Genomic DNA, 54535 nt, shown 5'->3' on the forward strand with positions numbered 1-54535 from the left:
CGGGTATGATTACGGACTGCCGCCCGGCGTCCGCGCCGAGCCCCTGGCGCGACTCCCGGCGCAGGCGCTGCTTCCGGTCGGGCACCGGCTGTCCCGCAGGGCGCGCCTCTCTCTGCCCGATCTGGTGGAGGAGCCCTTCCTGCTGCTCGACCTGCCCATTTCGCGCGAATACTTCCTCGGCCTGTTCCGCGCCGCCGGGCTGTCGCCAAGAATCGGCTTCCGATCGCGCGGGATCGAGATGGTGCGCGGCATGGTGGCGGCGGGACATGGCTGGTCCATCCTGAACGTCGTCCCCTCCTCGCCGCATTCGGCCGATGGCAAGCGCCTGGTCGCGCTGCCGCTGACGGATGCCGTGCCCGTGCGCCTCGTGCTGCTGCGGCCCGCGGACCGCCCCGAGCGCCCGGCGGTGGCGGCGCTGGCCGGCTATATCCGCGACGCCTTCGCGGCGGGCGGCCTCTTCGACCCGGCGGTCTAGTAGCCCCTTCCCGGGTCCACCTGATGCAGAGGCGCCTCGCCGCGCAGGACGCGGCGGATGCTTTCGGCCACGTCCACCGCCGCCTCCTCCGGTATGGTGATGCTGGCGAGGTGCGGGGTGATGACCACGTTCTCCATCGCCCAGAAGGGATGGCCCGGAGGCAGCGGCTCCACGGCGAAGGCGTCCAGCGTCGCTTCCGCGATGTGGCCGCTACGTAGCGCCTCGATCAGCGCCGCCTCATCCACCAGCGCGCCGCGGCTGGCATTCACGAGGCAGGCGCCCCGCGGCAGGGCAGAAAGCGCCGCCGCATCCATCATCCCCCGCGTCTGCGGCGTCAGCGGCAGAAGCAGGACACAAATATCAGTCCCGGCCAGGAACTCGTGCAGCTCACCGGACTGGCAGCGGACGCCCGGGATGTCCTTCGGCGTTCGTGACCAGCCGCGCACGTCGTAGCCCATGCTGGCCAGGAGACGCGCGGCGGGCGCGCCCAGCTCGCCCAGCCCCAGCACGCCGACTCGGAAGGAGGAGAGCGGGCGCGGATGGATGTACCGCCACTCGCCCCTTCGCTGCGCGGCAGCGAATTTCAGCGTGTCGCGTGCATGGGAGGTCACCGCCCAGGACACCCAGGAGGACATGAGCTGCACCATGCCCTGGTCGTTCAGGCGCGAGACGGGCACGGGCGGCAGGTCGTCCCGCGCCAGCAGCTTGTCCACCCCGGCGCCGAGATTCACCACCAGCCGCAGCCGCGACATGCCAGCGAACAAGCCGGGCGGCGGCTGCCACGCCAGCACCACCTCTACCTCCTCGGCCGGGCCGTCCAGCCGGAAGTCGAGCTCAGGCAGAAGCGGGCGCAAGGCACGCTCCCACGCCACTGGGTCGTCATGGGCGGAGAAGAAGCGCAGCACCGTCATTCGGAAAGCAGCCGCGCCATGGCGATGACCGCAAGCTCGTAGCCCAGCGCCCCTAGTCCAAAGATGCCGCCCTTCGCGCCTTTGCTGGTGAAGGTGCGGTCACGAAAGGGCTCGCGCCGATGGATGTTGCTCATATGCACTTCCAGGACCGGCCCTTCGAAGAGCAGCAGCGCGTCCAGCACGGCGACGGACGTGTAGGACAGGCCGGCGGCGTTGATCAGCAGCCCCTGAGCCTCGCTTCGCGCCTGCTGGATCCAGGTGACGAGCTCGCCCTCGTCATTGGTCTGCCGCATGTCGAGCTCGAGCCCGTGCGCCGCCGCCACATCCAGGCAGCGCTCGCGAAGCTGCGGCCAGGATTCGCGGCCATAGGTGCCCTTGGCGTCGAGGCCATAGAGGTTGGCGTTGGGGCCGTTGAGGAACCAAGCGGTGGGCATGGATTCACTCCTGCGGCGGGAGCGGAGACAGGATGCGGACTGCCTCGCGCGCATCCGCCGCGCCGTCACGCAGCGCCGCCATCGAAGCAGCGTCCCGCTCCAGCAATGCCCATAGGATCGCGCCCGCCACCTGGGTGGCCGCTTCCAGCTGGCCCTCCGGCACGGCGTCGCGCCGGTCTCCGGCGGTCAGCAGCCGCGCGACGGGGCTTTCCGGTTCGTTGAACCCGGCAATGAGGCGTAGCGACGGGATGCCGAGCGCCGCGAAATTCGCGTGGTCGGAGTTCACCATCAGCTTCTCGTGGATGCCCACGGAGGACCCGATGGCCTGCCGCACCGCCTCCGACAGCGCGGGAAATCCCGAGGTCAGCGCGGTGAGGCGCGGGCTGCCCACCATCGTGTCGAGGTTGAGATTCGCCTTCATCGCCGCGGCCTTCTCTGCCGGCAGCGCGGCGAGCCAGGCGCGCGAACCGGAGAGCGACCACTCCTCGGCCCCGAAGACGCAGAGGGTCAGCCCATGCTCAAGCTCGGGCAGGAAGGGTTTCGCCGCACGGCCGAGCGCAAGCAGGGCGGCGACGCCCGATGCGTTGTCCATGGCGCTTTCCCCCGGCGCATGGCCGTCGAGATGCGCCGAGAGCACGACGCGCCCCGGCCCGCGCCCTGGCAGGTCCAGGATCAGGTGCCGCGCCGTCGCGACACCGTGCGTGCCGGACTGGAGGAAGCGCGCCCGCCCGGCGGCGAGCATGGCCTGCGCGCCCTCGATCCCCACGCCGAAGCCCGGCAGCGGGCAATCATTCGCGCCGCCCGTCACCGGGCCGATGCCGGGAAGCGGCTGCACCATGATGGCCGCCGCCGCCCCCGCCTCCTCGGCCGCGCGCAGCTTCACGCGGCGATGCACCGAGTCCGCGCTGAAGGGGAATTCATGCCGCAGGAGAACGGCGCGGCCGCGAGGCGCATCGCCCGCCCGGGCAAAATCCTCAGCCAGGCCGCGACCCAGATCGAGGATCTCCCATTCCCGCCACTCGCCACCCGTCCCGGCTGCTCCGTTGAGGGGCAGGCACGGGATCGCCTTGCCATCCGCCTCGATCCGGGCCTCGCCGGGGGTCCAGCCCACGTAGCGCGTCCGCGCCACCTCGGCCGGACCAATCTGGCCGAGGCGCTCCGCCACCAGGTCGAAGCTGCGCTCGCAGGACTCGCTGCCCTGGAGCCGCCCACCTGTGCCGCAGATCACGTCCCAGTCGGCCCGCAGCTCGGGATCGGCCCCGAGCCGGGCGAGGAAGAGGTCGTGGCTCATGGTGCGCGCACCCCGGCGGTACGGGCCACTTGCACCCAGTTGCGAAACTCCGCTTCCAGCAGTGCCGCGAGCGGAGCCGGACCGGTCGGGCGCCGCTCGACGCCGAGCGCGTCCAGCCGCTCCCGCACCGTCGCATCGGCGAGGCTCGTCTCCAGGGCGGCGGACATGCGGGCGAGGATGGGCGGTGCCATGCGCGACGGTGCGAGTACGCCCCACCAGTTGCTGCAGACCAGGTCCACTCTGTTCTCCCGGAAGCTCGGCACCTGCGGCAGGGTGGCGATGCGCTCCGGCGCCGCGACGGCGAGCGCCCGCACCGCACCGTCGCGCAACTGGCCAGAGGCGGAAAGCGTGGAGGAGAAGATCGCGTCGATCTGCCCCGCCGCGACATCCAGCAGGGCGGGGCCGGAGCCGCGATAGGGCACGACGGTGAAGCGCGCCCCTGTCAACTGCGCGAGCCATTCGGGCAGGAGGTGAGTGAGGCTGCCCACGCCCGAGGAACCGAAGGTGACGGAGTCCGGCCGTGCCAGCGCACCCGTGAGGAAGGAGGCAAAATCCGTGGCGGGATGCGCGGCGCGCACCATCAGCACCATGGTCACCGCGCCCAGCAGCCCGACCGGCACGAAATCCGCAGCCGCGTCGTAGGGAACGCGGGGCTGGACGGCCGGGATGATGGTGTGCGGGCTGTCGGCAACCAGGAAGCTGTGGCCGTCATCGGAGCGCGCGACGGATTCCGTGCCGATCACTGCGCCGCCGCCGGGCCGGTTCTCCACCACGACGGGCTGGCCCAGCGCGGCGGAAAGCGGGTTCTGCACCGTACGCGCGACGATGTCGGAAGGCCCGCCCGGCGCGTAGGGCACGACGAGGCGCACCGGCCGGGTCGGCCAGCTGGGCTGTGCCAGGGCGGGAGGCGACAGCGCCGCCGCGGAGGCTCCCGCCAGCAGGGCGCGGCGGGGGAAGGCGGGAACCTGTCGCATCGTCTTGATCTCCTTGCTGGCGCGTCAGTCGCGTCCCAGCACCTCGCGATTATGCTGGCCAAGGCGCGGAGCGGCACGGCGCGGCTTCGGGCGGCGGCGGTCGAAGGACATGGGCAGGCCAACCACCTTCGGCCCTTCCCCGGGCAGGGGCAGGATCAGGTCCATCGCCGCCATCTGCGCGGATTCCGACACCTCGCCGATATCGTTGACGGGGCTGCACGGCACGCCCTGCGCCTCCAGCGCCGCGATCCATTCGTCGCGCGGGCGCTTCGCGAACTCGGCCGCGATGAGCGGGATGAGTTCCGCCTTGTTGCGCACGCGGTCGGCGCCACGCAGGAAGCGCGGATCCTCCGCCCATTCCGGATGGCCCAGCACTGCGGCGGCACGTGCCCAGAGGCGGTTATTGCCTGCGGCCAGCACCAGCGGATGGTCCGACGTCTGGAACACCTGATACGGCACGATCACCGCCGCGCCCGTGCCGTGGCGCTTCTGCACCTGCCCGGTGGCGACATACTGGTTAATCTGCCCCTCGACCCAGAAGGCCGCGCTCTCGAAGAGTGAGGTGTCGAGGATGCAGCCCTGCCCCGTCACCTCGCGCTTCCGCAGCGCCGCCAGCGCGCCGATCACGGTGAAGAGGCCGGTCGCCTTGTCGTTGATCGAGGCGCCGGCGAAGTTCGGCGGGCCATCGGGCTGGCCCGTCACGCTCATCATTCCGCCGTAGGCCTGGAGCAACGGGTCGAAACCCGGGCGCATCTTCATCGGACCGCGATCGCCGAAGGCCCAGATGGAGCAGTAGATCAGGCGCGGGTGACAGGCGCGCATCGCATCCGGGCCGATCCCCATCTCCTCCACCACGCCGGGGCGCAGGTTCTGGATCAGGATGTCCGCCTCCTCGCAAAGCCGGTGCAGCGCCTCCAGATCCTCCGGCTTCTTCAGGTCGAGCGTGATGCCGCGCTTGGAGCGGTTCTGCCCATGGAAATACAGGCTCGTCTCGCCATCGGGGCCGAAGGGAGGCCCCCAGCTGCGCGCATCGTCGCCGCCATCGGGCCGCTCCACCTTGATTACATCAGCGCCCAGATCGGCCATGATGGCACCCGCCAGCGGCGCGGCCAAAGCCTGGCCCACCTCAATCACGCGCACGCCTTCGAGCGGCAATTCCATCCGCGCATCTCCCGGTCTCTCCCGGCAGGATAGGCCCGGCGGGTGCGCATGCGAAGGCTTGCACCGGAAAGTTGGGGCTCCTACGATTTCGCGAGGGCCAAAATTGCCCCTGTGAGGAAGGCAGTCCGTGTCTGAGTTTCACGCGGGAGCAGGCCATGAGCCGCCGCTTGACCGGCCCGAGGGAGTCCGGCTTGGCGCACTGGATGAACAAGTCGGCTTCACCCTGCGCCTCGCGCAGGAAGCCTCCTTCGCCGCCTTCGCGCGCCGCACGGGCGAGGCGTCGTTGCGCCCGGGCCGCTTCGCCATCCTGGTGTTGATCGACGCCAATCCTGGCATCTCGCAGACAGAGCTCAGCGCGGCTGCGGGACGCGACAAATCCACCCTCACCCCTGCCCTTGCGGATCTGGAGGGGCGCGGCCTCGTCGAGAGGCGTCGCGTGCCGAAGGATCGGCGCTCCTACGCCCTCACCCTGACCGATGCGGGGCGCAAGGTGCTGCGGACCTTGTCGGAACACGCGGCGGCGCATGACCGACAGCTCGACGCGCTGGTCGGCGAGGAGAACAAGGCGGCCTTCCTCGCCACGCTGCGTCGCATCATTGCCGGATTGTCCTGAGCATGGCCAAGCCTTCTCCACAAACCCGGACCATGGTGCGCGACGCGGTGTTGGATCTGCTGCGCGATTGCGGGATGACGACGGTGTTCGGCAATCCCGGCTCCACAGAACTCGGCTTCCTGGATCGCTGGCCATCGGATTTCCGCTACGTGCTGGGCCTACAGGAAGCTTGCGTGGTCGGGATGGCGGATGGGCATGCGCGCGCCACAGGCAATGCCGCCTTCGTGAACCTGCATTCCGCGGCGGGGGTCGGCCACGCGCTCGGCAACATCTTCACTGCTTTCCGCAACCAGGCGCCGCTCGTCATCACGGCCGGGCAGCAGGCGCGCTCGCTCCTGCCCAATTTCCCTTTCCTGGGCGCCAGCGAGGCCGCCAGCTTCCCGCGCCCCTACGTTAAGTTCAGCGTCGAGCCCGCTCGGGCGGAGGATGTGCCCGCCGCCATCGCCCAAGCCTATCACGTCGCGATGCAGAAGCCCTGGGGGCCGTGCTTCGTCTCCATCCCCGCCGATGACTGGACGGCACCGTGCCATCCGGTGCGCGCGCGCCGCGTCGCGGGCGATGTCGCGCCCGACCCTGCATTGCTGGAGGAGGCAGCGCGCGCCATTGCGGCTGCGCGTCGTCCGGTGATCGTGGTGGGGCCCGAGGTGGATGCGGAAGGAGCGGGTGCGGCCATGGTCGCCCTGGCCGAGCGCATCGGTGCGCCGGTTCTCACCAGCCCCTTCTCCTCTCGCCTGTCCTTCCCGGAGGACCATCCACTCTTCGCCGGCTTCCTTGCCGCCGCGCCGCAGGCCGTGTCGGAAGCGCTGATGAAGCATGACCTCGTGCTGGTCATCGGCGCGCCGGTCTTCACCTTCCACGTGAAGGGCGAGGCGGAGATCTTCCGCTCGGACATCCCGATCTTCCACCTGACGACGGATGGCGCCTCCGCCGCTTCGGCACCCTGGGGCACCAGCATCCTCGGCAGCCTGCGCCTCGCCCTGCCGGAATTGGTGGCGCTGCTGCCGGAGGGACGGCGCGATCTGCCCGCGCCGAGGCCTCGCCCTGCCCTACCCTCCGCCTCGCATCCCATCCCGGCCGCCTTCTTGCTGCACCGCCTGCGCGAAGCGATGTCTGACGACGCCATCCTGGTGGAGGAAGCGCCGTCACACCGCCCGGCCATCCAGGCGCAGATGCCCATCCGGCGCTGGGGCAGCTTCTTCACCATGGCGAGCGGCGGGCTCGGCTACTCGCTGCCCGGCGCGGTGGGCGTTGCCCTGGCGCGGCCGGGGCAGCGCGTGGTCTGCCTGATCGGCGACGGCTCCATGATGTATTCGCCCCAGGCGCTCTGGACCGCCGTGCAGCACCGCCTGCCGCTGGCCGTCGTGGTCATCAACAACGAGGGCTATGGCGCCATGCGCTCCTTCGGACAGGTGCTGCAGGTGCGCGACGTGCCGGGCATCGACCTGCCGGGCCTCGACTTCGCCAGCCTGGCGCGCGCCATGGGCTGCCCCGGCCGCCGCGTCACGCGTGCTGAGGAACTGGACGACGCGCTGGCCGAGGCGCTGGCGGCGGATGGGCCGATGCTGGTCGAGGTGGTCGTGGATGCCGCCGTGCCTACTCTCTACCACAAGGCCTAGCGCCGACCCCGCGGCGCAGCGCGCCTATCGGGGCGCGGCGACAGGGTGAGAAGGGACAGGAGGAACGACCATGACGAAGCAGCACAGGGTTTCCCGCCGCCGCCTCATGGGCGCCGTGCCTTGTGTGGCGCTGGCCGCGCCCGCTCTCGCGCAGCAGGCCTGGCCCGCGCGCCCGGTGCGCGTCGTCGTCCCCTTCCCGCCTGGCGGGCTGGTGGATGTGCTGGCGCGCTCGGTTTCCCAGCGGCTTTCGGCCCAGCTGGGGCAGCCCGTGGTGGTGGAGAACCGCGCCGGGGCGGGCGGCAATGTCGGGGCCGACGCCGTGGCCAAGGCGGAGCCCGATGGGCACACGCTGCTGGCCAGCTCACTTGGGCCGTTGGCGGTGAACCAGTTCATCTACCGCACCATGCCCTTCGACGCGCAGGCCGCCTTCATGCCCATCACCCTGTTGGCCACGACGCCCAAGGTGATGTGTGTCGCCAATGCAAGGCCATGGCGGAGCGTGGGCGAGGTGGTGGCAGCGGCGAGGGCCGCGCCGGGGCGGCTGACGGGCGGCTCCGCCGGGCCGGGCACCAGCCTCCATCTTGCGCTCGAATTGTTCAACCAGCGCGCGGGCACCAACATCAGCCATGTGCCCTATCGCGGCGCCGCGCCCGCGGTGACGGATCTCGTGGCCGGGCAGATCGACCTTGTCATCGACAACGTGCCCAACATCCTGGGGCAGATCCGCGGCAACGGGGTGCGCGCCTTGGCGGTGGCGACGGAGCAGCGCCTTCCGCAGCTTCCAGACGTGCCCACCATGAAGGAGGCCGGACTGAATTTCGTCTTCGGCACCTCCTTCGGCATGGTGGCCCCGGCCGGCACGCCGCCCGCTATCGTCAACCGCCTGGCCGAATTGATCGGCGCGGCGCTGCGCGACCCGGAGATCGGCGGGCGCCTAGCCGAGCAGGGCTCGATCCTCGGCGGGAGCGGTCCGGCCGAGTTCGCCGCGCTGATCGAGCGCGAGCGCCGGACGCTGGAGCCGGTGATCCGCGCAGCGGGCATCCGCGCCGAGTAGCCTTTCCCTCCCCCTTGTGTCAGGACCGCGCTGCGGGTGATGTGCCCTCCAGAGAGCGATACGGCGGGCACGATGGGGTGGGTAACAGGCAGGGCGGAGGGGTCCGGCACGGCGCCGGGCGGCCGCAGCCTTCGCAGCATCCTCGTCGCCCTCGTTCTGGCCCTGGTCCTACCCTCCATCGTGGCAGGCGCCGTCACCTCCTGGCGTCTCGCCGCCGATGCGCGGCGGGTCACGGAGGCGCGGCTGCAGGACACCGCCCGCGCCCTGGCCCTGTTCATCGAGAGCGAGGTGGATACGAACGTCGCCGTCGCACGCACGATTGCCTCCTCGCCCTTCCTCGCCCCCGAGGCCGGGCTTCCGGCGCTCGAGGCCTGGGTACGGGCCCTCGCCCCCACCATTGCGAGCTGGGTCGTGGTGCATGACGCCACGCCCGGCTTCCCGCAGATCCTCAACACGGCGCTTCCGCCAAATGCGCCCCTGCCGCCCCCGGTCGCACCCGGCCAGGGCGCCTTCGCCGTGCTCCAGCGCGCGATGGAAACGCGCGACGTCGCGGTGTCCGGCTTCCTTATCGGCCGCGGATCGGGCCGGCCCGCCGTGGTGATCGCCGCGCCGGTGCTTGGCCCGGACGGCACCGTGCTGCGCCTCGTGGTCATCGCCCTGGACCCGGCACAGGTCGCGGAGAAGCTGCGCGCCCGCTCGCCCGAGGGCGCCTTCGTGTCGGTCAGCGACGCGGAAGGGCGGATCATCGCCCGCTCGCAGAATCAGGACCGGCTGGCGGGGGTGGTGCCGCCCAGCCGCTCCGTTTCCGACGCGGAGCGGGCGCGGCGGGTGTTTCGCGCCGTCGCCGTGGAAGGATACCCGGCCCTGTTCTCGGCGCAGCCGATCCGCAACGCGGCCGGCTGGGCGCTCGTGGTCGGGATGCCGGAGCAGGGCATCGTCCAGCGACTCCTGTCGCCGCTCCTGGCGCAGATGGCCTTCGGCCTCGGCATCCTCCTCGTCGGGACAGCCGCGGCCCTGCTTCTGGCGCGTCGCATACTCAGGCCTATCGCGTCGCTGGTTGCGCAGGCACGGGCCGTGACCGAGGGGAGCCCTCCCGCCGCCACCGCTCCTGGACCCACCGGCATCTTCGAATTCGACGCGCTGCGCCACGGCTTCCAGGAGGCGCAATCGGCCATGGAGGCGCGCGGCGCCGCGCTGGCGGAAAGCGAGAACCGCCTCCGCCTCTTCGTCGAGCGCGCGCCGGCTGCCATCGCGATGTTTGACAGAGACATGCGATACCTCGCCGTGAGCCGCCGCTTCCTCGCGGATCTCAGGCTGGATGATCCAGGTACGGAAAGCCTGATCGGCCGCAGTCACTACGAGGTCTTTCCCAACACCCCGGAACAGTGGCGGGACGCGCATCGCCGCGCCCTCCTCGGGGAGACGCTCGCGGCCGACGAGGACCCGCTCACCCTCGCCGACGGCCGCACCGACTGGTTCCGCTGGGAGCTGGTGCCCTGGCGCCGCGAGGACGGCACGATCGGCGGCGTCATGCTCTCCTCCGAGGTGGTGACGGAGCGCATGGAGGCGCGCCTGCGCCTCGCGGCCAGCGAGGCGCGGTTCCGCGCCATGGCGGACAGCGCCCCCGCGCTGATCTGGACCACGGACGAGAACGGCCGCTGCACCTATATCAGCCGCCAGTGGCGCCTCTTCACGGGACAGGCGGAGAATGACGCGCTGGGCCTCGGCTGGCTCGACGCCGTGCATCCAGAGGATCGCGAGCGCACCCGCGCCGTGTTCCTCGAGGCCAGCGCCAGAGCCACGTCCTATCGCGTCGAGATGCGCCTCTGGAACGCAGCGCGCCAGGAATGGGCCTGGGTGATCGACGCGGCGAGCCCCTGGCTCGGGCCGGATGGACGCTTCCTCGGCTATGTCGGCGCCGCCATCGACATTTCCGAGCGCCGCCAGGCAGAGGCGCGTCTGGCAGCCAGTGAGGCGCGGTTCCGCGTCGCGGTACGCGCGGTCAGCGGCATCCTGTGGACCAACAACGCGCGCGGCGAGATGGAGGGCGAGCAGGAAGGCTGGGCCGCTCTCACCGGCCAGAGCTTCGAGGAATACCAGGGCACCGGCTGGGCGAAGGCGGTGCATCCCGACGACGTCGCCCCGAGCATCGCCGCCTGGAGCGCGGCGGTGACCAAGGGCGACGTGTTCCAGTTCGAGCATCGCGTCCGCCGGCATGACGGGGAGTGGCGCCGCTTCGCCATTCGCGCCCTGCCCGTCCGCTCGCCCGAGGGCGAGGTGATCGAGTGGGTCGGCGTCCACACCGACGTGACCGACCAGCGCGAGGCGGAGGCGGTGCTGGCGCGCGGCAAGGCCGAGCTGGAGCGCCTCGTGGAGGAACGCACGCGCGACCTGCGCGAGACCGAGGCGCGGCTCGCCCAGGCGCTGCGGGTCGAGGCGCTGGGCCGCCTCGCCGGTGGCATCGCGCACGACATCAACAACGTGCTGCAGGCGGTGCAGGGCGCGGCGGGGCTGATGGAGCGCCGGCCGGGCGACGAGGCCGCCACGCGCCGCCTCGCCCGCATGACCGCCGAGGCGGCGGAGCGCGGCGCCTCCATCACGCGGCGCCTCCTCGCCTTCTCGCGGCTGGGCGACCTGCGCGCCGACGCGGTGCCGCCCGCCGACCTGCTGGCCGATATGGGCCATCTTCTCGGCCACACGCTGGGCGATGCCATCGCCGTGCGGATCGAGGCGCCGGAAGCGCTGCCACCCCTGCTGGCCGACCGGCGCCAGCTGGAAACAGTGCTGATCAACTTCGCCACCAATGCCCGCGACGCGATGCCGGAGGGCGGCACGCTCACTCTCTCGGCGCGCGCGGTGGAGGCGCCCGGGCCGGACGCGCCGCCCGGCCTCGCCGCAGGGCGCTACGTGCAGCTTTCCACCAGCGATGACGGGCCGGGCATGACGCCGGACATCCTGGCGCGCGTCACCGAGCCCTTCTTCACCACCAAGCCACAGGGCCAGGGCACCGGGCTCGGCCTCGCCATGGCCAAGGGCTTCGCGGAGCAATCTGGCGGCGCCCTCACGATCGAGAGCACGCCGGGGCGCGGGACGGTGGCGAGCCTGTTCCTGCCCGTCGCCTCGGCCTCGCCGCTTGCCGCAGGCCCCGAGGAGACGCCGCGCGCCGCCTCGCGCGGGCGCATCCTGCTGGTGGATGACGATCCCATCGTGCGCGAGGTGACCGCGGAGCAGCTTTGCGAGGACGGCTACGAGGTGGTGTCCGCGAGCTCCGGCGCGACAGCGCTGGAGATGCTGGAGGAAGCTTCGCCCGACCTCCTGCTGACCGACCTTTCCATGCCCGAGATGGACGGCGCGACGCTGATCCGCGAGGCGCAGGCGCGGCGCCCGGGCCTGCCCGCCCTCCTGCTCACCGGCTTCGCCGACCGCGCCGCGGACCTCGCGGAGGGCGGGGAGCGGGGCTTCGCGCTGCTTCGCAAGCCGGCGACGGCACAGGAACTCGCCACCTCCATCGCGCTGCTGCTGGAGCGGCGCGCGGCCTGAGGGCGCTCAGTCCCGAAAGCCCAGCTCCTGCAGCGCGGCGATGCTTTCCCTTGCCGAGCGGTGGTGAATGAAGGTGCCGCCCTTGCGCTCCCACCCCTCGCGGGCCGAGGCGCGGTCATCCACCAGCACGTGGCCGCGCCCGGACCAGCGCGGCTTGTCGCGGCTCATGCAGGTGATGATCGGGACATGCGCGCCCAGCATCCGCGCCACCCAGCGGCGCTTCTGTTCCGGTGCCCAGCTTCCGAGCGGCAGCCCGGTGAGGATGGTGGGCTTGTGCGGTGCGCAGAAGCGCCACAGCACCTCGGCATCCTCCATGAACTCAAGCGTGTCAAAGAAGGCAGGGGCGCGGGACAGCGCCGCCCACATGGTCTTCAGCGGCAATTCCTCCGGGCGCCGCCCCGTCACGGCGAGCACGCCACGATCGAAATCCGCCAGCACGCCATCCAGGTCGAGGAATAGTGCCACCATGGCTCAGACCGTCCCGCCGGGCCAGCATGGCAGCGAGCGCTCCGGCAGCGGGCGCGGATGCGGCACCTGCATCCATTGCTCCAGCGTCGGGTCGGGCCAGGGCGCGATGTAGTGCGACCAGTCCGTGGTGTCGCGGAACACGGATTGCCGGGCCGCCTCCAGCACAGTGCAGCGTTCGCTCGCCTCCCAGGGTTCGTGTGCGACCAGCAGGCTTGCCTCCATCACCGAGCCGGCGAAGGCGATCGCCGCCACGCCGCGCAGGAAGAGCCGCCAGCCCCCAGGTGGCGCCAGCAACAGGGCCGCGCCCCCCGCCACGGCGAGGATGGCGAGTGCCGCCTGCGACCCGCGCGACGCAGCCTCGTTCCCCGGCCCGAAAACATAGAGCGGCACGATGCAGAGCAACGCCGTCGCCCCCAGGAGGATGCGCCCGCGCAGCAGCGCCCAGGCGGGAATGGCCCAGGGCAGCACCTCGATCGCCAGGAAGATGGGCCAGCGATACCAGCCATCCTCGCGCATCGCGAAGAGGAAGCCTTGCGGCACCCGCCCGGCCCCGGCGACGAGGTAGAGGCCAAGCGGCACGAAGAACGCCACGGCCAGCCAGTTCGCGGGCGAGAGCAGCGCCTTCCGCCACCATCCGGCCAGGAGCACGGTGGGAATGGCCAGCGCCGCGGCGCCCGCCGTCGCCACGGGGCTCCAGAAGGCGGCAGCGGCGAGCAAAGGGCCGATCGCAACGGCGAAGCCCTTTGTCCGGCCATGGCGCAGCAGCATCAAGGCGCAAAGCCAGGCCGGCAGGGTGTGGTTGGGCGCCCAGAGCATGGAGGTCACGTGGCCCGGATACTGGAAGGCTCGGTTCCACCACTCGCCGCCGCGTCCCCAGGCCGCGAAGGGCCCCGTGCCGAAGCGCCAGTCGAGGACGACGTTCGGCAGGAAATCCAGACCGCCGAAGAAGACGAAGACCAGCCCCAGCATCACTGCCGACACGCTCAGGCGCCAGGCGAGGCAGGTGAGCATCATCAGCAGCAGCCCGAGCGCCGCCCCAGTCCAGAGCCAGAGCGCCACCTGCGCCCCCTCGAACCCCACGAGGCGACCGATCGCGGCAGCGGGAAGGAAGTAGCCGAGCGGCGCGCGCAGCAGCCAGATCACCTCCTCGTCATAGGCCACCGGCCAAGGATAGACGGCGAGGTCGCGCAGCACCGCGTCGCGCACCTGCCAGTCGGCCGTCGCGTAGAGCCAATGCGCAGGTCCTGCCATTCCGGCCCAGGCCAGGCCGGCGACGAGGCACAGCAGGGTGGTGCGCCGCCCCAACGGCCAGGCCGCTTTCCATCCGGGAACGAAGGCCAGGGCCGCTACCCCTGCCCCGCCCGCCAGCAGCGTGACCCAGAGCTGCGCCCAGCCACCCAGGAATTGCAGCCCCGGCAGGAGCAGAAAGGCCAGGGTGATCAGGAAGAGCCGGTCCGGCGCCTCCAGTCCCAGGGATTGACCGAGGCGTGCCGGCGCGGGGGCTGTCATGGCTCGTTTCGCGGCAAGCGCACCATGCCTGGGAGCGTCTTCATGTTCAGCCCCGGCCCACGCGCTCTGCACCCGCCATGAAGCGCCGGAGCACTTCCGGCACCTGGATCGAGCCATCGGCCTGCTGGTGCGTCTCCATCACTGCGATCAGGGCGCGCCCCACTGCCACGCCCGAGCCATTGAGGGTGTGGAGGAAGAGGTTCTCCTTGCCGCGCCGGAACCGCGCCTTCATGCGTCGCGCCTGGAAATCCCGCGTGTTGGAGCAGGAGGAAATCTCGCGCCACGCCTTCTGGCCGGGCAGCCAGACCTCGAGGTCATAGGTGCGGGCGGCGCCGAAGCCGGTGTCGCCGGCGCAGAGGAAGACGCGCCGCCAGGCGAGGTCGAGTTCGGTCAGCACCCGCTCGGCACAGCGCGTCATGCGCTCATGCTCGGCGTCCGACTGCTCGGGCGTGCAGATGCTCACCATCTCCACCTTGGAGAACTGGTGCTGACGCAGCATGCCGCGCGTGTCGCGCCCCGCCGCCCCGGCCTCGGAGCGGAAGCAGGAGGTGAGCGCGGTGTAGCGCAGGGGCTGTTCCGGCTCGGGGATGATCTGCTCGCGGACCAGGTTGGTCAGCGGCACTTCCGCGGTGGGGATCAGGTAGTGCTCGCCCGTCGTGCGGAACAGATCCTCCTCGAACTTGGGAAGCTGGTTGGTGCCGAACAGGGCGGGCGCCTTCACCAACACGGGCGGTGACACCTCCTCGTAGCCATGCTCCGTGACGTGGAGGTCGAGCATCCACTGGCCCAGCGCCCGCTCCAGCCGCGCCAGCGCCCCCTTCAGCACCACGAAGCGGGAGCCGGACAGGCGGGCGGCGGCCTCGAAATCCATCAGCCCCAGCGCCTCGCCCAGTTCCCAATGCTCCTTGGCGTTGGGGATGTCCTTGGGCTCGCCGTGCTGATGCAGGACGACATTGGCGGATTCGTCGCGCCCTTCCGGCACCTCGGGGTCAAGGAGATTCGGCAGGGCAGCGAGGGCTTCGTCCAGCGCTGCCTCCTCCGCCGCCGCGCCGGCGGCGGAGAGGGAGGCGACCTCGGCCTTCAGCCGCTCCGCCTCTTCCTTGGCGCCGCGCTTCATGGCGGCGCCGATCTCTCGCGACAGGGCATTGCGCCGCGCCTGCGCGCCCTCGGCAGCAGTGATGGCGGCGCGCCGCGCCTCGTCCAGAGCAAGGAGGCTCGCGGCCTGGGACGGCAGGCCGCGCCGCGCCATGGCTGCGTCGAAGGCCTCGGGGTTGGAGCGGATGGCGCGGATATCATGCATGGCTGCCCCTTACGGCAGCTTGGCGCGCCCGTCCACGAACCGCCTTACGTGGCGAGGTCGGGGTCGGGCTTCGGCGCCATCCAGCTCGCCGCCAGGATGCTGATCTCGTAGAGAAGGATCAGCGGCAGGGCGAGGCCAACCTGGGAAATGACGTCGGGCGGGGTGATGACCGCCGCCAGCACGAACATGCCCACGATGGCGTAGCGACGGCCTTTCCGCAGGCTGTTCACGTTCAGGATGCCCACCTTGCACAGGAGCGTCAGCAGAACCGGCATCTGGAAGGCGATGCCGAAGGCCAGGATCATGTGCATGACCAGCGACAGGTACTCGCTGACCTTCGCCTCCAGCTGGATGGGGATGGAGGTCTCCCCGGCCGGCGTCTCGAAGGAGATGAAGAAGTGCCAGGCCAGCGGGAAGATGAAGTAGTAGGCCAGCGCCGCGCCGAGCACGAACAGGAAGGGCGAGGCGATGAGGAAGGGCAGGATGGCCCGCTTCTCGCTGCGGTAGAGCCCAGGCGCGACGAAGAGCCAGAGCTGCGTCGCCCAGATGGGGAAGGAGAAGAAGACTGCGCCGAAGAAGGCCACCTTCAGGTACGTGAAGAAGGCCTCGTAAAGCGCGGTGAAGATCATGCGCCGGTCGCCGCCGCCCTGCTCCTGCAGGATGTTTGCGAGCGGTGCCGCCAGGAAACCGTAGATCTGCGTCGAGAAATAGTAGCAGATCGCGAAGGCCACGATGAACGCGCCGATGGACCAGAGGAGGCGCTGGCGCAGCTCCATCAGGTGGTCGATCAACGGCATCGGCTTGTCGTCGATCGGATCCTCGTCCTGGGCGGTATTGCTCGACATGGGTGGCCTTTTCCCTCAGCCCTGGCGCGGCGTGGTGCCGGACAGGGCGGGGGGCATCTCGGGTTCGGGAGCCACGGGCGTCACGCCGGGCGGCGGTGCCGGGGTGGCAGGCGGAACGAAGGAGGGAGCGGCCACCGTGGCAGGCTTCGGCTCCTCCACCGGCTTGGGCGGCGCCATGGTCTGAGGCGGGATCATTGCCGGGGCATCGGCCACCTCGCGCGCCGTGGGGGGCGGGGTCCAGACCGGGGCGGTGCTGGTGTCGAGCGGGTTCTCGCTGAAGGTCTTGGTCAGCGTGCCGTCGCCGTCCACATGCTTGGTGATCTGGCCCTTCAGGTCGAAGGAGCGGATCTCGTTGATCGTGCCCTTCACCTCGGCGATCTGATTGCGGACATCCTCCAGATTCGCCTCGCGCACCAGCTCATCGGCCTGCTGCTGGAAGGAGGCAATCTGGCGCTTGGCCTTCTTGATGAGGTCGGCGACGCCGCGCACCGCGCCCGGCAGGTCCTTCGGGCCGATGACGACCACGGCCACCACGGCGATCAGCGCAATCTCTGACCAGGCTAGGTCGAGCATTCCATCCCCAATGCGGAAGAAACAGTGTTCTAACAGCCGGGCGCCTGCCCGCCAATGCAACCTCTATTTAAGGGCTTGGTCGCGCCTTTGCATCGGGGGGAAGGCGAAGGCCCGCGCCGGGTCGAAGGTGACCGCGACCGCCTCGCCCCGCGCCAGGAGGGCGCCCGAAGGCATGCGGGCATGGAGGTGCAGCGCGCCCCCCTCCCCGTCCGGAACCGCCATGTGCACCAGCGTGGTCGAGCCGAGGAGGCGACAGGCCTGCACCTCGGCCGGGGTCGCGCCCTCCGTTCCGGAGGGAAGGACGCGCAACCCCTCGGGACGCAGCAGCACCTCGCAGGGGCTTCCTTCATCCAGGCCGCGCCCTGGTGCCGGGCCAATCACGGTCCAGGCCAGCCCGTCGCGGATCCGTGCGGGCAGGCGGTTCACCTCGCCCAGGAAGGTTGCGACGAAGGGATCGGCAGGGGCGAGGTACAGCTCCTCCGGCGTGCCGAGCTGAACGACGCGGCCCATCCGCATCAGCGCGATGCGGTCGGCCATGAACATGGCCTCCTCCGCGTCATGCGTAACGATCAGGGCGGGGATGCCGGCCTGCTGGAGAACATGCAGCGTGTCGTCGCGCACCTGCTCGCGCAGGCGGGAATCCAGGCTGGCGAAGGCCTCGTCCAGCAGCAGGACGGAAGGCCGCGGCGCAAGGGCACGGGCCAGGGCGACACGCTGTTGCTGCCCACCGGACAATTGGTGCGGCCAGGATTCGGCATAGGCCTCGAGCCCGACACGGGCCAGCGCCTCCGCCACGCGCCAGCCGCGGTCGCCGCGCGGCACGCGCTTCAGCCCGAAGGCCACGTTCTCCCCCACCGTCAGGTGCGGGAAGAGTGCGTAGTCCTGGAAGACGAGGCCCACATTGCGGCCCTCGGGCGGGACGGCGCGGCCCGGCTCGGCCAGGCGGCGCCCGTCCAGCTCGATCCTTCCGTGCTGAAGGCTTTCCAGCCCGGCGACAAGGCGCAGCAGCGTGGTCTTTCCGTCGCCGGAAGGGCCGAGCAGGCAAAGGATCTCGCCCTTCGCCACCTCCAGGGTGACGCCGCGCAACACCTCCCGCTCGCCGAAGGCGTGGCGGATGTCGTGAAGGCGAAGGCTCATGCCGCCTCGGGCGAAGTCTCAGCCGCCGGCAGTGCCGAAAGCTCCAGCACCGCGAGGTCCTGGCTCACCAGCTCTTCCTTGCGCGGCAGCTCGCCCAGCGATTTCAGCCCGAACTGGTCGAGAAAGCGCGGCGTGGTGCCCCAGAGCGTCGGCCGACCCGGCGTTTCCTTGCGGCCACGCGGCGCGACCAGCCCGGCTTCCAGCAATGCATCGAGCGTGGTCTGGGCCAGCGCCGCGCCGCGGATCTCCTCGATCTCGGCGCGCGTCACCGGCTGGTGATAGGCGATGATGGCCAGCGCCTCCATCGCCGCGCGCGGCAGGCGGCGCGGCACCTCGACCACGCGCGTGATGGCGGGGGCGAGGTCGAGCGCCGTGCGGAAGGCGAAGCCGCCCGCCACCTCGACCAGCTCCACCGCCGCGCCAGCGGTGCGGGCGGCGAGCGCGGTCAGCACCGCCTGCGCGTCCACCCCGGGCGGCAGGGCCAGTTGGACACGCGCGGCGGGAACTGGCTTGTCGGAGGCGAAGATCAGCGCCTCCGCGATCCGCATGGCGTGAAGGAAATCAGGGTCCTGCATGGGCGGACGCTCCGGCACGGAGGCGAATGGGGGCGAAGGGCGCGTCCTGCTCGATCTCGAGCCCGCCGCCGCGCGCCGCCTCCAGCGCCGCGACGAGGGTGGAGGCCAGCGCCGCCTTGCGATCGAGCGGCGTCGCCAAGCCTTCGGGCAGGAAGGCGGACAGGGTGGACCAGCCGGGCCCGGCCTCGCCGATCAGGGAGCGGAGGCGGGACAGCGCCTCGCCGACGCTCCACAGCTTGCGGGGCTTGGGGGTGAAGGGACGCGTGGCGGCGCCGCGCCGCCGCGCCGCGACATAGGCGCGCAGCAAGCCGTTCAGATCGAGGGCGAGACCGGAACGGTCCTCGACGCGCAGGGATTCCGGGGCGCCGCGCGCGAAGGTCTCGCGCCCCAGCTGGGCGCGCCCCGCGAGCCAGCGCGCCGCCTCACGCATCCGCGCCAACTCTTCCAGCCGGTCCGTGAGGCGCTGCGCGGCCAGGAGCGGGTCTTCCTCCTCCGGCCCTCGCTCCTCTTCAGGAAGCAGGAGGCGCGACTTGAGCCAGGCGAGCCAAGCGGCCATGACCAGCCATTCCGCCTGCAGCTCCAGCCGCACGCGGCGTGCGCCTTCCACCACCGCCAGGAACTGGTCCACCAGCGACAGGATGGAGATGCGGCGGAGATCGAGCTTCTGCGCCCTTGCGAGGTCCAGGAGCGCGTCGAGCGGCCCCTCGTAGCTTTCCAGCCGGACGAGGAGGCTTTCGCTCACGACACCCCTGCGGCGCGCAGCACGAAGTCGAAGGCCGGGCGCACCAGCTCGCGCACGAACCAATCCATGGGTTGGAACCAGGGCAGCGCCATCGGCAGGAGGAACAGCACGCCGATCACGATGAACAGCCCGTGCCGCTCCAGCCGCGCCACAGCGAGGGCGGGGCGCATGGGTAGCAGACCGACCAGGATGCGCCCGCCATCGAGGGGCGGGATGGGAAACAGGTTGAACAGCCCCAGCACGAGGTTCGCCAGGATGGACAGGCCGAGGAAGCGGAACAGCCACTCGCTGTCCGCGAAGCCCGCGACATGCACCAGCAGGGCTGAGATGAAGGCGAGCAGGAAATTGGTCGCCGGCCCGGCCGCCGCCACCCACATCATTCCGGTCTTGGGGTCGCGCAGCTTGCGGATGTCCACCGGCACGGGCTTGGCCCAGCCGAACATCATCTCCACCCGTCCCACCGTCAGGAGCTGCGAGATGAGCAGGAAGCCCGGCAGCAGCACCGTCCCAATCGGGTCCACGTGGCGCAGCGGGTTGAGCGAGACGCGCCCTAACCGCGCCGCTGTGTCGTCGCCCAGGCCGAGCGCTGCATAGCCATGCGCTGCCTCGTGCAGGGTGATGGCGATCACAGTGGCCAGCACGGCGGCCAGCAGCTCGGGAAACACGGCAGGATCCATCAGGCGGCCAGCTTCGCGTCCCGGGCGGCGCGGCGCGAAGCCTCCAGCCGCCTTTCAGCCGCTGCGCTCAGGGGAAGGCTGCCATCCAGCACCGCAGCGCTTTCCTCCAGCACGCCCGAGCAATGCAGCGCCACGTCGCACCCCGCCGCCAGCGATGCCGCCGCCAGCTCCTCCAGGTCGCCGCGCAGCGCCTTCATGGCGAGATCGTCGGAGATAAGGAGACCGCCAAAGCCGATCGCGCCGCGGATGTGCCGGGCGATGACATCGGGTGACAGCGTGGCGGGCCGCGCCGGGTCCAGCGCGGGGTAGAGGATATGGGCCGTCATCGCCCACAGATCATCGGCTGCGAGGGCCCGGAACGGCTCCGCGTCGGTGGAAACGTCGCCCTCCACCACCGGCAGCGCCTCGTGGCTGTCCAGCGTGGCGCGGCCATGGCCGGGAATGTGCTTGATGACCGGCTGGGCGCCAGCCTCGCGCAGCCCCGCGATGGTGGCGGCGCCGAGCCGCGCGACCTCCTTCGGATCGGCTGAGAAGGCGCGGTCGCCGATGACGGCATGCGCCCCCGGCAGGCGGAGATCCAGCAGCGGCGCGCAGACCACGTCCATCCCCTCCGCCACGCAGACCGCGCCGAGCGCGGCGGCGTTGCGCCGCGCCGCCTCGGCCGGGCCGTTCTCAAAGGTGGCGGGCGGCGGAAACTCGGGCCAGTGGGGTTGGCGCAGCCGCGCCACCCTTCCACCCTCTTGGTCCACCAGGATCGGCGCCTCGGCGCCCAGCTCCTCGCGAATGGCGGAGGTCAGGGCGCGAAGCTGGGCCGGTTCCCTGACATTGCGGGCGAAAAGGATCCCGCCCAGCGGCCGCCGCTCACGCAGCAGCACCGCCTCCTCACGCGTTAGGATCGGCCCGGACAGGCCGATGATGGCGGACAGCGTCACCCGGCGGCCGCCACGTTGCAGGCGATGTTGCGGGCACGCAGCGAGTCGCAGAAGGAACGGGCGGCCGAGGCGTCCGGGAAGCCCCCTGTCCGCACCCGATAGATCGGCGGCTGTCCGCTGCCGGTATCGACGCGCAGAATGACGGGGCTGCGGCCCTGCAATTCCGGCGCGCGACGCACGAGGCGGTCCCACTCGGCCTTGGCCCCTTCCTCCGACCGCGTAGCGGCGACCTGCACCATCACGCGCCCGGTCGCGGCGGGCGCCGCGGCCCGGTCCGGCGCCGGGACAGATGCGACGACGGGCGTGACGGCGCTGGGCTGCGCGGAGGCTACCGCCGGAGCGGGCGCCGCTGCGGGGCGCGGGTCCTGCTGGGCGCGCAGCACCTCGAAGCGCGGCGCCTCCGGCCCCGGGGCCAGGCGCGCCGAAGCCGCGTTCTCGCCCTGGCGCGCGGAATGACGCTCGAAGATGCGTTCGCCCTGGTTCGGGACGACGATGCCGCCGGGGCTGTCGGGGCGCACCTTGAAGGGGCGGCCATCCGGCTCGATCACCGGGACGCCGCGCGGCCCCCATTGCCCGACCAGCCAGATGATCAGCGCGGCCAGCGCAACCGAGGCACACAGCCCCCCGCCGATCATCCACAGCCGGGACGGAATACCCAGGCCGGATCTGGTCCTCTCCGGCGGGCGCACCCGCCAGGAAGGAAGCATCGCATCACTCATGTCCGCAGGCCCCCTAACGCATTTCCTCCACCGGCGTGACCCCCATCACGCCGAGGCCGGAACGGATGACGACCGCCATGGCAGAAACCAGCGCCAGCCGCGCCTTCGTGGCCTCGGGCGCGGCTTCCTGGATGAAACGCAGGGCGGTGTCGTCCTTCCCCTTGTTCCATAATAGGTGAAAATCCCCCGCGAGGTCATTCAAAAAGAACGCGATTCGGTGCGGTTCCCGCGCCGCCGCCGCGCCCTCGACCACCCGGGGCCAGGAGGCCATGCGCCGGATCAGCGCCAGCTCCGCCGGATCGGAGAGATGCGACAGGTCTGCCCCCTCCAGTTCGGAGGCCGCCGGGTCGCCCGCCGCGCGCAGCACCGAGCGGGCGCGGGCATGGGCGTACTGTACATAGAAGACCGGATTGTCGCGCGATTGCTGCACGACGAGGTCCAGGTCGAACTCCATCTGCGCGTCGCTCTTGCGCGTCAGCATGGTGAAGCGGACCGCGTCCTTGCCCACCTCATCGATCAGGTCCGCCAGCGTGACGTAGGAGCCGGCGCGCTTGCTCATCCGCACCGGCTGCCCGTCCTTCACCACGTGAACGATCTGCGCCAGCACCACCTCCAGCGGAACCTTGCGCTCCGACAGGGCGGCGACGGCGGCCTGCATCCGGCGGACATAGCCGCCATGGTCGGCGCCCCAGACATGGAGAAGCTGGGTGAAGCCGCGCTCCAGCTTGTGCAGGTGGTTGGCGATGTCGTTGGCGAAGTAGGTGCCGCTGCCGTCGGATTTCCGCAGCGGACGGTCCACCTCGTCGCCGAAATCCGTGGCGCGGAACAGCGTCTGCTCGCGCGGCTCCCAGTCCTCGGGCGTCTTGCCCTTTGGCGGCTCCAGCACGCCGCGATAGATCAGGTTCTGCGCGGAAAGCCGGGCCTCCGCCTCCTCCAGCTTGCCCGCCTCGATCAGCGAAGCCTCGCTGACGAAGACGTCGTGCCGCACACCGAGCGCCGCGAGGTCGGAGCGGATCTCCTCCATCATCCGCTCCACCGCGAAGCGGCGGATCAGCAGGAGGTTCGTCTCGTTCGGCTCCAGCAACGCGGTGCCGTGGGAAGCGGCCAGGGCCTGCCCGACCGGGAGGAGGTAATGCCCGCCATACTGAAGCTGGATGCCGAAGCGCGCCTCGACCGCTGCCTTGCGCGCGGCCTCGTCGGCGCCTTCCTCCCACAACCCGTGGACGTCGCGCGGCAGCGCCTCCAGGTAGCGCCAGAAGGCCGCCCATGCGAGGGCCTGTACCTGCGCGCCCGCGTCGTTGATGTAGTATTCCTTGGTGACGTCGTAGCCGGCCTTGCTCAGCAGACCGGCAAGCGCGTCACCGACCACCGCGCCCCGGCAATGGCCGACATGCATCGGTCCGGTCGGGTTTGCGGAGACATATTCCAGGTTCACCCGCCCCGGCTTGGCAGCGCCTTCGCCGAAGGCCTCGCCCCGGCGCAGCACCAGCGGGATCACGGCGCGGAGGAAGTTCTCCTCCAGCCGGATGTTCACGAAGCCGGGGCCAGCGGGGATGGCTTCCGCGACCTCGGGCAGCGCGGCCAGGGCTTCGGCCAGTTGTGCCGCCAGCTTGGGCGGCGGCATCTTCGCCGCCTTGCCCACCACCAGCGCCGCATTGGTCGCCATGTCGCCGTGGGAGGCCTCGCGCGGGGGCTCGACCACCACCTTGCTGAAGGCGTCGGCGGGCAGGTCGGGCAGGATTCGGCCCAGCGCGGCAACGATGAGGCCGCGGAGATGGGCGAAGATGTCGTCGGTCATGGCTGGCGCGTCTTGGGCCGGGCGCGCCCCTTCGGCAAGAGGGCCTGCCCTACCCCACCGTGTGCGGGTCGGTGAGACGCCGGTACTCTTCCAGCGCGAAGCGGTCGGTCATGCCGGCGATGTAGTCGCACACCACCTGGGCGCATTCGGGCGTCCCGGCTCGCCCGGCCCAGCCGCGCCAGGGGTCGGGCAGCATCTGCGGTCCGCCATGGAGAAGCTGGAACAGCACCTGCAAGGCACGCTTCGACTTCTGCGTCGCGCGGTTGACGCGGAAATGCCGGTACATGCGCTCGAACAGGAACTCGCGGATCTCCCCATTCCGCCTCGCCATCGCCTCGCTGAAGGCGACGACCGGCGTCTCGGCGGCGCGGATGTCGTCCGCGTCGCGCGGGTTCAGCGCGGCGATGCGGCGCGTCGCCTCGGAGGCCACATCGGCGATCATGGCAGCGATCACCCGCCTGACCATCTCCGGCGCGGCGCGGTCGCTCGGCAGGGTAGGATGGGCGAGGCGCGCGGCGCGCAGCGCCTCCCCGGCTAGGGGAAGCTCCTCCACATCCTCCAAGGTGAGGATGCCGGCGCGCAGCCCATCCTCTAGGTCATGGTTGTTGTAGGCGATGTCGTCGGACAGCGCGGCGACCTGCGCCTCCGCGCTCGCATGGGTGCCGAGGTTGAGCGGGTGCAGCGCATCGTAGTCCCGGATGAAGCCGGTCGGACGCCGCACTGGACCGTTGTGCTTGGCTAAGCCTTCCAGCGTCTCCCAGCACAAATTGAGCCCGTCGAACCCGGCATAGCGCCGCTCCAGCCGCGTCACGTGCTTCAGGGACTGGGCATTGTGGTCGAAGCCACCATGCGGGCGCATGCAGGCATTCAGGGCTTCCTCCCCCGCATGGCCGAAGGGCGGGTGGCCGAGGTCGTGCGCCAGGGCCAGCGCCTCGGCCAGATCCTCGTCGAGGGAAAGCATCCGCGCCAGTGACCGGGCGATCTGCGCCACCTCAATGGAATGGGTCAGGCGGGTGCGGAAATGATCGCCTTCGTGAAAGACGAAGACCTGCGTCTTGTATTGCAGCCGCCGGAAGGCGCGGGAATGGATAATGCGGTCGCGGTCGCGCTGCCAGGGGGTACGCGCAGGATCCTCGGCCTCGGGATGGAGGCGACCGCGAGTCGCCCGCACCGCATGGGCGGCCTTCGGGCGCGGCGTGTGGAAATCATCAGGCATCGCCCCTAGATTGGCAGACATGGACAGCGCAAGCACCCCTGGGTTTCGCGTGACGGAACGCGCGGCGGCGGAGATCGCCGCCATTGCGGCGCGGGAAGGCCGGCCCGGCGCCGGTCTGCGCGTCAGCGTCTCGGCGGGCGGGTGTTCCGGCCTGCAGTACGGCTTCGCGCTGGATGACAAGCCCGAGGATGACGATCTGGTGGTCGAGGTCGCGGGAACGCGGGTCTATGTGGACTCCGTCTCGCTCGACTTCCTTGGCGGCGCGGTGCTGGATTGGCACGACAGCTTGATGGGCAGCCACTTCAAGGTCTCGAACCCGCAGGCCGTCAGCGGCTGCGGCTGCGGCACCTCCTTCGCCGTCGCGTGATCCTCGCCAGCTTCAACGTGAACTCGGTGCGGAGGCGCGCGCCGCATCTGCTGCGCTTCCTCGAGCGCACGCAGCCCGATGCCGTGGTCCTGCAGGAACTCAAGTGCCGCACCGAGGAATTCCCGCGCCTGGAATTCGAGGCTGCGGGCTGGAAGCTCCATGTCGTCGGCCAGCGTGGGGGGCGCAACGGAGTCGCCCTGGTCACGCGCCACGATTTCGAGGTGATCGGCGAGGAACTCCCCGGCGAGGCCGAGGACGACCATGCCCGCTTCCTTGCGGCCCGGCTGAACGGAATTGTCCTGGCCGGCATCTACCTGCCCAACGGCAATAGTGGCGGCGAGGCGGGGCTGGAGTACAAGTGGCGCTGGATGGAACGGCTGCGCGAATGGGCCGCCGCACGGCTCGACCATTTCGAGCCCCTCGCCATCCTGGGCGACTTCAATGTCTGCCCCACCGACGACGACCTCGCCCCCGGCGCCCTGCCGCCCACCGATGCGCTGGTGCATCCGGGCAGCCGGGCGCGGTTCCGCGCGCTGCTGCATCTCGGACTGACGGATTCGCTGCGCGCCCTGCATCCGGACGACGCGCCCTTCACCTACTGGGATTACGGCTCGGCCTTCGAAACCAATCGCGGCCTGCGGATCGACCACGCCTTGCTATCCGCCGAGCTGGCAGAGCGGCTTCAATCCTGCGAGGTGGACACGATGGCGCGGTCGGAGGAGAGCCCTTCGGACCACGCGCCAGTGCTGGTCAGGCTCGCCGCCTGAGGGGAACGCCACCCGCCCCTCCAGGGCATGTAGCGACCGCCTTCGGCGAGGGGCGGATACACGACCACCGGCGGATCGGACACCACCGGCGCCGGTGAGGCGCCGAACCAGCCGCACCCCGCGAGAAGCAGGGGCGCGGCCAGCGCCATCACCCGGCCAGGAACCCCGCCGCCACGAGGCCGAGGGAGAGCCCCGTCATCGCGGCCAGCGGCAGGGACTGCCAGCGGAGCAGCCGCGGCGACGCATGAAGCGTGATGCGCAGCGGCTTGGGGGGAATGCGAAGCTCGTCGTCGGTCCAGGTGTTCGCGCTCATGAGGGGAGCGAACCATGAACAAAATCCGAACGCAAGTGGGTTCGTTCACTTCTCGTTCGCAGCCTCGCCCGGCAGCGCGATCCCGGTCAAGGCCTGCCACACGCGGATCACGAAGGCATCGTCGCGGCCACCCTGCCCCAGCCCGCGCTGGGCCACGAAGAGCTGAAGCGCCTGGGCAGCGAGCGGCACCGGCATCGCTGCCTCGCGCGCCATCGCCTCCACCAAGCCCAGATCCTTCACGAAAATGTCGCCGGCCGAGAGCGGCGTGTCGTCGCCCTCCAGCACATGCGCCATGCGGTTGCCGAACATCCAGGAATTGCCGGCGGCGCTCGTCACCACGTCATAGACCGTGCGCGGCTCCAGCCCGGCCCTGATCGCCAGAGCCATGGCCTCCGCTGCGGCGGCGATGTGCACCCCGGCCAGAAGCTGATGCACGACCTTCATCGCCGCGCCCTGCCCCGGCTCCGCGCCCAGGCGCCACACCTTGCCGGATACGGCATCAAGCAGCGGCTTGGCTGCGGCGAAGGCTTCGTCGCTGCCGCTCGCCATCACTGTCATGCGGCCCTCGCGGGCCGCCACCGCGCCGCCAGAAACCGGCGCGTCCAGGTAGAGCAGGCCGCGCGATTCCGCCTCCACCGCCAGGGCGCGGGCTTCCGCCGGCGACATGGTGGCGCTGACCACCAGCACCCCGCCAGGCATCACGCGCGCCGCTGCGCCGCCTTCCCCGAACAGCGCCTGCCGCGCCTGCGCCGCATTCACCGTCAGCACCAGCACCGCTTCCTGGCCCGGCTCGAGATCGGCCCCGCGCGCCACGGCGCGGTTGCCGAAGGCGGCGCGGGCGCGCTCCGACGGGTCCACCCCCGTGACGTCCAGCCCTGCACGCAGCGCGCTCTGCGCCGCGCCGCCGCCCATGCTGCCCAGGCCGATCACGGCTGCCTTCATGCCCCGGTGCTCCAGCTTTCGCGCGCATTCAGCGCGGCCGGGTCGAATCCGGCCAGCTTCTTGTAGTCGGCCGCCACGCGTTCCAGCTCCGCCTGGGCGATCACGGATTCGAGGTCGCGGAACCCATCCGGGGCGCGGCGATGCACCTCCTCCAGGATCAGATCCGGCCCGAGTTCGCGATTCGCCAATGTCAGCTTCGCGGTTGGCGGGCGGCGCGCTTCCTCATAGGCCAGCAGCCCCTCCTCCACCCGCGCATGGCGCGCGATGTTCAGCGCCAGTTGCCGCGCATCCAGCACCGCCTGCGAGGCGCCGTTCGAGCCGATCGGGTACATGGGATGCGCGGCATCGCCCAGCAGGGTCACGCGCCCTTCCGTCCAGCGTGGCAGCGGGTCGCGATCCACCATCGGGTATTCCAGTACGCGCTCGGCGCGGCGGATCAGCCCGGGCACGTCCAGCCAGCCCCAATCCCAGGATTCGTAATGCGGCAGGAAGGCGGAGCGGTCGGCCTCGCGGTTCCAGTCCTCGCGCCGGAAGCCCTGCGCGGGGTCCACCTTCATCTCCGCGATCCAGTTGGTCAGGACGGTCCCGTCGGGATTGTGGGCGATTGGGTAGACGACGAATTTCTGACTGTGGTGCCCGGCCTGCACCATGGTCGCGCCACCCAGAAAGGGCGGCGCCACGGTGGTGCCGCGCCAAAGAATGGCGCCCTGCCAGCAGGGCGGTCCCTCATCGGGCGTGAAGTGGCGCCGGATCGCAGAATGGATGCCGTCGGCACCGACCAACGCTTCGCCCCGCGCCTCGCCGTTCGTGTCGAAGGCGAGGGTTACACCTTGCGCATCCTGCGCGAAGCCCGTGACGCGCCGCCCCGTTTCGACTGGGATGCCGCGCTCCCGCGCCACCTCCAGCAGCATCATGTGCAGGCGGCCGCGATGCACGGAGTATTGCGGCCAGCGATACCCTGCGGCGAGGCCGCGATCCTCCCGCCAGATGAGCTGGCCATGCGCGGAGACGTAGCGAAGCTCCCGCGTCGCCACGCCGATGCCGGCTAGGCGGTCCCCCAGGCCAAGCTCGGTCAGTTCCCGCACCGCATGGGGGAGGAGGTTGATGCCGACCCCCAGTGGGCGGATCTCCTCCACCGCCTCGAAGACGCGGCAGGGGCGGCCGGCGGCGTGAAGCGACAGGGCCGCGACCAGCCCGCCAATCCCGCCCCCGGCGATGAGGATCACAGCGCCGCCTCCACCCAGGCGGCCCAGCGCAGCGCCGCCGCATCATCCGCCGCAACCACCTGCACGCCCAGCGGCAGCCCCTTCGGACCCTTCCCGGCCGGAACGGTCACGCAGGGCAGGTGCAGCGCGGTCCAGAGCGAGTTGCAGCCCGGATCGCCCGTCCAGCCGATGCCTTCCGGCGCCTCGCCGGGCGCGGAGGCAGTGAGCAGCACGTCGAAGCCCTGCATCGCCGCCACGATGGCGCGCCGCGCCGCGACGAAGGCCACGCGACCAGCGACCAGCTTCGCCGGGTCCTCCGCCATCGCGCCCTCCATCTTCTCCCGGAGCACCGGCGAAAGGAGTGCTCGGGCGTGGTCCATCTCCCATGCCAGGGCGTCGGCGGATTCCATGTTCATCACGAAGGGGTGAAGCGCATTGGCCTCGGCGCACTCGGATGGCATGGCGAAGGGCTCCACCACCGCACCGGCGCGCCGCGCTGCCTCCTCCACGCGGTGAATCAGCGCCCGCGTTTCCTCGCCGCAGAGCGCCTCGCCCGGCCCCATTGTCACGCCGATGCGCGGGGCGCGGTCCGGCCGCTCGGAGGGGCGGCCATGGTCGCGGCCGGTCAGGGCGCGCATGCCCAGCGCGATGTCGTCCAGCGAGCGCGCCATCAGCCCGATCGTGTCCAGGCTCTCGCTCATCACCTTCATGCCGCCGCGATGAATGGCGCCGAAGGACGGCTTGAAGCCATGGACGCCGCAGAACGCCGCCGGTCGGATGACGCTTCCCCCGGTCTGCGTGGCGATGGCGAGGGGAAAGAACCCGGCTGCCACCCCCGCCGCCGATCCGGACGAGGAACCGCCCGGCGTGTGGCGCGGGTCATGCGGATTCGTGGTCGGCCCCGGGAAGCGCGTGGCGAATTCGGTCGTTACGGTCTTGCCCGCGATCACCATCCCGGCCCGCCTGGCCAGCGCCACGGCCGCGCTGTCTGTGCGCGACCGGTGTCCGGCCCAGATCGGCGATCCGTACTGGGAAGGCTGGTCCGCCGTATCCAGCACGTCCTTCACGCCGATATGGATGCCGGCGAGCGGCCCCGTCGCCCGCGCGGCCTGCGCGCGCACCGCATCTGCGTCGTGCCAGACGAAGGCGCGCAGCACGTTTTCGCGCGCGGCCACCGCCTCCAGCAGCGCCTCGGCCACCTGGCGTGGGTCGGTGCGCCCGGATTGGACGCGGGAAAGGGTCTCGGTCGCGGTCAAGCGGGAAAGGTCCGTCATGGGCGCAGCGTAACCATGCGCCGCTGTGCCTGGGAACCATCGGCCGGGGCCACCACTTGGAGCGGTGATGGTCACCACCGAGCCCCTGCCCGGCGGCGCGCTGCGCCATGAGGTCGCGGTGTCCGCCGAAGCCTTGCCCACGGTTTCCCCCCAGGCGCTGGAAGCGGCATGGGAGGTGGCGCGCGCCGCCGCCGATGCGGGACTCTGGGGTCCGGCACGGCTGCTGGTCTTTGCCGATGCCGACCCCATCGCCCTCACCGACCCCGACGCAGCCTGTTGGGCCGAGGCGATGGCTCAGCATGTCGGGCTGGACACTCTGGGCGGCCTAGCCCTCTGCCTCCGACTCCTGGCGCTGGTGGAGGTGATGGGCCGCGCCCCATGGCTGCGCGGCTTCTTCGCCATCGGCCCGGAGGGCGCGGAGTTCCATCCGGCGCTCCTGGCTGCCGCGGCAAAGGCACCACTGGATGCCACCGGGCGGTTCGCGGATGCGGCGTTGCGTGGCATGTTGTCGCGGAGCCTTCCGGCCTGAGGATTCCCATGCGCGCCGCCATCACTCTGCTTCTGCTCGCCGCTGCCTGTGCCCCACGCACCGAAAGCTTCTTTCAGCCCCGTCCCGGCGCGCCCGACACCAACCCCCGCGTGGTTGCCGCCTGCCGCGAGGAGGTGACGCGCATCCTCGCCCGGCAGGACCGCTCCCAGCTGATCCGCGAGGATGAGCGCGACGCCCGCCTCGGCGCTGAGGCGACGCCCTTCACCCACCGTGCCACGCAGGACCGCCTTGGCCGCGGCTTCCAGTACGACCGGCTGGTGAATGACTGCATCCGCGAGAACACGCGCCAGACCCAGCGCACCGCGCCGGCCGCGCCCGTCACGCCAGGGCGCTGAGCCTGGCCTCCTTCGGCGCGCTTGGCCGCGCCCTTTCGCACCGCGAGGCCCGCATCTTCTTCGGCGCCTCGCTCACCGCCTGGACCGGGCTCTGGATGCATCGCATCGCGGTGACGTGGCTCGCTTGGGAACTGACGCGCTCGCCCTTCTGGGTGGGGATGGTTGCCTTTTGCGACCTCGCCCCTGCCGTGGTGTTCAGTCCGATTGCCGGTGCCGTGGCCGACCGGATGGACCGGGTTCGGCTGACCATGATCGCCCAGGCGGTCATCGCCGTGCAGGCGCTGGGTGTTGCCCTGTTGACGATGACCGGGCTGATTTCCATCGGGCCGCTGCTGTTCTTCGAGGTAATCGGCGGCATCGCCGCCTCCTTCGCGCAGCCCGCGCGGCAGGCGCTGATGCCGGGCCTCGTGCCGCGCGCCGACCTGCCGGCGGCGGTGGCCTGCAACTCACTCTGCTTCAACGTGGCGCGCTTCCTGGGGCCGGCTATCGCCGGGCCCATGATCGCGGCCTTTGGCGTGGTTCCCGCCATATTGTGCAACGTGGCCGCCTATCTCGCCGCCTGCCTCACCATGCCGCTGCTGCGGCCGGAAGCAGAGCATGTCCGTGGCCACGCACCCGAGGCGTCGCTGCTGGCCGAGATGCTGGAAGGCATCCGCTATGCCGCCACGCATCCCGGCATCGGGCCGATCTTCCTCTTCGCCGGCACCACCGCGATCCTGCTTCGCGGCGTGCAGGAGATCCTGCCGCCCTATGTGGAGCGCCTCTTCGGCCAGGGTGCGCCCGGCCTCGCGCTGCTGACGGCGGCGATCGGCGTCGGCGCGCTCGTGGCCGGGCTCTGGGTTGCCTCGCGCGGGAAACTGGCGGGGGCGACACGCCTGGCCGTGGCGGGAATCGCGGCACAGGCCGTCTTCACCGCCGGCTTCGTGGCGACGGGCTGGTTCCCCTTCGCCGTGGCCTGCGCAGCGGCCTTCGGGGCCTGCGCCTCCATCCACGGCATCTCTGTGCAGACGCTGGCGCAGTCGGCGGCACTGACCAAGATGCGCGGCCGCACCCTTTCGCTCTGGGGCCTCATCACCCGCGCCTGCCCGGCCCTGGGCGCGCTGGTGCTCGGCACGGTGGGCGAGGCCTTCGGGATGCGGCTGCCCACCTTGTGTGCCGTTGGCCTCACGCTCATGGTCGCGCTCTGGGGCGCCACGCGAATCCGCGCGTGGGCCAAACATCTGGAAACGATCTGAATGCTGGATTGCGCCATCGTCGGCATGGGCAACTGGGGCCGCAAGCTGGTGGACAGCGTGCAGGGCCGCAACGGGGCGGGGCTGCGCTTCGTCGCCGGCAGCACCGGCACGATCGAGAAGGCCCGCCCCTACGCGGCCGAGAAGGGCATCACCCTGCACGAGGGGTATGAGGCGGTGCTGGGCGACCCGCGCGTCCAGGCCGTGGTCCTCGCGACGCCCCATGCCCAGCACGCCGACCAAGTGGTGGCCGCCGCCCGCGCCGGAAAGCATGTCTTCGTCGAGAAGCCCTTCACCCTCTCCCGCGAAAGCGCCGAGGCCGCGGTGTCGGCGTGCCAAGCCGCCGGGGTGGTGCTGGCGCTCGGCCACAATCGGCGCTTCCTTCCCGCCGTGGCGGAGATGAAGTCCATGCTGGCCGATGGCCGCCTGGGCACGCTTCTGCATGTCGAGGGCCAATTCAGCGGGCCGGGCGGCTTCGCCTACAAGCCGGGGGGTTGGCGCGCCGACCGCGCCGAGAGCCCACTGGGCGGCATGGGCGGCATGGGCATCCACATGGTGGACATGATCATCAACCTCGCCGGGCGGTTCCGCGACGTGCGGGTGGTGAGCCATGCTCGCGTCCTGCCCACGATCGACGACACGACGGCGATGCTCGCGACTCTGGAATCCGGCGCGACCGTCACCTTCGCCACCCTGGCGGCCGCACCGCGCCTGTGGCGCGTCGCCCTGTACGGAACGGATGGCTGGGCGGAGCTGCACGGCCATGAGCGCCTTACCTTCCGCCCGCGCGATGGCGAGGATCAGGTGACCGACTTCCCGCCCACCGATATCGAGCGCGCCGAGCTGGAGGCCTTCGCCGCCGCCGTTGCCGGCGGACCTGCCTACCCCCTCCCTCCGGAGGAGGCGATCCACGGCGTCAGTGTCTTCGAGACGATGATCTGGGCCGCCAGTTCCGGCAGCGTTTGCCGCGTGGCCTGAGCAACGCTATCCAACCCGACGCAACCCTGGAGCACCCGGACGATGAGCAAGATCAGCCGCTACGGCAGCAACCCGATCCTTTCGGGCGCGGTCGAGTACCACAACTTCGTGTTCTGCGCCGGCATGACCGCCGATGACCTGTCGCAGGACGTGACGGGCCAGACCCGTCAGGTCGTGGCCAAGATCGACGCCGCGCTGGAGAATTTCGGTACGGACAAGACCCGCCTCCTCCAGGCGCAGATCTGGCTGAAGGACATCCGCGACCGGGACGCCATGAACAAGGTGTGGGTGGAGTGGCTGGGCGATGCTGGCCGCCCGGCCCGCGCCTGCGTGGAGGCGAACATGGCCGACCCCCGCCACCTCGTGGAGATCATGGTCACGGCCTGCCGCTGACCTGAAGGCTCTCCCAAGAAGGGGCACCCCGGCGCCGCCGGGGTGCCTTTTTTTATCGGAATCGGCAACCACCTTCCCACAATGGCGTTATTGCAGGCCAATTTTCCGATGTGGCATTTCAGCCGCAACACTGTTGCAAATCATGCGCGTGGGAAGCTTGGCAGGACGATGTTCCTGATCTAAGCGCCAAAGCGGTTGGCCATCCGACAAATCACGGCGCATTACGCATTGTGACGCAACGGCGGGTTGTCGATGTGATCCTGGTCCCGGCTTAGTCCCCCCGCGCCAGACGGGGGGTCCTTCTGGCATCGCGCTCCAGGAGGGATTGCATGCGCCTGAAAGCCGCGCTTCTGACTATGTGCCTCGGCATTGCCGGGATCACCGCCGCCCCTGAGGCGGAGGCCGCCCGCTCCGAGGCACGGTCACAGACCGGACAGGCGCGGCAGGCTCCACAGTCCCGTCCCAGCCGGGCCGCGCCGCATAACCGCGCCAGCCTCCAGACGACGCGCGGCGCCACCCGCGCCGTCTACTCCGCCGGCATCTCCTGCGTGCCCTACGCGCGCAGCGTCACTGGTATGGATATCTTCGGGAACGGTCGCGAGTGGTGGGGGAACGCCGCCGGCCGCTACGCCCGCGGCCAGCGCCCGGAGCCCGGCTCGATCCTCTCCTTCCCCGGCACGGGTGGCATGCCGATGGGCCACGTCGCCGTGGTGTCGCGGGTCCTCCATGGCCGCATGATCGAGATCGACCACGCCAATTGGGGCGGCCCTGGCATCCGCCGCGGGCAGGTCATGCGGGACATCCGCGTCATGGACGTGTCGGACGACAATTCCTGGACGCGTGTGCGCGTACAGGTCGGTTGGGACAGCGGTACCTTCGGCCGCGAGTACCCGACCCACGGCTTCATCCACAATCGCCCGGCGACGACCTATGCGGCGAACGAGGACATGATCCGCCACGTCTCCTACACGCGGAGCGAGACGGTGCGCCCTGCCTCCCCGACGCAGCGCCGCCCGGCGGCGCGCACCCAGCAGCGGCGACGCTAAGCCGCCCGCGAGCGGTCCCAAAGGTTGGGGACGAACGCGTTGCTGTAGCCCGAGATGAACCGGCGCTTCTCGCCGGTTTCCGGGTCGAAGCTGTGGCGCTCCACCGCGCCGATATTCCCGCCATAGACGTGGATGGAGATGCTGGGCCGGTCAGGCAAGGCATTCTCCACCCAATGCGCATCCTCCTCGCCGGAGCCGACGCGCACCACCTCGCCGGGGCGCAGCCGGTCCACCTGCCCCGAGCGCATCTTCCCCTCCGGCGTGGGGTGCATCGTCACCGACACCTCCTCACCGCGCAGCATGCCGACCAAGCCCCAGACCTTGTGGTTGTGCACCGGCGTGCGCGCGCCAATGCCCCAGACGAAGCTGACGACGCTGAAGCGCTCCAGCGGGTCGCAATGCAGCAGGTATTGCCGGTAGCCCGGCCCTGGCTCCGCCATGGCGTCGGGAAGCCAGTCATCCTCGCGCACCAGTTCCGACAGTAGCGCCCCGCCCTCCTCCAGCCAGCGTGCCTCTCCGGGCGATTGCTCGGCGAGGCGCGTCATGGCCTGGATGAAGCCGCGCAGCTTGTCGGTTCCGGTCATGACTCCCCCAGGGCCCGCCGCGCCGTCTCGGCCAGGAAGCCGCTGGCGACCGGCAGGATCTCGTCGTTGAAGTCGTAATTCGGGTGGTGCAGCTCGCGCCCGTCCTCGGCGGGACCGTTACCGATCCAGACGAAGGCGCCCGGCACCTCGTGGAGGAACCAGGAGAAATCCTCGCCGGTCATGGCCGGCGGCACGTCGCGGCGCATCTCGGTGAGGGAGGCGGCGGCGGCAGCCGCCATGTCGCGCTCCCGCGGATGATTCGCGGTGACGGGCACGCCGCGGTTGAAGTTCACCTGCTCGTGCAGGCCGAAGGCCAGGGCGATGCCGCGCGCCACCTCGCGCATCCGCTCCTCGATCAGGCTGCCCACCGAATCGTCCAGCCAGCGCGCTGTCCCGCGCAGAACGGCACGGGAGGGGACTTGGTTCTGGGCCTCGCCGGCCACGGCCATGGTGACGCTGACCACGCCCGCCTTCATCGGGTCCACCCCGCGCGCCACGATGGATTGCAGCGCCACGATGGCATGGCCCGCGCCCAGCATGGGGTCTCGCGTCAGGTGCGGCAGGGCGGCGTGGCCGGCATGACCGTCGAAGGTGATGTCGAAGCGCGCCCCTGCGGCCATCACCGCCGAATCATGCACCGCCACCGTCCCGGCCGGTAGGCCGGGCCAGTTGTGCCAGCCGAAGATGCGGTCCATCGGGAATCGCTGAAACAGCCCGTCCGCGATCATCTTGCGGGCTCCGCCGCCGCCTTCCTCCGCGGGCTGGAAGACCAGCTGGACCGTCCCGGTCCAGTTCGGGTCGGCCTGGAGCAGCGCGGCGGCGCCCAGCAATGCCGTCGTGTGTCCATCATGCCCGCAGGCATGCATCACGCCGGGTTTGGTGGAACGGTGGGGCAGCAACTCGTCCGCCTCCTGGATCGGCAACGCGTCCATGTCGGCGCGCAGCCCCACGGCGCGGTTGCCGCCGCCCCGGCGCAGCGTGGCGACGACGCCATGCCCGCCGATTCCGGACTCGATCTCGGTGATGCCGAGTTCCCGCAGCTTCTCGACGACGAAGGCGGCGGTGTCGCCCTCATCCAGCGTCAGGCCGGGATTTGCGTGCAGATGACGGCGCCATGCGGTGAGGCGGCGATGAAGTTCCTGGTCCATTTCCGGACACTAGCCGTTGTGGACTTGGTGAGCCACTGCCGCCACTGGCGCGGTTTTTTCGTCGTGTTGTCGTTTCACGCCCTTGTTCTTATGAGCGATGGTTGTATCCCCTTTCTGAAACCGCGCTCAGGTTGCAGGCACAGGAGGTCTAATGAAATTCGCGGATATCGGCCAGCAACTACGCGCCTACCGCATGGAATCCGGCATGCGGGCGGAGGAGATCGCCGCCCGACTCGGTGTGTCGCGCGCCGCCCTCTATCGCTACGAGAAGGGCGAGGTGATCAAGCTGGAGACGATCCGGCGCCTTGCGGAGCTGCTGAAGGTCTCCCCCCTGGCCCTGCTGGGCATCGGCATCGAGTATTTCGCGCGCCCCGCCGCCTTCCAGGAGCGTCTGCGCGGCCTGGAGGAACAAGCCGACCAGGTTCTGCAGATCGGCTTCCCCTATTGCGACCTGCTCACCTCGGAAGGCTTTGACGGCGCGCTCGCGGAGGCATGGCGCCAAGCCGCCCCGCCGGGCAATGAGGGCGCCGCAGCGCTGGCGCAGGCGGACCAGGCGCTCGGGGCGCTGATCGCGCGCAAGCGGCTGTACGCCGCGCGCCGCCCCACCGTGATCGCGGTGCTGGGCGAGGCGGCGATCGTGTCCTTCCTGTCTCAGGGTCTGTGCTACGGCCTCGACCTGCCGCCGGCGACGCGGGAACGCTGCCGGGAGGCGGCGCGGCAGGAAGTGCTGGCCCTCGCGGCGCTGATGGACGCCATGCCGCTCGGCCTGCAGATCGGCCTCACGCGCGGCCCGCAGCCCGCTGCGCCCTTCGTGGTGCTGCGCGGGCGGGAGCGTGCGCATGTCGTCACCTCCCCGCTCTCGGCCGAGTTGCCGGCCGGGGCGCAGGTCGGCGTTGCGGGGATCACGGCGGCGGATGAGTCCGTGGCGGCGCACCAGCGCATCGCCGAGACGATCTGGCGCGAGGCTCTGAAGGGCCCCGAGGCGGCGGAACGGCTCCGCGATCTGACGCGCAGGACGGTCCTGCTGACCGACTGAGCCGCGCCGGGCCTTCAGCCCGACAGGTGGCGGCGCGGCCAGTGCCGCGCGATGAGCCCGTCTACCGGCCCCGCCACCACGGAGACCGCCCAGATGCCAGCGGCGGAAAGCAGGATGGACGGGCCGCTCGGCACGTCCAGATGGAAGGACGCTCCCAATCCAAGGAGGCTGGCCGCCAGGGCGATTCCGCACGCCATGGCGACCATCCCGCCCACGTTGCGTGCCCAATGCCGGGCTGCGATGGCGGGTAGCATCATCAGCCCCACCGCCATCAGGCTCCCCACCGCCTGCACCGCCGCCACGAGGTTCAGCACCACGAGCGCGAGCAGGGAAAGGTGCCAGGCCGACCCGCGAACCCCCACCGCCCGCGCGAAGGCTGGGTCGAAGCATTCCAAAATAAGCGGCCGCCACGCGAAGGCGAGAAAACCCAGGGTGAGGCTGGCGCAGCCGCCCATCAGCAGCAGCGCCGGGTCATCCACGCCCAGCACGCTGCCGAACAGGATCTGGGTGAGTTCCACGGCCGAGCCCCGCCAGGAGATGATCGCCACCCCGGCGGCCAGCGCGGTCAGGTAGAGCGCGGCGAGCGACGCATCCTCCCGCCCGCCCGTGCCGCGCGCCAGAGCGCCGGCACCAAGGGCGATCAGCAGCCCCGCCAACATCCCGCCCAGGGCGAGGCCGGGCAGCCAGAGCCCGAACACCACGAAGCCCAGCGCCACGCCCGGCAGCATCCCGTGCGACAGCGCGTCCCCCGCCAGGCTCATGCGTCGCAGCACCAGGAACACGCCGAGCGGCGGCGCTGAAAGCGACAGCGCCACGCAGCCCATCAGGGCACGGCGCAGGAAGCCGAACTCAAGAAAGGGATCGAAGGGGGTCACGCCGCCCGCGCGCAAGGCTCCGCGTGGGGGTCCCAACCTTCCGCCATGCGGCGTGCTCGCAGCCGGTTGGCAGAGGAGAGAGCCTCCTGGGTCGGCCCCACCGCCACCGCCTCGCGCGCCAGCAGCAGCGTCTCCGGGAATTCTTCACGCACCAGATCGAGGTCGTGCAGCACCGCGAGGATGGTCCGTCCCTCGCCATGCCAGCGACGCACCAGGGCCAGGAGGTCGGCCGCGGTCCGGGCATCGAGCGCGTTGAACGGTTCATCCAGCAGGATCACCGGCGCATCCTGAAGGAGGAGGCGGGCAAAGAGCAGGCGCTGGAACTGGCCGGTGGACAGGCTGCCGACCGGGCGCCCCGCGAAGCCGTGCAGCCCCACCGCCTCAAGAGCGCGAAGCACGCGCCCCTCCTCGGAGATGCGGCCGAAGCTGCCACATTCGGCCCACAGCCCCAGCATCACCGCCTCGCGGCAGGAGAAGGGGAAGGTGCGGTCGAGCCCCGCCTGCTGCGGCAGCAGTGCCACGCGGCCTTCCGCCACGACCTCGCCCTCCGCAGGCGGGTGAAGCCCAGCGATGGCGCGCAGCAGCGTGGACTTGCCGGCACCGTTCGGGCCAACCACCGCCATCAGCCCACCCTTCCGCAGGGTGAAGGACAGGTGATGCACGGCGGGACGCCGGTCGTGACTCACCGTGAGGTTCCGCACCGCAAGACTCATGCGGCGAGAGCCCAGAACACACCGCTCCAGAGAACGGCCAGCAGCGCGGCCGCCAGCGCGAGGCGCGCGCTGGCCGGGGCAGCGAGGTCGAGCGGGTTGGCGAAGCGAAGCATGAGGTTATCATATAACATGCCGGCGGGCCGGTCGCCAATGCGAATTACCATGCCTATTCTCGGGGGCATGAACGCCCAGGACGAGGCGCTGCGCGCCGCCCTGGCCCGGCACCGGGCCTTCGCGACCTTTCTTCTCCTCCTGATGGGCGCGCTGATGGCGCTGGGCTATGCGCTGCCACCCTCCTTCGGTGCCGATCTGCTGGCAGCCTCCGCCAAGGCCGGGGTGGTGGGCGGCCTGGCCGACTGGTTCGCAGTCACGGCCCTGTTCCGGCACCCCCTGGGCCTGCCCATCCCGCACACCGCCATTATCCCCCGCCAGAAGGAGCGGCTGGGCCAGGGGCTGGGCCGCTTCGTCGCCAACCACGTCTTCACGGAATCCGAGGTGGCGCGGGTGATCGCGCGGCTGGATGTGGCAGGCATCATCGGCAGCTTCCTGGCGGATCGGCAGGCCAGCCGCCCCGCGGCCGAGGCCCTGGCCGCCGCCCTGCCTCGCCTCCTCCAGACGCTGGAGGATGGGCGGGCGCGGCGGATGCTTACGCGCCTTCTGCCCCGCGTCGCGGGCGGGCCGGGCGCGGCGCAGGTGGTGGCGCGGGCGCTGCGGGCGCTGATTGCGGGCGGGCGGCACCAGGCGGTGCTCGACCTCGCCCTCGACCGGCTCAAACTGATCCTGGCCGAGCGGCAGGACTCGCTGCGCGACGCCATCAAGGCGCGGGTGCGGGAGTCCGGCGGGGCGCTGGTGGGCTGGGCGGCCGGCGCCTATGTCGCCAACCGCGTGCTGGACACAGTGAACAGCGAGCTGGCCAAGATGGAGCCGGGCGATTCCTCCCTGCGCCAAGCCTTCGAGGCTTGGCTGGAAAGCGAGATCGAGCGGCTGGAAAACGAGCCGCAGCGCGCCGCGGCGCTGGGCGGTGCCATCCGGCAGGCCCTGTCCCACCCCGCCGTCGCCGAGTGGCTGAACGACATCTGGAACCGCCTGCGCGACGCCCTGGCCGCCGACGCCGCCAATTCCAATGGCCGCAGCGTCGCGGTGATCGAAGGCGCGCTGGCCAATGCGGGCCGCTTCCTGGCCGAGGACGAGAATGCCCGCGCCAAGCTGAACGGCGCGGTGGAGCGCACGCTGAACACCCTGCTCCCCTCCGCCCAGGCGCGGCTGGCCGAGTTCATTGCCGGGGTGGTGAAAGGCTGGGACACGGCGGAGGTCACGGAGAAGATCGAGCTTCGCGTGGGCCGGGACCTGCAATACGTGCGGATGAACGGGACCATCGTCGGCTTCCTGGCCGGTGGGGTGCTGTATCTCCTGATCTATGCCCTGACCGGGAGGGTCGCGCATTGATGACTCCGCTTTCCTCCTGGCGCGAATTGTTGCCCGGGCAGCGCTTCGACTTCGGGACGCTGTCGCTCAGCGAGGCGGAGATCATCGAATACGCGCGCAAGTACGACCCCCAGCCCTTCCACACCGACCCGGAGGCGGCGCGGCAGGCGCCGTTGTTCAAGGGGCTGGTGGCCAGCGGCCTGCACACGATGGGTGCGTGCTTCGGGCGCATCATGGGATCCAGGCTGTTCGTCGAGGTCAGCCTGGGTGGGTCGCGCATCGACACGCGCTGGCCCGCCGCGCTGCGCCCGGATGAAGAGATCCGTGTAGAAGGCGAGGTGCTCGCCGCCGAGGCCCACCGCAAGCGCGCCGGGATGGGCGTTGCGACGATGCGCTACACCGGCACGCGCATCGCCGACGGGGTGGTGGTGATCACCATGGAAGGCACGCATTTCCTGAAGGAATAGGCGGCCCCGCTCAGCCCTCGAAACGCAGCGCGACCTCGCCGATGCCGGCGAGGCGGCCCAGCACGCGGGTGCCCGGCGCCGCGAAGAGCATGCCGGTGAGCGAACCGGTGGTCAGGATCTCACCCTGGCGAAGCGCTTCCCCACGGGCGGCGAGGCGTTGCGACAGGCCGTCCAGCAGCCATTCCAGGCTCCCCGCTGTGTTGGCGCCGCGGGTGGAGGCCACGACCTCGCCATCCATGCGGAGTTCCGCCTCCAGCGCCCCGAAATCCAGCTCGCTAATGGGGATAGGTTCACCCAGGATCAGGGCGCCGTGGGTTTGCAGATCCGCCAGCTTCAACAGGGCAGGTGCCTGTTCCCAGCCCGCCAGCCGCGTCTCCACCACCTCGATCGCCGGCAGCATCGCGTCGAAATCCGAGCGCCGGAGGGCTTCGCAGGCCGGAACGTCGCGGCCGAGGCGCAGCGCCAGTTCCAGCTCCACCCCCCGCATCGCGCCAGCAAACGCTGTGCCGGAAGGAAGCAGGCAGGTGGCCGGCAGGGGTGCGGAAAGCGGCGTGGCGCTCGGGTTGGCCGCCCCCACCTTCCAGCCGCCGCGCGGGCCGAGCGCGGCCAGCAGTTCCGATTGCACCGTGTAGGCGGCCTGGGGGTCGGCTGGCGGGATGGTACCGGCCGGCACCGGCGCAGCGCCCTTCCAGGCATCGAGAAGCAGGGTCGCGAGACGGGAATCGGCCATAGGGCCAGGATGGCGGCCATGGCGCACAAGCGAAAGGGGCGGTGCCGTCTCCGACACCGCCCCTCCCTGGCTCCCGAAGGATGCGGGCCTTAGCCAGCCGCCTTCATGATCTCGTCCGCCACGTTGCGCGGCACCGGATCGTAGTGGTGGAACTGCATGGAGAAGGAGGCGCGCCCCTTCGTCATGCCACGCAGGTTGGAGATGTAGCCGAACATCTCCTTCAGCGGCACGTGCGCCCGGACGATGACCGAGGTCCCGGCCATGTCCTGCGACTGGATCACGCCGCGGCGGCGGTTCAGGTCGCCCACCACGTCACCGACATGGTCCTGCGGGGTGGTCACCTCCACGTCCATGATCGGCTCCAGGATCACCGGGCCGGCCTTCTTCATGCCTTCGCGGAAGCAGGCCTTGCCGGCGATCTCGAACGCCAGTGCGGACGAGTCGACGTCGTGGTACTTGCCGTCCACCAGGGTGAACTTGAAGTCCACCGTCGGGAAGCCGGCCAGCACGCCCGTGTCGGCCTGGACCTTGATGCCCTTGTCGACCGCCGGGATGTATTCCTTCGGCACGGCGCCACCGACGACGGCGTTCACGAACTCGATGCCCTGATTGCGTTCCAGAGGCTCGAAGGTGATCTTCACCTCGGCGTACTGGCCCGAGCCACCCGACTGCTTCTTGTGAGTGTAGGTCTCGGTGTGCGGCTTGGTGATCGTCTCGCGATAGGCCACCTGCGGGGCGCCGATATTGCAGTCCACGCCATATTCGCGGCGCAGGCGGTCCACGATGATCTCGAGGTGCAGCTCGCCCATGCCGGACAGGATGGTCTGGCCGGTCTCCTGGTCGGTCTTCAGCCGCAGGCTCGGATCCTCGCCGGCCAGCTTCTGCAGGCCGATCGTCATCTTCTCGACGGCTTCCTTGGTCTTCGGCTCGACCGAGATGTCGATGACAGGCACCGGGAAGGCCATGCGCTCCAGCACCACCGGATCCGACGAGTCGGCGAGGGTGTCACCCGTGCCGGTGTCCTTGAGCCCCACGAAGGCCGCGATGTCGCCGGCGAAGACCTCCTTGATCTCCTCACGCTTGTCAGCGTGCATCTGGAACATGCGGCCGATGCGCTCGCGATGGCCCTTGGTGGTGTTCTGCACCATGTCGCCCTGACGCAGCACGCCACGGTAGACGCGCACGAAGGTCAGATTGCCGTACTTGTCGTTGATGATCTTGAAGGCCAGGCCGGCGAAGGGCGCGTCTTCCCGCGCGGGGATGACGCGGCGCTCAGCCGTCTCGTCCTCGCCTTCCTCGGGGGCAACCTTGATGCCCTCGATGTCCACCGGGCTCGGCAGGTAGTCGATCACGGCGTCGAGCAGCGGCTGCACGCCCTTGTTCTTGAAGGAGGAGCCGCAGAGCACCGGGCGGAACTCGCCGGAGATCGTGCCCTTCTTGATGCAGCGCTTCAGCGTCTCGACCGAGACGTCGCCCTTGTCGAAATACTCCTCCATCGCCGTCTCATCCACGCCCACGGCGGTGTCGAGCAGCTTCTGGCGGTACTCGGCGGCCTTGTCGGCCAGGTCGGCAGGGATCGGGGCCTCGTGGTACTTGGCGCCCAGCTCGTCGCCTTCCCAGATCAGCGCCTTCATCTCGACGAGGTCAACGATGCCCTTCAGCCCGTCCTCGATGCCGATCGGCAGCTGCAGCGCGACCCAGTTGATGCCGAGCTTCTCAGTCAGGGTGGCGGCGGCGCGATAGAAATCGGCGCCCGTGCGGTCGAGCTTGTTGACGTAGATCAGGCGGGGAACGTTGTAGCGGTCGGCGAGGCGCCAGTTCGTCTCGGACTGCGGCTGCACCCCGGCCACGCCCTCGATGATGAACACCGCGCCGTCGAGCACGCGCAGCGAACGGTTCACCTCGATGTTGAAGTCGATGTGGCCCGGGGTGTCGATGACGTTGATGCGGTGACCGTTCCACTCGGCCGTCACGGCGGCGGAGGTGATGGTGATGCCCCGCTCCCGCTCCTGCTCCATGTAGTCGGTCGTGGTGTTGCCGTCATGCACCTCGCCGATCTTGTGGGACTTGCCAGTGTAGTAGAGGATTCGCTCCGTCGTGGTCGTCTTCCCGGCGTCGATATGCGCCGTGATGCCGATATTGCGGATCTTCTCGAGAGGGATGCGCGCCACGGTGGGCCTCCATGCGGCAAGGCAGGCCGGCCCCCGTTAAGGAACCGCCTGCCCGTCGTGATTCAGGAACAGGTCGTCAACTGTGCGGGGCATGTGCCCCTTCCCACCGGAATTTGCAAGCGATACCGGCAACCCAAGGCCCGCCTGCTGGGCATGTCCGCCCTGCCTCGTTCGACGGGCGGGCGTCAGACGGTCAGCAGGCGCCGCGCCGCTTTGGGATCCAGCGTTGCCGTCGGACCGGACAGGGCAACCTGCCCTCGCACCATGATTGAAAGCTGGTCCGCAAGGTCCCGCGCCCAGTCGAAATACTGCTCCACCAGCACCACGGCGAACCCCCGGTCCCGCGCCAGGTGCCGGATCACCCGCCCGATTTCCTTGATGACGTTGGGCTGGATGCCCTCCGTCGGCTCGTCCAGAATCAGGAGGCGCGGCCGGGCGGTCAGGGCCCTGGCGATGGCCAGTTGCTGCTGCTGCCCGCCCGAAAGGTCGCCGCCCCGGCGACGCAGGAATTGCCGCAGAATGGGGAAGAGGTCGAACACCTCGCCCGGCACGGAGGAGCCGCGCGGAGCGGCGGCCAGCGCCGTTTCCAAATTCTCCTGCACCGACAGGAAGGGAAAGATCTCGCGCCCCTGCGGCACATAGCCGATCCCCACCCGCGCCCGGTCCGCCGGGCCAAGGCGGGCGATGTCGCGGCCTTCCCACGCGATGGAACCGCCGCCAATCCGCTCCAGACCCATGATTGCGCGTAGCAGGGAGGACTTGCCCACCCCGTTGCGCCCGAGCACCGCATGGACCTCGCCTGGGCGGACTGCGAGCGACACGCCACGCAGGCAGAGCGAGGCGCCATAGGAGAGGGTCAGGTCCTTCACCTCCAGCATCGTCCTACCGTCCCAGATATACTTCGACCACGCGCGGGTCGGCCTGGACATGGTCGATGCTGCCTTCCGAAAGCATGGTTCCCTCATGCAGCACGGTGACGCGACAGCCCAGGGCCCGCACGAAATCCAGGTCGTGCTCCACCACTACCACGGAGCGGTCCCCCGCGATCCCGGCCAGGAGGCGTGCCGTCTCCGCCGTCTCGTGGTCGGTCATGCCGGCGACCGGCTCGTCCACCAGCAGCAGCTTCGGGTCCTGCATCAGCAGCATGCCGATCTCCAGCCACTGCCGCTGCCCGTGCGACAGCAACCCGGCCGGGTCATCGGCACGCTCACGGAGGCCGACCTGCTCCATCGTTGCCTCGATGGCAGAGCGCGCCGCACCGGACAGCCGCCAGCGCAGGCAGGCGACCGGGCCGCGCGGCGCCTTCAGGGCGAGTTCCAGGTTCTCGAACACGGTCAGGGCGTCGAACACCGTCGGCTTCTGGAACTTCCGCCCGATGCCGAGATTGGCGATGGCGCTTTCCTCCATCCGGGTCAGGTCGTGCCCCTCGAAGCGGGCGATGCCGGAAGCCGGCCGGGTCTTGCCGGTGATGACATCCATCATCGTCGTCTTGCCGGCGCCGTTGGGGCCGATCACCGCCCGCAACTCCCCGGGAGCGACGAGGAGGGAGAGGGTGTTCAGCGCCCGGAACCCGTCGAAGACGACCGTGACGCCGTCGAGATAGAGCCCCTCCCCGCTCATCGCCGCAGCATCCCGATCAGGCCGCGCGGCATCAGCAGCGGCACCGCGATGAACAGGATGCCCAGCACGATCAGCCAGAGGTCAGGCGCGAAGGAGGTCAGCCAGGTCTTCAGCGCGTTGACCGAGAAGGCGCCCAGCACCGCCCCTACCAGCGTGCCCCGCCCGCCGAAGGCGACCCAGACCACCGCCTCGATGCTGTTGGCCGGCGAGAACTCGCCCGGGTTGATGATGCCGACGATGGGCACGTAGAGCGCCCCCGCCAGCCCCGCCATCATCGCCGAGAGCACGAAGATGAAGAGCTTGTGCCGCAGCGTGTCGTAGCCGAGGAAGCGCACCCGGCTCTCCCCATCGCGGATCGCGGCCAGGACGCGGCCGAACTTGGTGCGCGTCATCGCGGCCGAGACGAGGAAGCAACCCACCAGCGCGACCAGCGCCGCAAAGTAGAGGACGAAGCGCGCGAAGGGGGTGTTGAGCGGCATGCCCAGCAGCTCCTTGAAGTCGGTGAAGCCGTTATTGCCACCGAACCCCATGTCGTTGCGGAAGAAGGCGAGCATGAGCGCGTAGGTCATCGCCTGGGTGATGATGGAAAGGTAGACCCCGGTGATGCGCGAGCGGAAGGCGAGGTAGCCGACCACGAAGGCCAGCAGCCCGGGCACCAGCAGCGCCATCAGCAGGGCGAAGGGAAAGTTTCCGAACCCCCACCAGAACCACGGCAGCTCCTGATAACCCAGGAACACCATGAAATCCGGCAGGACTGGGTGACCATACACGCCGCGGGGTCCGATCAGCCGCATCAGGTGCATGCCGATCGCATAGCCGCCCAGGGCGAAGAACGCGCCGTGCCCCAGCGACAGGATGCCCGCATAGCCCCAGGCGAGGTCCAGCGCGAGGGCGAGGATGGCGTAGCACAGCCACTTCCCCGCCACGCTCACCACGAAGTCGGAGACGCGGAACGGGCTGCCCTCGGGAAGGAGATTTAGCAGGGGAAGCAGCGCCAGCAGCGCCACGATTCCCGGCAGGACAAGGCGCCTCACGACTCAGCCGCCCTCCCCTTGAGGGCGAAGAGGCCCTTGGGGCGGCGCTGGATGAACAGCATGATGCCCACCAGCACCGCGACCTTGGCGAGCACCGCCCCGGCCCAGGGTTCCAGCAGCTTGTTCACGACGCCGAGCGTGAAGGCGCCGATCAGCGTGCCGAGCAGCGAGCCGACGCCGCCGAACACCACCACCATGAAGCTATCGATGATGTAGCTCGTGCCCAGATTGGGCGAGACATTGTCGATCTGCGACAGCGCCACCCCCGCCAACCCCGCGATGCCGGAGCCGAAGGCAAAGGTCAGCGCGTCCACGCGGCCCGTGCGGATACCCATCGTCGCAGCGATGCGGCGGTTCTGCACCACGGCGCGCATCTCCAGCCCGAAGCGGGTCAGGCGGATCGCGGCGAAGGTGGCGGCCAGCACCGCAAGCGCGAAGAGGATGATCCAGGCGCGGTTCTGCGTCACCGTGATGTCAAAGGGCAGGGTCAACGTGCCCTGCATCCAGGGCGGCGAGATCACCTCGCGGTTCTGCGCGCCAAAGACCAGGCGCACCACCTGCTGCAGCACCATGCCGACGCCGAAGGTCAGCAGCAGCGTTTCGAGCGGGCGGCCATAGAGGTGGCGGATCAGACCCCGCTCCATCGCGGCGCCGATCGCGGCCGTCACCAGGAAGGCGGCGGGGATGGCAAGCGGCAGGGACCACGGGGCGAGGGTGGGGCTCGCCCGCAGCGCCTCCTGAACCACCACGGTGGTGTAGGCGCCGATCATCACGAATTCGCCATGCGCCATGTTGATGACGCCCATCACCCCGAAGGTGACGGCCAGCCCCAGCGCGGCGAGCAGCAGGACGGAGCCGAGCGACAGGCCCTGGAACGCGGTCTCGGCCGCGCGACGCAGGGAGAGGCGCCGGTCGATCGCCGCCACGGCCGCATTCACATCGGCGGAAAGCGCCTCGTCGGTGCCGCGCGCCGCCAGCAGCACGGCCCGCGCTTCCGGAGAGGCGGTGCCGCCCAGCGCGGCGATGCCCGCACGCCGCACCGCCGGGTCAGGCGAGCCGAGCCGCGCGGCGCCCAGCGCCAGTTCCATGTGGGCGCGAATGCGCGGAACGGCTTCCCGCGCCAGCGCCGCCTCCAGCAGCGGAATGTCCTCGGCCGAACGGGCACGCAGCAGCCCGTCTGCCGCCGCGAGCCGCTCCGCCGGGTCGGGCGAGACAAGCTGCAACCGCCCCAGCGCGCCGCGCAAAGCGACGCGCACGCGGTTGTTGATGCGGATCACCTCCGGCCCCGAAGGCGCCGGACCATCGGGCGCGACGCGCACGCCGCCCTCGGCGCGCAGGAGGCGGGATTCGGACAGGGCACGCAGCAGCGGCAGGGCGCGCGGGTCGCCCAGCGCACCCAGGCGCTCCACCGCCTCGGCCTGCTGCGTGAAGCCCCCGGCCAAGCCAGGCACGAGCGAGTCGAAATCCTGCCCCCGCGCCGGCAAGGCCGCGAGCAGCAGAAGGAGAAGGAACCAGCGAATCAAAGAGGATGTCCCATGCGGGTCTCCGGACGCCAGGGATGCCGGCATCCGGAAGGCTTGCTCAGCCGCGGCGGCGGTTGGCGTTCTCGGGGATGAAGGGCGACCAGTTCTCCGCGGCGATGGCGGTGGGCGTCTTGGAGACGATGCTGAACTGCCCATCCGCCTGGATCTCGCCGATCATCACCGGCTTGGTCAGGTGATGGTTCGCCTTCATCTCGCTCTCATAGCCCGAGGGCGCGGCGACCTTCTGGCCGATCATCGCGGTGCGGACGGCATCCACGGAGGTGGTGCCGGCCGTCGCCACGGCCTGGGCCCACATCTTGAAGCCGATCAGCGTGGCTTCCATCGGGTCGTTGGTCACGCGGCGCGGGTTCTTGATGTAGTTGCGCCAGAGCTGGACGAAGTCGCGATTGGCCGGCGAATCCACGGACATGAAGTAGTTCCAGGCCGCGAGGTGTCCGACCAGCGGCCGCGTGTCGATCCCCGCCAGCTCCTCCTCGCCGACCGAAAAGGCCACGCAGGGAATGTCCTCGGCCTTGATGCCCTGGTTGCCCAGCTCCCGGTAGAAGGGAACGTTGGCGTCGCCGTTGATCGTGCTGACGATGGCGGTCTTCTTGCCCTCGCCGGCGAAGCGCTTCACCCGCGCGACGATGCCCTGCCAGTCGCTGTGGCCGAAGGGGGTGTACTCCTCCATGATGTCGGCATTGGTGATGCCCTTGCTGTTCAGGAAGCCGCGCAGGATGCGGTTCGTGGTGCGCGGATAGACGTAGTCCGTGCCGAGCAGCACGATGCGCTTCGCCTCGCCACCATCCGGCCCCATCAGGTACTCGACGGCGGGGATGGCCTGCTGGTTCGGTGCGGCGCCGGTGTAGAAGATGTTGCGGCTCTCCTCCTCGCCCTCATACTGGACGGGGTAGAAGAGCAGGCCGTTCAGCTCCTCATAGACCGGCAGCACCGACTTGCGGGACACGCTGGTCCAGCAGCCGAAGCTGACATCCACGCGATGCACCTGCAGCAGCTCGCGCGCCTTCTCGGCGAAGAGCGGCCAGTTCGAGGCGGGGTCCACCACCACCGCCTCCAGCCGGCGGCCGCCGATGCCGCCCTGGCTGTTCTGCGATTCCACCATCATCAGCACCGTGTCGCGCAGCGCCGTCTCGCTGATCGCCATGGTGCCCGACAGGGAATGCAGCACGCCGACCTTGATGGGCGCGCCCTGGGCGTAGGCGGGGGCGGACAGGGGAAGGGCGCCAAGGCCCAGCAGCGCCGCGCGACGTGAGATCCTGAGGTTCATGCTTGCTCTCCTCCGGCGCTCACTCCAGGCGCCTCGCCATATCTTGCGGGGGCTGGGCCCGGGCTCGGAGGCAGGAATCGGGACCAGATTTGCCCACCCGCGCCCGCTTTGCCCAGATTCGTAGCGACATGTCAGAGAGAAGCCCGTGAAACGGGCGCGTTGCGCTGCGGCGCCGTTCTGCGAAGCTACCCAGCGTGACCACCCTGCCCTTCCGCCACCAGCGCGCCGATGGCGGCATCACGGCGCGCTTCACCGCGGGGCCGGGGGGCGCTCGCCCGGTGGTGCTGGCGCAATCCGCGCCCTTGCGCCTTCTTCTTCCCGACCCCGAACCGGATGAGTGCAGCATCGCCGCACTGCTCAACACCGGGGGTGGCCTGGCGGGGGGCGATGCGGTCCACGTCGCCCTCGCCCTCGGACCCGGTGGGCGCCTGACCCTGGCCACGGCTGCGGCGGAGAAGGTCTACCGCTCCCTCGGCCCGGCGACGCGGATCGAGAACCGACTGGAGGTGGAAGACGGCGCTGCACTGGAGTGGATCCCGCAGGAAACCATCCTGTTCGATGGCGCCTCGCTGGAGCGGCGCACGGAGATCGTGCTCTCCTCCACCTCGCGCCTCCTGGCGCTGGAGATGCTGGTCTTCGGCCGCGCCGCCGGCGGCGAGGTGATCCGCCGCCTGCATTTGCGCGACACCTGGCGCCTGCGGCGCGACGGCCGCCTGCTCTGGGCGGAGGCGCTGCGCCTCGATGGACCCGAGCGCCTCGCCGACCCGCTCGGCTTCGGCGGCGCGGGCGCGATGGCGACGCTGCTCCTCGCCGGACCCGAGGCCGAATCCCTGCTGCCAGCGCTCCGCGATGCGTTGCCGGAGAGGGGTCACGCCGGTGCGACGAGGCCGGCTCCGGGCTTTGTGCTGGCGCGCATCCTTGGCGAGGCGGGCGCGGTGCGTGCTGTCATCGCGGGCATCCTGCCGATGATCCGGGCAGGAATGCTCGGCCAGCCGCGCGCCCTGCCGCGCCTGTGGACGAACTGACCGCTCCCGGTCAGGATGCGCCCATGTATTTGACCCCTCGCGAGAAGGACAAGCTGCTGGTCGCCATGGCAGCGCAGGTGGCGCGCCGGCGGCTGGAACGCGGCGTGAAGCTGAACCATCCCGAGGCCATCGCCCTCATTACCGACTTCGTCGTGGAGGGGGCGCGCGACGGGCGCAGCGTCGCCGACCTCATGCGCGCGGGCGGTGAGGTGCTGCGGCGGGAGCAGGTGATGGAGGGCGTGGCGGAGATGATCCACGAGATCCAGGTCGAGGCGACCTTTCCCGACGGCACCAAGCTCGTCACCGTGCACCAGCCCATCCGATGATCCCCGGCGAGATCATCCCTGCCCCTGGCGAGATCGAGCTGAATGCCGGGCGCGACGCGGTGGAGCTGGAGGTCGCCAATACCGGCGACCGCCCCATCCAGGTCGGCAGCCACTACCATTTCGCGGAAACCAATCCCGCGCTGCGCTTCGACCGCGAAGCGGCGCGCGGACGGCGCCTCGACATTCCCGCCGGGACAGCCACGCGCTTCGAGCCGGGGCAGACGCGCCGCGTGCGCCTGATTCCCTATGGCGGCGCCGGCATCGTCCACGGCTTCCGCGGCGAGACGGAAGGGAAGATCTGACCGTGCCGACCCGCATCTCCCGCCACGCCTATGCCGGCATGTATGGCCCGACCACGGGCGACCGCGTGCGCCTCGCCGACACGGATTTGTTCATCGAAGTCGAGCGCGACCTCACCACCCATGGCGAGGAGGTGAAGTTCGGCGGCGGCAAGGTGATCCGCGACGGGATGGGCCAGTCGCAGCGAACCCGCGCCGAAGGTGCGATGGACACGGTGATCACCAACGCGCTGATCGTGGACCATGCCGGCATCTGGAAGGCCGATATCGGGCTGCGCGACGGGCGCATCGCCGCCATCGGCAAGGCCGGTAACCCGGACACCCAGCCCGGCGTGGACATCGTGATCGGTCCGACCACGGAGATCATCGCCTGTGAAGGCAAGATCCTGACGGCCGGCGGCATCGACCCGCACATCCACTTCATCTGCCCGCAGCAGATCGAGGAAGCGCTGGCCAGCGGCATCACCACCATGTTCGGTGGCGGCACCGGCCCGGCCCACGGCACCCTCGCCACCACCTGCACGCCGGGCGAGTTCCACTTGGCCCGCATGCTGCAGGCCGCCGAAAGCTTCCCGATGAACCTGGGCTTCCTCGGCAAGGGCAACGCCGCCCTGCCCGGTGCGCTGGAGGAGCAGGCGCTGGCCGGGGCCTGCGGCTTCAAGCTGCACGAGGATTGGGGCACCACGCCAAAGGCGATCGACACGTGCCTTTCCGTCGCCGATGCCTTCGACGTGCAGGTGGCGATCCACACCGACACGCTGAACGAGAGCGGCTTCGTGGAGGAAACGATCCGCGCCATCGCCGGCCGCACCATCCAGGCCTTCCACACGGAGGGCGCGGGCGGCGGCCACGCGCCGGACATCCTGCGCGTCGTCGGCCTGCCCAACCTGCTGCCGAGCAGCACCAACCCGACCATGCCCTACACGGTGAACACGGCGGACGAGCACCTGGACATGCTCATGGTCTGCCATCACCTGGACCCGAAGATTCCCGAGGACATCGCCTTCGCCGAAAGCCGCATCCGGCGCGAGACCATCGCGGCGGAGGACATCCTGCACGACATGGGCGCCATCTCCATGATGTCGTCCGACAGCCAGGCGATGGGCCGCGTCGGCGAGGTGATCATCCGCACCTGGCAAACGGCGCACAAGATGAAGGCGCAGCGCGGCCGCCTGCCGGAGGAAACGGGCGACAACGACAATTTCCGCGTCCGCCGCTACGTCGCCAAGTACACGATCAACCCCGCCATCGCGCAGGGCATCAGCGAGCACGTGGGCAGCGTCGCGGTCGGGAAGCTGGCGGACCTCGTGCTGTGGTCACCCGCCTTCTTCGGCGTGAAGCCGGAGATGATCCTGAAATGCGGCACCATCGCCATGGCGCCGATGGGCGACCCCAACGCTTCCATCCCCACGCCGCAGCCGGTGCATTACCGCCCCATGTTCGGCGGGTTCGGCAAGGCGATGGTGGCGAGCGCCGTCACCTTCACCTCCGCCGCCGCGCTGGACCGCGGCATTGGCGGAAGGCTGGGGCTGGAGCGCCCCCTGCTGCCGGTGCGGAACACCCGCGGCGGCATTGGCAAGAAGGACATGGTGCTGAACGACGCACTGCCCGCGGTGGAGGTGGATCCCGAGACCTATGAGGTGCGCGCCGATGGCGCCCTGCTGACCTGCGAGCCCGCTTCCGTCCTGCCCATGGCCCAGAGGTATTTCCTGTTCTGATGACCGACACGCTTCCCCGCGCCACGCGCATCATTTTCGGCGGCGCCGGCACCCCCGCCGATACGGTGACGCTCGACTTCGACGACCGCTTCCGCCGCCGGAAGCGCTACGTCGCCGATGGCGGCCTCGCCTTCCTGCTGGACCTGCCGGAAGCGACCGTGCTGCGCCAGGGCGATGGGCTGCTGCTGGATGATGGGCGCGTGGTCGCCGTCCAGGCCGCGCCGGAGACCCTGCTGGAGGTGACGGCCGGAGAGGCGATCGGCCTCGCCCGCTTGGCCTGGCATTTGGGGAACCGTCACCTGCCCGCCGAGATCGACGGCTCCCGCATCCTGATCCGTCGCGACCACGTGATCGAGGAGATGCTGCGCGGCCTGGGCGCCGGGCTGCGCGAGGTGACGGCGCCGTTCAACCCCGAAGGCGGCGCCTATGGCGAGCATAACCGCCAACCCAGCCACCCGCATGGCCACCACGCGCACGACCATGATCACGCGCATGACCACGACCATGGGCACGGCCATCACCACCACCATCACTGACGCCGCACTGTCGCGTCTCCTCGCCTGGTGTTCCCCCGCCTATCCGGTGGGCGGCTTCTCCTACAGCCACGGCATCGAGGCGGCGGTGGAGCATGGGCTGTGCGAGAAGCGCGAAGGGCTGGTACGCTACATCGAGACCGCCTTGCATGACGGCGCGGGGGCGGTGGATGGGCCGATCCTCGCCGCCTGCCATCGCGGGGCCGAAGCAGGCGACGACGCGGCCCTGGACGAAGCAGCGGAACTGGCCGCCGCCTTTCGCGGCACGGCGGAGCTGGCGCTGGAATCGCTGCAACAGGGCGGCTCCTTCGCATCGGTGACGGAAGCCGCTTGGCCCGACCCGCGCTTCGTCGCCTTCGCGGCACGGCATAAGGGACGCCTCGCCCATGCGGCGGCCTTCGGCGCGGCCGCGGGCTTCCACGGAATCCCGCTGCATGCCGCTCTCTTCGCCTTCCTGTCGGGCTTTGCCGCCAATCTGGTTTCCGCGGGGGTCCGCCTCGTGCCGCTGGGGCAGACGGATGGGCAACTGGCCACCGCCGCGCTTCTTCCCGCCATCCAGTCGGCGGTGGCGCATGCGCTCGAAACCCCGGCCGAGGAAGCCGCCACCGCTTCCCCCATGCTCGACTGGCTCAGCATGGCCCACGAAACCCAGTACACGAGGCTCTTCCGCTCATGAGCACATCCGACCCAGCGATTCAGGCTCCCGGGCCTGCGCCCTCCGGCCAGCGTGGGGGGAACGGACCTTTCCGCGTCGGCGTCGGCGGCCCTGTCGGCTCTGGCAAGACCGCTCTGGTGGAGCGGCTCTGCCGCCACCTGCGCGCGTCGCACGACATCGCCGCCATCACCAACGACATCTACACGCGCGAGGACGCGGAGTTCCTGACCCGTGCCGGCGCCTTGCCGCCCGAGCGCATCATGGGAGTGGAGACGGGCGGCTGCCCGCACACAGCCATCCGCGAGGACGCCTCCATCAACCTCGCCGCCGTGGCGGAGATGAATGCGCGCTTCCCCGGGCTGGAGGTGCTGTTCATCGAGAGCGGCGGCGACAACCTCGCCGCCACCTTCAGCCCAGAGCTGGCCGACCTGACCATCTACGTCATCGACGTCTCGGCGGGCGACAAGATCCCGCGCAAGGGCGGGCCGGGCATCACACGCTCCGACCTGCTGGTGATCAACAAGACCGACCTCGCGCCGCTGGTCGGCGCCGATCTGGGCGTGATGGACCGCGACGCGCGCAAGATGCGCGGCAGCCGCCCCTTCATCTTCACCAACCTCAAGGCCGAGCAAGGGGTGAAGGAGATCGCGGATTTCGTCCTGCAACAGGGTGGGATCGCGGCCTGACGGGATGATCGAGGCCGCGCTGGTCATGGCCGGCGGCGCACTAGGGGCCTGCGCGCGGTTCTGGCTGATCACTGCCGTAACGCGCCGCGCGGGCGAAGGCTTTCCCTGGGGCACGCTCGCAGTGAACGTGTCGGGCGCCTTCGCGATCGGGCTGTTCTCCACTCTGCTGCTCTCGCCGGCACATCTGCCGGAGGGAGCGCTGCTGCCCTGGCTGTTGCTCGTGGTCGGCGGGCTCGGCTCCTACACGACGGTCTCGTCCTTCAGCCTGAACACGCTCGCCCTGATCCATATGGGCGCTTACGCCCGCGCCCTCGCCAACGTCACCGCCTCGGTCGGGCTATGCCTCATGGCGGTGCTGGCGGGACAGCATGTCGCCGGCCTGTTGCGTTGAGCACCTATCTTGCTGTCGCGGCGGGCGGCGCGCTGGGATCGCTGGCGCGCTATGGCGCCTCGCTCGCTGGGGCCGCCTTGCTGGGGCCGTCCTTCCCCTGGGGCACGCTGGCGGTGAACGTCGTCGGCTCGTGGCTGATCGCCTTCTTCGCCCTGCTGAGCGAACCGGGCGGGCGGTTCGCCGCCACGGCCAATGCGCGTCACTTCGTCATGGCTGGCTTCTGCGGCGGCTTTACCACCTTCTCGGTGTTCAGCCTGGAAACGGTTCGGATGCTTCAGGCCGGCTCGACCGGGCTGGCGGCGGCGCATATCGGCCTTTCGGCCGCT

Annotated in this window: 58 protein-coding genes (2 of these 58 running past the window's edge); 25 read left to right on the plus strand and 33 right to left on the minus strand. The window is 70.3% G+C overall.

Annotation, left to right across the window (positions count from 1 at the left end; genetic code table 11):
- Window positions 1-475 carry the 3' portion of a LysR family transcriptional regulator gene (locus JTJ31_RS09975; protein ID WP_207538495.1) on the plus strand. 443 nt of this gene lie to the left of the window's left edge, so 475 of the gene's 918 nt are visible here — the last part of the coding sequence; the start codon falls outside the window, past its left edge; it ends in the stop codon at window positions 473-475.
- On the opposite strand, the gene JTJ31_RS09980 is transcribed toward JTJ31_RS09975, so the two are convergent.
- Genes JTJ31_RS09980 through JTJ31_RS10000 form a run of 5 tightly spaced genes read right to left on the minus strand, consistent with a single transcriptional unit; the run spans window position 472 to window position 5246 of the window.
- Window positions 472-1386: a 2-hydroxyacid dehydrogenase gene (locus JTJ31_RS09980; protein WP_207538496.1), complete on the minus strand. Its 915-nt coding sequence runs from the start codon at window positions 1384-1386 to the stop codon at window positions 472-474. The genes JTJ31_RS09975 and JTJ31_RS09980 overlap by 4 nt on opposite strands.
- Window positions 1383-1820, minus strand: a complete 438-nt coding sequence (locus JTJ31_RS09985) for a type II 3-dehydroquinate dehydratase (RefSeq protein ID WP_207538497.1) — start codon at window positions 1818-1820, stop codon at window positions 1383-1385. Before JTJ31_RS09985 ends, JTJ31_RS09980 begins: the two co-directional genes overlap by 4 nt.
- Before the next feature lie 4 nt (window positions 1821-1824).
- Window positions 1825-3111, minus strand: a complete 1287-nt coding sequence (locus tag JTJ31_RS09990; RefSeq protein WP_207538498.1) for a M28 family metallopeptidase — start codon at window positions 3109-3111, stop codon at window positions 1825-1827.
- The gene (locus JTJ31_RS09995; protein WP_207538499.1) at window positions 3108-4085 is read right to left on the minus strand and encodes a Bug family tripartite tricarboxylate transporter substrate binding protein; all 978 of its coding nucleotides are present in this window, start codon (window positions 4083-4085) and stop codon (window positions 3108-3110) included. Before JTJ31_RS09995 ends, JTJ31_RS09990 begins: the two co-directional genes overlap by 4 nt.
- Before the next feature lie 24 nt (window positions 4086-4109).
- Window positions 4110-5246: a CaiB/BaiF CoA transferase family protein gene (locus JTJ31_RS10000; protein WP_207538500.1), complete on the minus strand. Its 1137-nt coding sequence runs from the start codon at window positions 5244-5246 to the stop codon at window positions 4110-4112.
- A 127-nt stretch (window positions 5247-5373) separates the two neighbouring features.
- Between JTJ31_RS10000 and JTJ31_RS10005 the strand changes: the two genes are divergently transcribed.
- The 4 genes from JTJ31_RS10005 (at window position 5374) to JTJ31_RS10020 (ending at window position 12069) form a co-directional block, all read left to right on the plus strand.
- A complete protein-coding gene (locus JTJ31_RS10005) occupies window positions 5374-5859 on the plus strand; it encodes a MarR family winged helix-turn-helix transcriptional regulator (protein ID WP_207538501.1) in 486 nt (161 codons plus the stop codon).
- Between the two features lie 2 nt (window positions 5860-5861).
- Window positions 5862-7475, plus strand: a complete 1614-nt coding sequence (mdlC, locus tag JTJ31_RS10010) for a benzoylformate decarboxylase (RefSeq protein WP_236020048.1) — start codon at window positions 5862-5864, stop codon at window positions 7473-7475.
- Window positions 7476-7545: 70 nt separating this feature from the next.
- Window positions 7546-8529 (plus strand): Bug family tripartite tricarboxylate transporter substrate binding protein, encoded by a 984-nt coding sequence (locus tag JTJ31_RS10015; RefSeq protein WP_207538502.1) that lies wholly within the window; start codon window positions 7546-7548, stop codon window positions 8527-8529.
- A 72-nt stretch (window positions 8530-8601) separates the two neighbouring features.
- Window positions 8602-12069, plus strand: a complete 3468-nt coding sequence (locus tag JTJ31_RS10020) for a PAS domain S-box protein (RefSeq protein ID WP_207538503.1) — start codon at window positions 8602-8604, stop codon at window positions 12067-12069.
- Between the two features lie 6 nt (window positions 12070-12075).
- Here the strand turns inward: JTJ31_RS10020 and JTJ31_RS10025 are convergent, their stop codons facing one another.
- The 13 genes from JTJ31_RS10025 to JTJ31_RS10085 form a co-directional block, all read right to left on the minus strand.
- On the minus strand, window positions 12076-12537 hold the full coding sequence (locus tag JTJ31_RS10025) for an HAD family hydrolase (protein ID WP_207538504.1): 462 nt from the start codon (window positions 12535-12537) through the stop codon (window positions 12076-12078).
- Window positions 12538-12540: 3 nt separating this feature from the next.
- Window positions 12541-14046, minus strand: coding sequence for a hypothetical protein (locus JTJ31_RS10030; protein ID WP_207538505.1), 1506 nt, complete (start codon window positions 14044-14046; stop codon window positions 12541-12543).
- 46 nt (window positions 14047-14092) lie between these two features.
- A complete protein-coding gene (serS, locus tag JTJ31_RS10035) occupies window positions 14093-15346 on the minus strand; it encodes a serine--tRNA ligase (RefSeq protein WP_207538506.1) in 1254 nt (417 codons plus the stop codon).
- Between the two features lie 44 nt (window positions 15347-15390).
- Window positions 15391-16191, minus strand: coding sequence for a twin-arginine translocase subunit TatC (gene tatC, locus JTJ31_RS10040; RefSeq protein ID WP_207538507.1), 801 nt, complete (start codon window positions 16189-16191; stop codon window positions 15391-15393).
- Window positions 16192-16206: 15 nt separating this feature from the next.
- Window positions 16207-16764 (minus strand): Sec-independent protein translocase protein TatB, encoded by a 558-nt coding sequence (gene tatB / locus JTJ31_RS10045; protein WP_207538508.1) that lies wholly within the window; start codon window positions 16762-16764, stop codon window positions 16207-16209.
- 63 nt (window positions 16765-16827) lie between these two features.
- Window positions 16828-17901, minus strand: a complete 1074-nt coding sequence (locus tag JTJ31_RS10050) for an ABC transporter ATP-binding protein (protein WP_207538509.1) — start codon at window positions 17899-17901, stop codon at window positions 16828-16830.
- A complete protein-coding gene (gene scpB, locus JTJ31_RS10055; protein WP_207538510.1) occupies window positions 17898-18476 on the minus strand; it encodes an SMC-Scp complex subunit ScpB in 579 nt (192 codons plus the stop codon). The genes JTJ31_RS10050 and scpB overlap by 4 nt, the downstream gene beginning before the upstream one ends.
- The gene (locus JTJ31_RS10060) at window positions 18463-19218 is read right to left on the minus strand and encodes a segregation and condensation protein A (RefSeq protein WP_207538511.1); all 756 of its coding nucleotides are present in this window, start codon (window positions 19216-19218) and stop codon (window positions 18463-18465) included. The genes scpB and JTJ31_RS10060 overlap by 14 nt, the downstream gene beginning before the upstream one ends.
- On the minus strand, window positions 19215-19895 hold the full coding sequence (locus JTJ31_RS10065) for a site-2 protease family protein (RefSeq protein WP_207538512.1): 681 nt from the start codon (window positions 19893-19895) through the stop codon (window positions 19215-19217). The genes JTJ31_RS10060 and JTJ31_RS10065 overlap by 4 nt, the downstream gene beginning before the upstream one ends.
- Window positions 19895-20827: a beta-N-acetylhexosaminidase gene (gene nagZ, locus JTJ31_RS10070; RefSeq protein WP_207538513.1), complete on the minus strand. Its 933-nt coding sequence runs from the start codon at window positions 20825-20827 to the stop codon at window positions 19895-19897. The genes JTJ31_RS10065 and nagZ overlap by 1 nt, the downstream gene beginning before the upstream one ends.
- Window positions 20824-21546, minus strand: a complete 723-nt coding sequence (locus JTJ31_RS10075) for an SPOR domain-containing protein (RefSeq protein ID WP_207538514.1) — start codon at window positions 21544-21546, stop codon at window positions 20824-20826. The genes nagZ and JTJ31_RS10075 overlap by 4 nt, the downstream gene beginning before the upstream one ends.
- 13 nt (window positions 21547-21559) lie before the next feature.
- On the minus strand, window positions 21560-23344 hold the full coding sequence (gene argS, locus JTJ31_RS10080) for an arginine--tRNA ligase (protein ID WP_207538515.1): 1785 nt from the start codon (window positions 23342-23344) through the stop codon (window positions 21560-21562).
- Between the two features lie 49 nt (window positions 23345-23393).
- A complete protein-coding gene (locus tag JTJ31_RS10085; protein ID WP_207538516.1) occupies window positions 23394-24560 on the minus strand; it encodes a deoxyguanosinetriphosphate triphosphohydrolase in 1167 nt (388 codons plus the stop codon).
- 19 nt (window positions 24561-24579) lie between these two features.
- Between JTJ31_RS10085 and JTJ31_RS10090 the strand changes: the two genes are divergently transcribed.
- Both JTJ31_RS10090 and xth read left to right on the plus strand, forming a co-directional pair.
- Window positions 24580-24927, plus strand: coding sequence for a HesB/IscA family protein (locus JTJ31_RS10090; RefSeq protein WP_207538517.1), 348 nt, complete (start codon window positions 24580-24582; stop codon window positions 24925-24927).
- On the plus strand, window positions 24924-25694 hold the full coding sequence (xth, locus tag JTJ31_RS10095; RefSeq protein ID WP_207538518.1) for an exodeoxyribonuclease III: 771 nt from the start codon (window positions 24924-24926) through the stop codon (window positions 25692-25694). Before JTJ31_RS10090 ends, xth begins: the two co-directional genes overlap by 4 nt.
- 148 nt (window positions 25695-25842) lie before the next feature.
- Here the strand turns inward: xth and JTJ31_RS10100 are convergent, their stop codons facing one another.
- From JTJ31_RS10100 to JTJ31_RS10115, 4 genes are read right to left on the minus strand one after another with little or no spacing between them, the layout of a single operon-like run.
- On the minus strand, window positions 25843-26007 hold the full coding sequence (locus JTJ31_RS10100; protein WP_207538519.1) for a hypothetical protein: 165 nt from the start codon (window positions 26005-26007) through the stop codon (window positions 25843-25845).
- A gap of 45 nt (window positions 26008-26052) precedes the next feature.
- A complete protein-coding gene (gene ltnD / locus JTJ31_RS10105; RefSeq protein ID WP_207538520.1) occupies window positions 26053-26949 on the minus strand; it encodes an L-threonate dehydrogenase in 897 nt (298 codons plus the stop codon).
- Complete coding sequence (locus tag JTJ31_RS10110) at window positions 26946-28175, minus strand: flavin-dependent oxidoreductase (RefSeq protein WP_207538521.1); 1230 nt, start codon at window positions 28173-28175, stop codon at window positions 26946-26948. Before JTJ31_RS10110 ends, ltnD begins: the two co-directional genes overlap by 4 nt.
- Window positions 28172-29428 carry an amidase gene (locus JTJ31_RS10115; protein WP_207538522.1) on the minus strand — a complete coding sequence of 419 codons (1257 nt, stop codon included), beginning with the start codon at window positions 29426-29428 and terminating at the stop codon, window positions 28172-28174. Before JTJ31_RS10115 ends, JTJ31_RS10110 begins: the two co-directional genes overlap by 4 nt.
- A gap of 67 nt (window positions 29429-29495) precedes the next feature.
- On the opposite strand from JTJ31_RS10115, the gene JTJ31_RS10120 reads away from it, so the two are divergent.
- The 6 genes from JTJ31_RS10120 (at window position 29496) to JTJ31_RS10145 (ending at window position 33962) form a co-directional block, all read left to right on the plus strand.
- Entirely contained in the window at window positions 29496-29957 is a 462-nt protein-coding gene (locus tag JTJ31_RS10120) for a hypothetical protein (RefSeq protein WP_236020049.1), read from the plus strand.
- Window positions 29958-29965: 8 nt separating this feature from the next.
- Window positions 29966-30313, plus strand: coding sequence for a hypothetical protein (locus JTJ31_RS10125; RefSeq protein ID WP_207538523.1), 348 nt, complete (start codon window positions 29966-29968; stop codon window positions 30311-30313).
- 2 nt (window positions 30314-30315) lie between these two features.
- Window positions 30316-31548, plus strand: a complete 1233-nt coding sequence (locus JTJ31_RS10130) for an MFS transporter (RefSeq protein WP_207538582.1) — start codon at window positions 30316-30318, stop codon at window positions 31546-31548.
- Window positions 31549-32523, plus strand: a complete 975-nt coding sequence (locus JTJ31_RS10135) for a Gfo/Idh/MocA family protein (protein WP_207538524.1) — start codon at window positions 31549-31551, stop codon at window positions 32521-32523.
- A gap of 42 nt (window positions 32524-32565) precedes the next feature.
- A complete protein-coding gene (locus JTJ31_RS10140) occupies window positions 32566-32916 on the plus strand; it encodes a RidA family protein (RefSeq protein ID WP_207538525.1) in 351 nt (116 codons plus the stop codon).
- Between the two features lie 329 nt (window positions 32917-33245).
- Window positions 33246-33962: a CHAP domain-containing protein gene (locus tag JTJ31_RS10145; RefSeq protein ID WP_207538526.1), complete on the plus strand. Its 717-nt coding sequence runs from the start codon at window positions 33246-33248 to the stop codon at window positions 33960-33962.
- Here JTJ31_RS10145 and JTJ31_RS10150 read toward each other — a convergent pair.
- Both JTJ31_RS10150 and JTJ31_RS10155 read right to left on the minus strand, forming a co-directional pair.
- Window positions 33959-34546: a cysteine dioxygenase family protein gene (locus tag JTJ31_RS10150; RefSeq protein WP_207538527.1), complete on the minus strand. Its 588-nt coding sequence runs from the start codon at window positions 34544-34546 to the stop codon at window positions 33959-33961. The two genes, JTJ31_RS10145 and JTJ31_RS10150, sit on opposite strands and share 4 nt — an antisense overlap.
- The gene (locus JTJ31_RS10155) at window positions 34543-35694 is read right to left on the minus strand and encodes an amidohydrolase (protein ID WP_207538528.1); all 1152 of its coding nucleotides are present in this window, start codon (window positions 35692-35694) and stop codon (window positions 34543-34545) included. Before JTJ31_RS10155 ends, JTJ31_RS10150 begins: the two co-directional genes overlap by 4 nt.
- Window positions 35695-35845: 151 nt before the next feature.
- On the opposite strand from JTJ31_RS10155, the gene JTJ31_RS10160 reads away from it, so the two are divergent.
- Window positions 35846-36730, plus strand: a complete 885-nt coding sequence (locus tag JTJ31_RS10160; RefSeq protein WP_207538529.1) for a helix-turn-helix domain-containing protein — start codon at window positions 35846-35848, stop codon at window positions 36728-36730.
- Window positions 36731-36744: 14 nt separating this feature from the next.
- Here JTJ31_RS10160 and JTJ31_RS10165 read toward each other — a convergent pair whose 3' ends face one another.
- Together JTJ31_RS10165 and JTJ31_RS10170 are read right to left on the minus strand one after the other, a co-directional pair.
- Entirely contained in the window at window positions 36745-37605 is an 861-nt protein-coding gene (locus tag JTJ31_RS10165; protein ID WP_328805716.1) for a metal ABC transporter permease, read from the minus strand.
- Complete coding sequence (locus JTJ31_RS10170; RefSeq protein WP_207538530.1) at window positions 37602-38318, minus strand: metal ABC transporter ATP-binding protein; 717 nt, start codon at window positions 38316-38318, stop codon at window positions 37602-37604. Before JTJ31_RS10170 ends, JTJ31_RS10165 begins: the two co-directional genes overlap by 4 nt.
- Window positions 38319-38480: 162 nt before the next feature.
- On the opposite strand from JTJ31_RS10170, the gene JTJ31_RS10175 reads away from it, so the two are divergent.
- Together JTJ31_RS10175 and JTJ31_RS10180 are read left to right on the plus strand one after the other, a co-directional pair.
- A complete protein-coding gene (locus JTJ31_RS10175) occupies window positions 38481-39764 on the plus strand; it encodes a DUF445 domain-containing protein (protein ID WP_236020051.1) in 1284 nt (427 codons plus the stop codon).
- Entirely contained in the window at window positions 39764-40210 is a 447-nt protein-coding gene (locus JTJ31_RS10180; protein ID WP_207538531.1) for a MaoC/PaaZ C-terminal domain-containing protein, read from the plus strand. The genes JTJ31_RS10175 and JTJ31_RS10180 overlap by 1 nt, the downstream gene beginning before the upstream one ends.
- 10 nt (window positions 40211-40220) lie before the next feature.
- On the opposite strand, the gene JTJ31_RS10185 is transcribed toward JTJ31_RS10180, so the two are convergent.
- The 7 genes from JTJ31_RS10185 to urtA form a co-directional block, all read right to left on the minus strand.
- Entirely contained in the window at window positions 40221-40940 is a 720-nt protein-coding gene (locus JTJ31_RS10185; RefSeq protein ID WP_207538532.1) for a 2-keto-4-pentenoate hydratase, read from the minus strand.
- Window positions 40941-41029: 89 nt separating this feature from the next.
- Window positions 41030-43111 (minus strand): elongation factor G, encoded by a 2082-nt coding sequence (fusA, locus tag JTJ31_RS10190; protein ID WP_207538533.1) that lies wholly within the window; start codon window positions 43109-43111, stop codon window positions 41030-41032.
- Between the two features lie 185 nt (window positions 43112-43296).
- Window positions 43297-43989: an urea ABC transporter ATP-binding subunit UrtE gene (gene urtE, locus JTJ31_RS10195; protein WP_207538585.1), complete on the minus strand. Its 693-nt coding sequence runs from the start codon at window positions 43987-43989 to the stop codon at window positions 43297-43299.
- A 4-nt stretch (window positions 43990-43993) separates the two neighbouring features.
- Complete coding sequence (gene urtD / locus JTJ31_RS10200) at window positions 43994-44731, minus strand: urea ABC transporter ATP-binding protein UrtD (RefSeq protein WP_207538534.1); 738 nt, start codon at window positions 44729-44731, stop codon at window positions 43994-43996.
- The gene (gene urtC, locus JTJ31_RS10205; protein WP_207538535.1) at window positions 44728-45765 is read right to left on the minus strand and encodes an urea ABC transporter permease subunit UrtC; all 1038 of its coding nucleotides are present in this window, start codon (window positions 45763-45765) and stop codon (window positions 44728-44730) included. The genes urtD and urtC overlap by 4 nt, the downstream gene beginning before the upstream one ends.
- On the minus strand, window positions 45762-47288 hold the full coding sequence (gene urtB / locus JTJ31_RS10210; protein WP_236020052.1) for an urea ABC transporter permease subunit UrtB: 1527 nt from the start codon (window positions 47286-47288) through the stop codon (window positions 45762-45764). Before urtB ends, urtC begins: the two co-directional genes overlap by 4 nt.
- 58 nt (window positions 47289-47346) lie before the next feature.
- Window positions 47347-48576, minus strand: coding sequence for an urea ABC transporter substrate-binding protein (urtA, locus tag JTJ31_RS10215; protein WP_207538536.1), 1230 nt, complete (start codon window positions 48574-48576; stop codon window positions 47347-47349).
- Window positions 48577-48770: 194 nt separating this feature from the next.
- On the opposite strand from urtA, the gene JTJ31_RS10220 reads away from it, so the two are divergent.
- The 9 genes in view from JTJ31_RS10220 to JTJ31_RS10260 are tightly spaced (at most 23 nt apart) and all read left to right on the plus strand, a layout consistent with a single transcriptional unit that may run on beyond the window.
- A complete protein-coding gene (locus JTJ31_RS10220) occupies window positions 48771-49601 on the plus strand; it encodes an urease accessory protein UreD (RefSeq protein WP_207538537.1) in 831 nt (276 codons plus the stop codon).
- A 23-nt stretch (window positions 49602-49624) separates the two neighbouring features.
- Complete coding sequence (locus JTJ31_RS10225) at window positions 49625-49927, plus strand: urease subunit gamma (protein ID WP_207538538.1); 303 nt, start codon at window positions 49625-49627, stop codon at window positions 49925-49927.
- The gene (locus tag JTJ31_RS10230; RefSeq protein ID WP_207538539.1) at window positions 49924-50229 is read left to right on the plus strand and encodes an urease subunit beta; all 306 of its coding nucleotides are present in this window, start codon (window positions 49924-49926) and stop codon (window positions 50227-50229) included. Before JTJ31_RS10225 ends, JTJ31_RS10230 begins: the two co-directional genes overlap by 4 nt.
- 2 nt (window positions 50230-50231) lie before the next feature.
- Window positions 50232-51944 carry an urease subunit alpha gene (gene ureC / locus JTJ31_RS10235; RefSeq protein ID WP_207538540.1) on the plus strand — a complete coding sequence of 571 codons (1713 nt, stop codon included), beginning with the start codon at window positions 50232-50234 and terminating at the stop codon, window positions 51942-51944.
- The gene (locus JTJ31_RS10240; protein ID WP_207538541.1) at window positions 51944-52480 is read left to right on the plus strand and encodes an urease accessory protein UreE; all 537 of its coding nucleotides are present in this window, start codon (window positions 51944-51946) and stop codon (window positions 52478-52480) included. Before ureC ends, JTJ31_RS10240 begins: the two co-directional genes overlap by 1 nt.
- Window positions 52437-53153: an urease accessory protein UreF gene (locus tag JTJ31_RS10245; protein WP_236020053.1), complete on the plus strand. Its 717-nt coding sequence runs from the start codon at window positions 52437-52439 to the stop codon at window positions 53151-53153. Before JTJ31_RS10240 ends, JTJ31_RS10245 begins: the two co-directional genes overlap by 44 nt.
- The gene (gene ureG, locus JTJ31_RS10250) at window positions 53150-53818 is read left to right on the plus strand and encodes an urease accessory protein UreG (RefSeq protein WP_207538542.1); all 669 of its coding nucleotides are present in this window, start codon (window positions 53150-53152) and stop codon (window positions 53816-53818) included. Before JTJ31_RS10245 ends, ureG begins: the two co-directional genes overlap by 4 nt.
- Before the next feature lie 4 nt (window positions 53819-53822).
- Window positions 53823-54209, plus strand: a complete 387-nt coding sequence (crcB, locus tag JTJ31_RS10255) for a fluoride efflux transporter CrcB (RefSeq protein WP_207538543.1) — start codon at window positions 53823-53825, stop codon at window positions 54207-54209.
- A protein-coding gene (locus JTJ31_RS10260) for a fluoride efflux transporter FluC (RefSeq protein WP_236020054.1) crosses the window boundary here: on the plus strand, window positions 54206-54535 show its 5' portion. The gene runs 63 nt beyond the window's last position; the window shows 330 of its 393 coding nt (coding positions 1-330); its start codon is at window positions 54206-54208; its stop codon lies beyond the right edge, outside the window. Before crcB ends, JTJ31_RS10260 begins: the two co-directional genes overlap by 4 nt.

This window comes from Sabulicella rubraurantiaca, from assembly GCF_017355885.1.
GTDB classification, from domain to species: Bacteria; Pseudomonadota; Alphaproteobacteria; order Acetobacterales; family Acetobacteraceae; genus Roseococcus; species Roseococcus rubraurantiacus.

What these genes read in the sequence shown, in the direction of transcription:
- JTJ31_RS09980 (WP_207538496.1), bottom strand. Translation starts at nt 1,386, where the DNA reads ATGACGGTGCTGCGCTTCTTCTCCGCCCATGACGACCCAGTGGCGTGG.
- JTJ31_RS09985 (WP_207538497.1), bottom strand. Translation starts at nt 1,820, where the DNA reads ATGCCCACCGCTTGGTTCCTCAACGGCCCCAACGCCAACCTCTATGGC.
- JTJ31_RS09990 (WP_207538498.1), bottom strand. Translation starts at nt 3,111, where the DNA reads ATGAGCCACGACCTCTTCCTCGCCCGGCTCGGGGCCGATCCCGAGCTG.
- JTJ31_RS09995 (WP_207538499.1), bottom strand. Translation starts at nt 4,085, where the DNA reads ATGCGACAGGTTCCCGCCTTCCCCCGCCGCGCCCTGCTGGCGGGAGCC.
- JTJ31_RS10000 (WP_207538500.1), bottom strand. Translation starts at nt 5,246, where the DNA reads ATGGAATTGCCGCTCGAAGGCGTGCGCGTGATTGAGGTGGGCCAGGCT.
- mdlC (WP_236020048.1), top strand. Translation starts at nt 5,862, where the DNA reads ATGGCCAAGCCTTCTCCACAAACCCGGACCATGGTGCGCGACGCGGTG.
- JTJ31_RS10015 (WP_207538502.1), top strand. Translation starts at nt 7,546, where the DNA reads ATGACGAAGCAGCACAGGGTTTCCCGCCGCCGCCTCATGGGCGCCGTG.
- JTJ31_RS10020 (WP_207538503.1), top strand. Translation starts at nt 8,602, where the DNA reads ATGGGGTGGGTAACAGGCAGGGCGGAGGGGTCCGGCACGGCGCCGGGC.
- JTJ31_RS10025 (WP_207538504.1), bottom strand. Translation starts at nt 12,537, where the DNA reads ATGGTGGCACTATTCCTCGACCTGGATGGCGTGCTGGCGGATTTCGAT.
- JTJ31_RS10030 (WP_207538505.1), bottom strand. Translation starts at nt 14,046, where the DNA reads ATGACAGCCCCCGCGCCGGCACGCCTCGGTCAATCCCTGGGACTGGAG.
- serS (WP_207538506.1), bottom strand. Translation starts at nt 15,346, where the DNA reads ATGCATGATATCCGCGCCATCCGCTCCAACCCCGAGGCCTTCGACGCA.
- tatC (WP_207538507.1), bottom strand. Translation starts at nt 16,191, where the DNA reads ATGTCGAGCAATACCGCCCAGGACGAGGATCCGATCGACGACAAGCCG.
- tatB (WP_207538508.1), bottom strand. Translation starts at nt 16,764, where the DNA reads ATGCTCGACCTAGCCTGGTCAGAGATTGCGCTGATCGCCGTGGTGGCC.
- JTJ31_RS10050 (WP_207538509.1), bottom strand. Translation starts at nt 17,901, where the DNA reads ATGAGCCTTCGCCTTCACGACATCCGCCACGCCTTCGGCGAGCGGGAG.
- scpB (WP_207538510.1), bottom strand. Translation starts at nt 18,476, where the DNA reads ATGCAGGACCCTGATTTCCTTCACGCCATGCGGATCGCGGAGGCGCTG.
- JTJ31_RS10065 (WP_207538512.1), bottom strand. Translation starts at nt 19,895, where the DNA reads ATGGATCCTGCCGTGTTTCCCGAGCTGCTGGCCGCCGTGCTGGCCACT.
- JTJ31_RS10075 (WP_207538514.1), bottom strand. Translation starts at nt 21,546, where the DNA reads ATGAGTGATGCGATGCTTCCTTCCTGGCGGGTGCGCCCGCCGGAGAGG.
- argS (WP_207538515.1), bottom strand. Translation starts at nt 23,344, where the DNA reads ATGACCGACGACATCTTCGCCCATCTCCGCGGCCTCATCGTTGCCGCG.
- JTJ31_RS10085 (WP_207538516.1), bottom strand. Translation starts at nt 24,560, where the DNA reads ATGCCTGATGATTTCCACACGCCGCGCCCGAAGGCCGCCCATGCGGTG.
- JTJ31_RS10090 (WP_207538517.1), top strand. Translation starts at nt 24,580, where the DNA reads ATGGACAGCGCAAGCACCCCTGGGTTTCGCGTGACGGAACGCGCGGCG.
- JTJ31_RS10100 (WP_207538519.1), bottom strand. Translation starts at nt 26,007, where the DNA reads ATGAGCGCGAACACCTGGACCGACGACGAGCTTCGCATTCCCCCCAAG.
- ltnD (WP_207538520.1), bottom strand. Translation starts at nt 26,949, where the DNA reads ATGAAGGCAGCCGTGATCGGCCTGGGCAGCATGGGCGGCGGCGCGGCG.
- JTJ31_RS10115 (WP_207538522.1), bottom strand. Translation starts at nt 29,428, where the DNA reads ATGACGGACCTTTCCCGCTTGACCGCGACCGAGACCCTTTCCCGCGTC.
- JTJ31_RS10120 (WP_236020049.1), top strand. Translation starts at nt 29,496, where the DNA reads ATGGTCACCACCGAGCCCCTGCCCGGCGGCGCGCTGCGCCATGAGGTC.
- JTJ31_RS10125 (WP_207538523.1), top strand. Translation starts at nt 29,966, where the DNA reads ATGCGCGCCGCCATCACTCTGCTTCTGCTCGCCGCTGCCTGTGCCCCA.
- JTJ31_RS10135 (WP_207538524.1), top strand. Translation starts at nt 31,549, where the DNA reads ATGCTGGATTGCGCCATCGTCGGCATGGGCAACTGGGGCCGCAAGCTG.
- JTJ31_RS10140 (WP_207538525.1), top strand. Translation starts at nt 32,566, where the DNA reads ATGAGCAAGATCAGCCGCTACGGCAGCAACCCGATCCTTTCGGGCGCG.
- JTJ31_RS10145 (WP_207538526.1), top strand. Translation starts at nt 33,246, where the DNA reads ATGCGCCTGAAAGCCGCGCTTCTGACTATGTGCCTCGGCATTGCCGGG.
- JTJ31_RS10150 (WP_207538527.1), bottom strand. Translation starts at nt 34,546, where the DNA reads ATGACCGGAACCGACAAGCTGCGCGGCTTCATCCAGGCCATGACGCGC.
- JTJ31_RS10155 (WP_207538528.1), bottom strand. Translation starts at nt 35,694, where the DNA reads ATGGACCAGGAACTTCATCGCCGCCTCACCGCATGGCGCCGTCATCTG.
- JTJ31_RS10160 (WP_207538529.1), top strand. Translation starts at nt 35,846, where the DNA reads ATGAAATTCGCGGATATCGGCCAGCAACTACGCGCCTACCGCATGGAA.
- JTJ31_RS10170 (WP_207538530.1), bottom strand. Translation starts at nt 38,318, where the DNA reads ATGAGTCTTGCGGTGCGGAACCTCACGGTGAGTCACGACCGGCGTCCC.
- JTJ31_RS10175 (WP_236020051.1), top strand. Translation starts at nt 38,481, where the DNA reads ATGCCTATTCTCGGGGGCATGAACGCCCAGGACGAGGCGCTGCGCGCC.
- JTJ31_RS10180 (WP_207538531.1), top strand. Translation starts at nt 39,764, where the DNA reads ATGACTCCGCTTTCCTCCTGGCGCGAATTGTTGCCCGGGCAGCGCTTC.
- JTJ31_RS10185 (WP_207538532.1), bottom strand. Translation starts at nt 40,940, where the DNA reads ATGGCCGATTCCCGTCTCGCGACCCTGCTTCTCGATGCCTGGAAGGGC.
- urtE (WP_207538585.1), bottom strand. Translation starts at nt 43,989, where the DNA reads ATGCTGGAGGTGAAGGACCTGACCCTCTCCTATGGCGCCTCGCTCTGC.
- urtD (WP_207538534.1), bottom strand. Translation starts at nt 44,731, where the DNA reads ATGAGCGGGGAGGGGCTCTATCTCGACGGCGTCACGGTCGTCTTCGAC.
- urtA (WP_207538536.1), bottom strand. Translation starts at nt 48,576, where the DNA reads ATGAACCTCAGGATCTCACGTCGCGCGGCGCTGCTGGGCCTTGGCGCC.
- JTJ31_RS10225 (WP_207538538.1), top strand. Translation starts at nt 49,625, where the DNA reads ATGTATTTGACCCCTCGCGAGAAGGACAAGCTGCTGGTCGCCATGGCA.
- JTJ31_RS10230 (WP_207538539.1), top strand. Translation starts at nt 49,924, where the DNA reads ATGATCCCCGGCGAGATCATCCCTGCCCCTGGCGAGATCGAGCTGAAT.
- JTJ31_RS10240 (WP_207538541.1), top strand. Translation starts at nt 51,944, where the DNA reads ATGACCGACACGCTTCCCCGCGCCACGCGCATCATTTTCGGCGGCGCC.
- JTJ31_RS10245 (WP_236020053.1), top strand. Translation starts at nt 52,437, where the DNA reads ATGACCACGACCATGGGCACGGCCATCACCACCACCATCACTGACGCC.
- ureG (WP_207538542.1), top strand. Translation starts at nt 53,150, where the DNA reads ATGAGCACATCCGACCCAGCGATTCAGGCTCCCGGGCCTGCGCCCTCC.
- crcB (WP_207538543.1), top strand. Translation starts at nt 53,823, where the DNA reads ATGATCGAGGCCGCGCTGGTCATGGCCGGCGGCGCACTAGGGGCCTGC.